This window comes from Roseburia sp. AM23-20, from assembly GCF_003470905.1.
In the GTDB taxonomy this organism is placed as follows: Bacteria; Bacillota; Clostridia; order Lachnospirales; family Lachnospiraceae; genus Roseburia; species Roseburia rectibacter.
In genome coordinates, this window is record NZ_QRHS01000012.1 from 57,672 (window position 1) to 115,342 (window position 57,671).

Genomic DNA, 57,671 nt, shown 5'->3' on the forward strand with positions numbered 1-57,671 from the left:
TGATCGGTCTGCTTGGACCAAGCGGCAGTGGAAAAACAACGATCCTTCGGATGCTTGCAGGGTTAGAACATGCAGATTCCGGGGAGATCATTATTGATGGAAAAGTCGTTAATGATGTGCTGGCGAGTGAACGGGGAATCGGATTTGTGTTTCAGAACTATGCATTGTTCCGTTATATGACCGTATATGATAATATAGCATTTGGACTGGATGTAAAAAAATGGAAAAAATCGGATATTAAGCGCCGTGTGGATGAACTTGTGGAACTGGTAGGCTTAAAAGGATTTGAAAAGCGCTATCCGAACCAGCTATCCGGCGGACAGAGACAGAGGGTTGCGTTTGCAAGAGCCTTAGCACCGAATCCGGAACTTCTTCTTTTAGATGAACCGTTTGCAGCCATTGATGCAAAAGTGCGTCAGGAGCTTAGAAGCTGGCTTCGGGAGATGATCACGAGAGTCGGTATTACCAGTATCTTTGTCACACATGATCAGGATGAAGCGATTGAGGTTGCCGATGAGATCATCATAACCAACCACGGACACATCGAGCAGGCGGGAACTCCGATTGAGATATACAGCCAGCCGAAGACGCCATTTGTCACAGAATTCATGGGTAGTCCGACAAGGATCAGCAACATCACGAGTTTTCATGGATATGAGCAACTGGGTGAAGGTTTTCATGCTGTGGTAAGACCGGAGCATGTGAGTGTCACAAAGGAAACAGAGCAGAGCCGTTTTTCTTCTTCTGTGGAGGAAGGTGTTGTGGAGCGTGTGATGTTCCGTGGCAGAGAGGTAGAACTTCATGTGAGGGTACATGATGTGCTGCTTGTGGCTAACCGGAGATTAGAGGAGACTCCGATCACGGAGGGCGAGCGTGTCAATGTATTTATCTATCAGGTGTTTGCGTTCTTAGCAGACGGGGCGGGAATGCAGAATGTACAGATTGTAGAAAATGCCAATATCGAAACAGAGAAGCTGTTCTATATTTAAGGAGTCAGGAGAATAGAGATTATATGAAAACAGAAATCATTACATCAGATGTGCTGATCATTGGGGGTGGAACCTCCGGTTGTTACGCGGCACTGACGATCGCAGAGCAAAGACCGGAACTTAACGTTGTGATCGCAGAAAAAGCCAATATTATAAGAAGCGGCTGTCTTGCAGCAGGAGTGAATGCGTTAAATGCATACATTACAGAAGGGAGAAAGCCACAGGATTATGTGGACTATGCTACAAAGGACGCCAATGGCATTGTAAGAAGTGATCTGCTGCTCTCCATGTCGCAGGGATTAAATCGTGTGACAGCAAGGTTAGAGGAATTAGGACTTGTTATTTTAAAAGATGAAAATGGAAAATATGTGACAAGAGGCAACCGGAATATCAAGATCAACGGCGAGAACATCAAACCGATCTTAGCGGAAACTGTGAAGGCACAGAAAAATGTGAAGGTCATCAATCACGTGAACATCACAGATTACATTACTGCGCAGGATCAGGTTACCGGGGCATACGGTTTTGATGTCAATGAGAAAAAGGCATATATTTTTTCGGCAAAAGCCATTCTCTGTGCGACCGGTGGTGCGGCAGGACTTTACCGTCCGAACAATCCGGGATTTTCGAGACATAAGATGTGGTATCCGCCGTTTAATACAGGAGCCGGATATGCGATGGGAATTTTAGCCGGAGCAGAGATGACGACCTTTGAGATGCGTTTTATAGCACTCCGCTGTAAAGATACGATCGCACCGACCGGAACGATCGCACAGGGAGTCGGGGCAAAACAGATCAACTCACTTGGGGATGTCTATGAAACAAAATACGGCATTACGACAGAGGAACGTGTCTACGGTACGGTTGCAGAGAATCAGGAAGGCAGAGGACCGTGTTACCTGCATACGGAAGGAATCAAAGATGAGCAGGGCAAAGATCTGTTAAAAGCATATTTAAATATGGCACCGAGCCAGACTTTAAAATGGATCGAGAGTGGAAAAGAGCCGAATGAGCAGGATGTCGAGATCGAGGGCACTGAGCCTTATATCGTGGGTGGCCATACCGCGAGCGGTTACTGGATCGACGATGCGAGAAGAACCACCTTGAAAGGACTTTATGCAGCCGGAGATGTTGCAGGAGGATGCCCGCAGAAATATGTGACAGGAGCGCTGGTGGAGGGCGAGATAGCGGCGGAAACGATCTTAAAGGATCTTGAACTCGCAGATGCAGATCTGCAGTCAGAGGAAGAATTAGAAAAGCTGGCAGAAAAAGCAGACCGGGAATATGAAGCCTATTTTGCGGAGAAAAAATCATTCTTCGGTACGGAGCAGGTCGAGGAGGCAATGCAGAAGGTTATGGATGCCTATGCAGGTGGAATCGGAACCAATTACCGCTACAATGAAAAACAGCTTAATATCGCAGAAGAAAAAATTGACCAGCTTTTAGCACTGACAAAAGATCTGACCGCAAAAGATACAGATGATCTGTTACATATTTACGAAGTAAAGGAACGTTTAGTCGTATGTAAAAGTGTGATCGCACACTTAAAGGCGAGAAAAGAGACACGCTGGCGCGGTTTCGGACAGAATATGGATCATCCGGGAACAAAAGAAGAATGGAACAGGAAGGCAGTTAATTCCGTTTATGAAAATGGAAAGATCAAAATTCTGCTCCGTGATCTGGCACAGACACCGGATTTTGGTCAGAAAGGAGGCACCCTGTGAGCATAGCGATCAATAAAAGTAAATGTGTAAAATGCAGACGCTGCATCGAAGTATGTCCGGGAAACCTGATCAAGGCAGATGAAAACGGCAAGGCATACATCAAAGAGCCAAGAGACTGCTGGGGCTGCACATCCTGCGTCAAAGAGTGCAGGGCAGAGGCAATCGATTTCTTTTTAGGAGCCGACATCGGCGGCAGAGGCAGTACCTTAACCACCAAAGAGGATGGAGACTACCGCCTCTGGACAGTCACTGCCCCCGACGGCAGTCAGACCATTATACAGATCAATAAAAAAGATGCCAATAAATATTAAAACACAGCAAAATAGAGGAGGATATTTTATGAGTGGATTATCACATTTGGACGAACTGGAGGCAGAGGCGATCTACATCATCCGTGAAGTAGCCGCTGAGTGCGAAAAGCCGGTAATGCTTTATTCCATTGGAAAGGACAGCTCCGTTATGCTGCACCTTGCCATGAAAGCATTTTATCCGGAGAAGCCGCCTTTCCCATTTTTACATATCGATACGACCTGGAAATTCCGTGAAATGATCGAGTTTCGTGACCGCATTGCAAAAGAGAACGGCATTGAAATGCTGGTTTATACCAATCAGGAAGGTGTGGATGCCGGTATCAACCCATTTGACCACGGTTCCGCTTACACGGATATCATGAAGACACAGGCGTTAAAACAGGCACTCAAAAAATATGAGTTTACGGCAGCATTTGGCGGTGGCCGTCGTGATGAGGAAAAATCCCGTGCGAAAGAGAGAATTTTCTCTTTTCGTAATGAGGCACAGGCGTGGGACCCGAAAAACCAGAGACCGGAGATGTGGAAACTTTACAATACCAAGATCAATAAAGGTGAGAGCATCCGTGTATTCCCGATCTCAAACTGGACAGAAAAGGATATCTGGCAGTACATCAAACGTGAGAACATCGAGATCGTGCCACTCTATTTTGCAAAAGAGCGTCCGGTCGTATACCGTGACGGCAATATTATCATGGTGGATGATGACCGCTTCAAATTCCGTGAAGGTGAGAAGCCGGAGATGAAAAAAGTCCGTTTCCGTACATTAGGATGTTATCCGTTAACCGGCGGCGTTGAGTCCGATGCGGAGACTTTGGATGAGATTATTGATGAGACACTTGCAGCCGTATCTTCAGAGCGTACCAGCCGTGTGATCGATAACGAAGCGGCAGGCAGCATGGAGCGTAGAAAAAGGGAGGGGTATTTCTAAATGAAAGGTTTACTTAAATTTATTACCTGCGGAAGTGTGGATGATGGAAAATCCACATTGATCGGACATATTTTATATGATGCAAAACTGCTGTATGCAGATCAGGAGAAAGCACTTGAATTAGACAGTAAAGTTGGAAGCAGAGAGGGCGCTATCGATTATTCCCTGCTGCTTGACGGTCTGATGGCAGAGCGCGAGCAGGGTATCACGATCGACGTCGCATACCGTTATTTTACAACAGAAAAAAGAAGTTTTATCGTTGCAGATACCCCTGGACATGAAGAGTATACCAGAAATATGGCAGTTGGAGCTTCCTTTGCAGACCTTGCCATCATTCTTCTCGATGCAACACAGGGCGTGCTTGTGCAGACAAGACGCCATGCAAGGATCTGTGCACTGATGGGAATCCGTTACTTTGTATTTGCGGTAAACAAGATGGATCTGATCGGTTACGACCAGGAAAAATTTAATGCGATCCAGGCAGAAATTTTGCAGCTTGCAGGTGAACTTGGATTAGAGAGCGTTAAGATCATTCCGGTATCCGCAACAGAGGGTGATAATGTCACAAAGAAATCCGATAATATCCCATGGTACACAGGAGAACCGATCTTAACCTATCTCGAAGAAGTTGATGTGACAGAAAAGTCAAAAGAGCAGGGATTTTATATGCCGGTACAGCGTGTGTGCCGTCCAAACCATACGTTCCGCGGTTTCCAGGGACAGATTGAGGCAGGCGAAGTGCGTGTGGGTGATACATTAACCGTATTACCGGGCAATGAGACAGCCAATGTAAAAAGTATTTTGGTAGCCGGAAAAGAGGCAGATACTGCACAGACCGGACAGCCGGTTACCATTCAGTTAGATAAAGAGATCGATGTATCAAGAGGATGTGTGCTGGAAAATGGCAGCGGCATTACGGCAGCACAGAAATTTACCACAACACTTTTGTGGATGGATGATAATAAGTTGTCAGCAGGTGGCGATTACTTTATCAAACTTGGAACGAAACTGATCACAGGTACCGTAACAGAGATCACATATAAGATCGATGTGAATACCGGAGAACATCATTCAACCGATACATTAGGAAAGAATGAGATCGCAGTCTGCAATATCGTGCTGGATGAAAAGATCCCGCTTGATGTATTTAAGAAACATAAGACTATGGGCGAACTGATCTTAATCGACCGTGTGACGAACATGACGTCTGCCTGCGGTGTTGTAGAGCAGTTTGTAAGCGGCAATGAGACAGATGAGCCGGTATTTGTTTATGGAGATTTAAAGGCACGGGGAGATATCTTTGAAGAGTTCTACTATAACATGGAGAAATCTTCCATTGCAAAACACAAACCGGAACAGAAAACATACACAGTAGGCGATGAGATCCCGACAAAGAGTGAAACTTATGAATATCCGGAGTATTTTGATATTCTGATATTAAGAGACCAGGTTGCAGTACAGGTGCGTGACAATAAGATCGAAGCGATCCTTCCATTAGGTGAATACCGTTACTCAGGTGTTCCGGTTGTAAATGGAAGAGGATTTGCAGTGAATGTAAAATCACAGAAAGACTTACAGACATTCTTAGATGGATATGGACAGGGAGAGGCAGATACAGAGTTCTGGAATCATTGGCTGACATTCGGAACTTACCGCAAAGTGATCTTCCATGAAAACTATTGGGAAATCTGATGCGCAATCGTTTGTGCAAAATTTTAGTACCAGTTCAAAAGCTGGTACTAAGGTACTGTTTATTTTGTATAGTTTGAGCCGTAAAAAAAGTTTAAGTTTGTGCACACTTATCCTGCCGCTCATGCTATTATAATTACTGTAAAAACCCCCCAATACATTATATATAGTTTTTGCTATACCCCATAGTAAAAATACCTTCTCCTAAAAAGATAGCTAGCCGATAGCTATCTTTTTTTATTTGCAAAAGTACAGTAGACATCGTAATAAATATGATCTTTTGCTATCATCTGTATATCGGATAAAATAATTGGCTAACAGAGGATAATGTGCTATAAAAATATTAGGTATGTGCTTGGATTTTTTCATTGCTAAAGTACCATTCTGTGTTATAATAAAATAGAATTTTCGTAAATTTTCGTAGATGAGGAGGAAAATTCTCTGATTATCGGAGAATTTATATTTTATGAATCAGGAAGAATCAGTTTATGAATTAAATCGTATACAAAGATATATTATGCAGATGCGTCCACTGTTGAAAAAGAATGCGCTATTTTCAGATGGAACGGCAGATTACAGACAGCCGGTGGAACCAAAAGCCGGTGAAGAAGTGACGATCCGGTTCCGTACAGCACGTGACAATGTCGATATCGTCTGGTTGTGCACGCAAGATAAAAAATATAAAATGAAAAAAACAGAGACCGAGGGAGCCTTTGACTATTATGAGGTAAAGATCACGCTTGGTGAGGAACCGTTTTACTATTATTTTAAGGTAGCAAGCGGTATGTTAAATGTGTATTATGACCGTTATGGCATCAGCAAGGAAAAACGTGACGAGTACCGTTTCTGTATCATTCCTGGATTTTCAACACCGGACTGGTCAAAAGGTGCTGTTATGTACCAGATCTTAGTTGACCGTTTTTATAATGGTGATACATCAAATGATGTGTTGACGGATGAGTATTATTATATCCGTTCTACCAGCAGAAAGATGGATAGCTGGGATCAGTGTCCGTCTGATTTTTCTGTCGCAGAGTTTTACGGTGGAGATCTCGAGGGAGTCAGACAAAAACTGGGTTATCTGCAGAATCTTGGCGTGGAAGTAATTTATTTTAACCCATTATTTGTGTCACCTTCCAATCACAAATATGATATTCAGGATTATGACTATATAGATCCTCATTACGGTAAAATCGTAGAGGATGGTGGAGAACTGTTAAAAGATGGCGTGAGTGATAACCGGAAAGCAACACGCTATATTAACCGTGTAACGAATAAGAAAAATCTTGAGGCGAGCAATGAATTTTTTGCAGAGCTGGTGAAAGAGATTCATGCGCGCGGCATGAAAGTTATCTTAGACGGTGTATTTAATCATTGTGGTTCTTTCAATAAGTGGCTTGACCGGGAGGAAATCTATCAGGTAAGCGGGGATTATGAGGATGGTGCGTTTATTTCAAAAGACAGTCCATATCGTAATTTCTTTGGCTTTCAGGATCAGTTTGCATGGCCTTATAATACGACTTACGAAGGCTGGTGGGGGCATGATACGCTGCCAAAACTCAACTATGAAGGTTCTGAAAAATTGTATGATGACATTATGCGTGTTGCAGCAAAATGGGTATCACCGCCATACAATGCAGATGGCTGGAGACTTGATGTTGCTGCAGATTTAGGACATTCCCCGGAAATGAACCATAAGTTCTGGAGAGATTTCCGTAAATCAGTAAAAACAGCAAATCCCAATGCAATTATTCTGGCAGAACATTACGGTGATCCAAAAGAATGGCTGCAGAAAGGTGACCAGTGGGATACCGTTATGAATTATGACGCGTTCATGGAGCCGCTGACATGGTTTTTAACCGGTATGGAAAAACACAGTGATGAATCAAAGCCACAGTTAAAGGGAAGTTTGAAAGATTTTGAGGGTTCCATGCGTCATTATATGGCAAGCTTCCAGACATCACAGCTTTTGTGTGCCATGAATGAGCTTTCGAATCATGATCATTCCAGATTTATGACAAGAACCAATGAAAAAGTGGGACGTGCAGCAGCACTTGGTACCGCAGCCGCTGAGGAAGGAATAAAGCCGGCAGTATTCCGTGAGGCGGTCGTTGTTCAGATGACATGGCCGGGAGCACCGACGATTTATTATGGAGACGAGGCGGGACTCTGCGGATTTACAGATCCGGATAACAGACGTACCTATCCATGGGGAAAAGAGGATGTCGTTCTGATCGATTTTCACCGTGATATCATCCATATCCACAAAGAAAACGAGGCACTCCGCACCGGCTCCCTCATGTTTTTAAATGGAACTTCCGCGAACGGAAATCATACAGGCAGTAATGCAGATGGTAATCTGCGAGCAGATGATAATCTGCTTTGTTACGCAAGATTTAACCGCAGTCAGCAGTTTGTTGTTCTGGTAAATAATAAAGAGGAAGAACGTGATGTAACGCTTGAGGTATGGCAGTGCGGTATACCGAAAAATGCGGTATTAGAGCGTGTGATCATTTCAAATGAGACAGGTTATTCCCTGATGCCGAAAAATTATGAAGTAGTGGATGGAGTGCTTAAAGTAAGCATGCAGAAATATTCTGCTGTTGTTCTGATGTATGACAGAACAAGAGACTAACTACAAAGAAGATAGAAAAGAATAGTGCATTATTTTTCGGGGAATTAGAAAAGACTGGAAAGGGACAACGGAAAGGAGTTACGTCGAATGATAGATATATATACAGAAAAAAGAGACTCAAAAGACTGGATACTTCAGAACGACTTGTATTTCAACTTAAATACAGGTAATGAAGAAATGTCACAGAATGAAGTTGATTTAATTCGACAGGTGGATGGGGCAAAACTGACTCCAGATAAGCACATAGAAACAAAATATGGCTTAGGTACGATCCGTAATCTGTCATCAGGCTGCAAGACATTACTCAATATTGTGAAGCATCCGGATAAAGTAGTAAATGCAGAGGAATGTGGTCCGAATGTACTTAAAATCATTTTTACAATGGACAATATAAAGATATACATGTCAAGACCAACCCTGTTTGACATACCAGATGATGTAAAAATCAGATTTAATGGTTCTGATATTGTTATTGGAGGAAGGGGTTATAATGCCTGGTGGAGTAAGGAGTATGAGAGGAGAGAGGCAGATGATTTATAAGAGTATTACATTTAAAGCAGATCCATTTTCATACGATTTAGAATTCGATGACAGAATAACGCTTGTTGGGGGCGATAGCGGTGTTGGTAAAACAGTACTTTATGAAATATTGGAAGATGTAAGACTTACGGATGAATACAGGGCTATCAAATTATTTAATTACAGGTCAGATAATTTTTCAGAATCAATAAAGCAATGCAGAGATAGCTTTATTGTGGTAGATAATGCGGATAATCTGATAAATGATGAAGTTAGAAAATTTATTAATTTTGAATTATCAAATCAATATATGCTTTTCCTACGGAATTGTGATGGACTGAATGTATCAGATCAGAGTTTCAAGGTTTTGAAGTTTGATAATAATAAGATAACACTGGAAGAGGAGTTGTGATATGAAGTATTTATGGACAGAAGATACCGGTGCAGGGCTTCATTTCTGGAAATTGGTTAATCAACTTTTCTTTGATGATGAATTTATAGTTGAAAGCAAGGGGAGCAATCAGGGATTGTTGGATGCAGTATTGGATTTAGATATTAAAGATGATGATAAATATTATATTGCATTTGATTATGTGGTTGATAATCAGGATATTCGGAATAAATATCGTGTGTTGAAATCAATAGAAAAAAGTTCAGAAGGAAAGATTATAATTCTGGATATGATTTGCTTTGAATACCTGATTCTTGCATTTGATAAACTTGTAGAGTGGACAGGCACTGGAAAGACAGATAAAATTAAAATTCGTGAAGAGGTTTTGAAAGCAGTTGAGAACCATAGAATCAATTTATTAAAGATTGATGACGAGAAGACATTGCAGTATATAGCTGGTTTTAACAGATATTCTACGGAGCGGGTGATGAAATCATTGGCAGGTGAATTTACGCAAAACGAGAAATGGTCTGTTAAGGGTTCTCTTATGGGTGAGTGTTGGTATAAGGATTGTTGTGTGTCGGAGCATTCGGATAGTCTTAGGTGTGGTAAGCCTGAGGTTGAGGATGGAAGTGGGAAGATGCGTATGCTGATACAGTCGGAGGAAATAAAGAAAATTTTATCAATTATTACGGAAATTCAAGGATAAAAAATGCTTGCATAAAAGAAGCCACTATGCTATAATCTTTTCTTGTCAGAGCGCATTTTGTGTATCTGGTGAATGGGCAGATTCCCGAGTGGCCAAAGGGGACAGACTGTAAATCTGCTGCAATTTGCTTCGGTGGTTCGAATCCACCTCTGCCCATTATGTATTGTCCGGTAGGATGACATTTTTAAGTAGCTCGTGAGTGAAAGTCTTCGAACATAGGCGGCAGTACATATGAAAAATGCCGGCGTGGCGGAACTGGCAGACGCGCAGGACTTAAAATCCTGTTGTAGAAATACAGTACCGGTTCGATTCCGGTCGCCGGCATTATAGAGAGAAGTAAGACATCGGTTTTAGAACCGGTGTTTTTTTAATTCATAGGAAATTACGTCCTATGAATCAAAAAGCCCTCCGGGCGGGATGGGCATCTTGCGGAGAAGAAGTTAGCTGTAAACAGCACCGATCGGGCATTTTAAAATTTTAGCGCAAATAGGGTGTTAACTATTGGTGGATTTGTGCTATAATGCAATTATTCAATTTATACTATAAGAAGGGAAAACCGTGTTCAGATTTGATACGGAAGAAAGGTACGATGAAACAGGAAAAAGTTACATTCATTCATTCCATTTCGGCAAAAATTACACTCCTTGCCGTTTTTATTGTTGTTGTATCATTGGTGGGAAGTATGATCAATGCCAGTTCAAAGTCGAGTGATGTTGTTGAGACAGTCAATGCGCATTACATCCTAAGTCTGGCAGAGATGGGAGCGCAGACGATTGGAAATATTCCGGCAGAGATAGCAACGGATGAACAGTTTTCTAGGGTTGTAAGTGATATCAGCATGAAAGGCGTAGACAGTGCATATGCTTATCTGGTGTCAGCGGATGGCACAATGCTTTATCATCCGACAGCAGACAAGATCGGAAAAACGGTTGAAAATCCCGTTATTAAAGGTGTGGTATCACAGCTTGCATCCGGAACCGTTCCGGAGGATGCTGTTGTTGAATATGATTTTAATGGTGCAATCAAGTATGCAGGGTATGCCCTGACACCGGATCACATGATCGTGGTCGTATCGGCTGATAAGAGTGATATTGTAGAGCCGGTCAATGAGATGATCCGTTCTATGTGTATCACAGCAGCGATAACGCTTGTTGTATGTGTGATCATTGGCTATGTGTTAAGCCGTTTTATCTGCGCACCGCTTGAAAGCCTGACAGAGATTATAAAGAATACTGCAAATCTGAATTTCAGTCACAATGCAAAAAGTGATGGTCTGTGCAAAAGAACAGACGAAACCGGTTTCATGGCGCGTGAACTTCGTATCATGAGAAAGAATCTGCGTGAAATGGTTGCAAATATTGATACGGCAAGCCAGCAGATCACCGGAAATGTAGATGGATTAAAACAGGTAACTGAGACCGTAGACCATATGTGTTCGGATAACTCAGCAACCAGCCAGCAGCTTGCAGCAGGCATGCAGGAGACAGCCGCAACTACTGTAAATATCAATGAGAATGTCGGTACCATGAAAGATGAAGCTGAGCGGCTTACAGAGATGGCAGAAAAAGGTGCAGATGTTTCCAATGAAGTTATGGACAGAGCAAAGAATCTGCGCAATAAAACAGTAACTGCGAGCTCCCGTACTATGGACATGTATACAAGTGTCAAAGAGAAATCCGAAAAGGCGATCGAGGGATCAAAGGCAGTTGAAAAGATCAATGAACTGACCAATACCATTATGGAGATCTCTTCGCAGACCGGACTTTTAGCTTTGAATGCAAGTATTGAGGCTGCAAGAGCCGGAGAGGCAGGACGTGGATTTGCAGTTGTTGCGACAGAGATCGGAAGCCTTGCAGACCAGACTTCAAAAGCAATCGCTGATATCGGTAATATTGTAAAAGCCGTCAATGAAGCAGTTGGCAATATGACAGAGTGTCTGGGTGAAACGACAGAATTTCTGGAAACGAATGTAATTGAAGATTATAAAGAGTTTGAAAAGGTTGGCGAACAGTATCAGGAAGATGCAGATGTATTCAAGTCTAACATGAATCAGGTAAAAGATTCCATGCTGCAGCTTTCAGATCTGATTGAGTCGATCGCACAGGCGTTAAGCGGCATCAATGATACTGTGGGCGAAGCCGCAGTCGGTGTATCCGATATTGCTGAAAAAACAAGCGGTATGGTTGAAAAAACAGGCGCTACACATGATATGGTATCTGAATGTTACTCCTGTGCAGATAATCTGCGTGAGATCGTTGGCAAGTTTGTATTAAAATAAAATCTATTGTCATGAATCATGGCCTGTCCTCATAAGATGTGGTAATCACAGATTATGAGGGCAGGCTTTTTTGATTCATAGGAGATTACGTCCTATGAATCAAAAAGCCCCTGGCAGAACCTTGATGTGAAAAGTATGCGGTAGGGAGGCTATGATGCAGGAAAAGTCAAATGAACAGCGAAAAGAGCAGAAACGGGGATATAACCTGTTGGATAAAGAAGAAGAAAAATCGATGCTGTCATGTTTTGTGGAACAGCTGAATGATCCGCTTATTTTTATTTTGTTTGCGGCGGCAGCAATATCTCTTCTGCTGCAGGAATTTGGGGACATGTGCATTATACTTGCAGTAGTGCTTTTAAATGCCATAGTCGGAGTGATCCAGGAGGGGAAGGCAAAGCGGGCATTAGAGGCATTGGAAAAAATGACAAGTCCGCATGCACTGCTCCATGATGAGGATGGAATCCATGAGATTCCGGCATCGGATCTGATACCGGGGGATATTGTCTGCCTTGAAGCAGGCAGACAGGTGCCGGCAGATATCAGGATCATATCGGCTGTCAATTTAAAGATCGAGGAGTCAGCGCTTACCGGCGAATCTGTTCCGGTTCCTAAAAATACGACGGATCAAAATGAGGCATATATGACCACTAATGTTACATATGGACGTGGAGAAGGAATCGTCACTGCGATAGGGATGGATACGAAGATAGGCGGTATCGCAAAATTGCTTTCCGGGACAAAAACGGAGCTGACGCCGTTACAGAAAAGGCTGGCGGATCTTGGAAAAATCCTTGGTACCGTTTCTGTCTTTTTGTGTATCCTGTTGTTTGTCATGGCAGTTTTGCAGAGGCGCAATGTTGCAGAAATGCTGATCACGGCAATATCATTAGCGGTTGCTGCAGTTCCGGAAGGTCTGCCGGCGATCGTTACGATGGTACTTGCACTTTCGGTATCACGTATGGTGAAGGTCAATACGATCGTAAAAAGACTGCCGAGTGTGGAGACATTAGGCTGTGTGAGCGTGGTATGCTCGGATAAGACGGGAACACTGACGCAGAACCGTATGACTGTGACAAGATGTTATACAGATGGAAAAATCTGCGAACCAAAGAATCTCAACCGCAGAAAAAACAGATATTTTCTGGAGGGATATACCCTTTGCAATGATGCGTCTGTCCGTGGGGAACGGATCGGAGATCCCACAGAACTTGCCCTGCTTGATATGGCGGAAAAATTTGATCTGCAGAGAGAGAGATTAGAAGAAAGTTTTCCGAGAATACAGGAAATCGCGTTTGATTCCGACCGGAAAATGATGACGACATTACACCGGGGAGAAAAAGAAAAAATTTCTTATACCAAAGGTTCCCCGGATGAAATATTAGAGCGTGCTGCATTCCTGATGAAAGATGGTGAGCGTGTGCCGATGACCCCGGAGAGACGAAAAGAAATCGATCAGGTGATCCGTACGTTTACGAAAGATGCACTCCGGGTACTGGCACTTGGGATGCGAAATCCGGCTGACGGTTTAAAGGAAAACGGGCTGACTTTTCTGGGAATTGTTGGAATGGCTGATCCCATACGTCCGGAGGCACAGGAGGCTGTAATGGAGTTTTACCGTGCAGGGGTAAAAACGATCATGATCACGGGGGATCGGATCGATACGGCATTTGCGATTGCAAAAGAACTGCACATTGCATCGGAAGAAAGTGAGTGCATTTCGGGAGAAACGTTAACGGATATGACAGATGAAATGCTTGCAGAAAAAATAAAAAAGGTGCGTGTGTTTGCCCATGTTTCGCCGGAGCATAAGGTGCGCATCGTGGCGGCATGTAAGAAAAACGGGGAGATCACTGCAATGACAGGAGATGGTGTCAATGATGCACCGTCATTGAAAGCAGCAGATGTCGGGATCGCTATGGGAAAGGCAGGAACGGATGTGGCGAAAAATGCAGCGGACATTGTGTTGACGGATGATAATTTTGCGACGATCGCAAAAGCCATTGCGCAGGGAAGATGTATTTATGAGAATATCCGGAAATCTGTGATATTTCTGTTGTCTTCTAATTTCGGGGAGATCATAACAATGCTTGCGGCTGTAGCCTGCGGATTTGCGGCACCGTTAAAATCAAGTCATATTCTATGGATCAATCTGATCACAGATTCGCTTCCGGCACTGGCGCTTGGTGTGGATGAGGAAGAAAATAAAAGTTACATGGACAGACCACCGCGCGGAAAGGATGAGAGTCTGTTTGCAGGGGGTGGGTTAAACTGTACCTGTTTTTATGGGGCATTGATCGCATTTATCAGTATGACAGCGTTTTTGCAGCTTCCGGTGGGAATCCTGCTTGGGGCGGGCAGCACGGTCACACCGGCAGCAATCAGGCTGCTTCTGGCAGATGCAGAGCTTTTAAGCCGCTGCCAGACCTATGCATTTACGGTACTTGGTATGTCTCAGCTCTTTCATGCGATCGGTATGCGTGATGTTGAAACATCGCTGTTTCAGATGAACCATCTGGAAAACAGGTTAATGATTGCTGCATTCGCAATCGGAACAGGACTGCAGCTTCTTGTGACGGAAGTTCCTTATTTTGTTAATCTGTTTGGAACCTGCAGATTAACACTGCTTGAATGGGTAAAACTGCTGGTACTTGCAGCCATGCCTTTACTCGGGCATGAACTGTTAGTATTGGGAGGCTGTCTGGGAGAAAAAAGAGATAAGAAAAATTTAAAGGGAAAAGATCAGCAGGCGGTATCGTCTGGTGGGCGGTGGAGCTAAAAAAAACATTCATTTTTTACGGGGGGTGTGGTATAATGAGGTGTCCGTAAGTTTTGGGCAGGTTTTTGCAGGAAAGGATATTGGAAATTATGGAAGAGAAAATGACAATGGAAATCACGAACGACAGACTTGAGGAGGCCATTAAGGAATATGCCGCAGACCGCACGAAAGAGAATCTTACCACAGTGCTGAATCTGCTTCGTCCGACAAAGCTGTTTGTGCCGGCAATGTTACAGGCACCGGATCGTCCGATTCCATGTTTTTTAAAGAATAGTAATGAAGAACAGTTTTTAGTAGTATATACGTCAAAAGCGCAGATTCCGGAGGAGCCAAAGAGCCAGGCGATGCTTAACATGCCATTCCCGGCATGCAATAATATCGTTGTAAAACCGGAATTAAAACTTGCCGGAATGGTGATCAATCCATTTTCTGACAACCTTGTGTTAAAGACAGAACTTGTACAGAAGTTACATGAAGTTGACGAGCAGGCGGCAAAACGTGCTGCACAGATGAAACAGGTGAAGATGACACCGGCACAGTTTCAGGTATTTGTAAAGCGTCAGGTTGAGTTTGCAGTACTGCCAAAGCGTCTGTTTACCGAAAAACAGGAGTTCATCAACAAGCTGTGTGATGAGAAAGAGGCTTTTGTCAATGAGATTTTTGCAGGCGTGTTCAAGGAGCCAAAGTTAAATCCATACACAGAGAACGATTACTCTGTAATGGCACTTGATATTGCAGAAGATCTGACATTGATCCGTGTAGATCTTCCGGAAAAAGGCTTAGTTCCGCCACTTTGCTACCGTATTTACCTGACGATCAATCCTAAGACCGGAAAAGCCGGCTATTATACGATCGAGATGTCAAAAGAAAAAGATGTCCGCATGTTAGGAGAGCTTTTAGAGGACGGAAAACATATAGATCACGGTGTGGCACCGGTAGAGGGTGCTGAACTTCAGAAGATCATGGATCTTGCCAGAGGTGAAGGCGCAGAGAGGACAAGCTAGATCTGGGATATGATGTCTCAGACAGGTAAATGAAAAAATGATATAACATGAAGGAAGGGGTTGTCTCACTAACTTTGTTAGTATGACAGTCCCTTCCTTTTATCTTTCGTTATGCTGGATGATATCGGCATATTGTCCGCGGGTGACTTTTAAGAGCGCATCCGGGTTTACCGTGATGGAGGTACCGATGCGTCCACCGCTGATATAAATCTTATCGAAGGAAGCAGCGCTTTCATGTACGACGGTTGGGAACTGCTTTTTCATGCCAAGAGGTGAGCAGCCGCCACGCACATAGCCGGTAAGCGGAGTCAGATCTTTTACGTGAAGCATTTCAAGTGATTTTTCACCGACACATTTTGCGGCAGCTTTCAGATCGACTTCCTCTGCGATCGGTACGACAAAAACATAATACTGCCTGTTCCCGCCGGCGGCGGCCTTGCCGGACATAACGAGCGTTTTAAACGACTGTTCTACCGGAGCACCGGTCTTTTCTGCGGTATGTAGACCGTCTATAAATTCATCACACTCATAATTGATAATTTCATAAGGTATTTTATTGCGGTCTAAAATGCGCATGGCATTTGTTTTTACTTCTTTTCCCATAGAGAAAACTCCTTTCATGAATGAACTGCGCTCATTGTAACACCACAGCAAAAAATAGACAACTGAAACAGAATGTATGTTTACGAAAAAATGAAAAAATGTTATTCTAATAAGGGAAATTAAGGCAATATATGAGGTGAATTAAAATGCGCCACATATAAGAACATGTGTGGCGGGAAATGAGGCAGAGTATGAAAGATTTTTTTAAGAGAGTAAAGGCGGATGCAATAATGTCAGCAGTTTTATGCATCGCATTGGGCGTGGTTCTGATCGTATGGCCAGGAGAGACGATCGATATCGTATGTAAAGTGCTTGCCGCAGGACTTATCATTCTTGGAGGGGTAGAACTGTTTTCCTATATTACCAATAGAAACGGTTATATGTTCACCGGAATCCTTGGGCTGATCGTGCTGATCATCGGTGTATGGATCTTCTTAAAACCGAGCAGTATCGTGAGCCTGGTACCGATCGTGATCGGTGTGATACTTGCTGTTCACGGTGTGCAGGATGTGAAAATGGCGTTAGAATCAAAGAATGGCGGATATGACAGATGGTGGATTATGCTGATCATTGCCATTATCAGTATTGCATTTGGCGTGCTCTGCATTGTCAATGCGTTTGGCATGGTCAAACTTGCCATGCAGTTTGTAGGAGCAGCCCTGATCTATGATGGAATCAGTGATCTGTGGGTTGTGACAAAGACGGTGCGGACGGTGAAAGATATGGAGCAGGAAGCGAAAGCAGTCGACGTAGATTATAAAGAAATCGATTAAGTGATTAAGCGGAAAGAAAGAGAAACAGATATAAAAAGTGTCCCTGAAAATCTGGATAAAAGATTTTCAGGGACACTTTTTTGGTTCGTGATAATAGAATATTTGAGCAAGCTGCATCTGATTGCCCAGACTGCGCTATACTGTAATTTTACCTTCATTGATAAGCCGGATAAATACGTCGACTAATTCCGGATCAAACTGTGTTCCACTGTTTTTTTTCAGTTCACTGACAGCATAGGAGACAGAGAGCGGATTTTTGTATGGACGTCTGGCAGTCATGGCATCAAAACAATCGGCGATGGTAAGTATTCTTGCCATATAAGGAATATCCTCACCGGCAAGACCACGCGGATATCCCGTGCCATCATACCGTTCGTGATGACCAAGTACTGCAGGAATTACATAATCCATATGTGGCAGATAACGGATCATTTTTGTGGAGTTTTCAACATGTGTCTTCATGATCTCATATTCTTCCGGTGTCAGTTCCGAGGTTTTCTGTAAAATACGTTCCGGAATACTGATTTTTCCGATGTCATGCAGCATACCGGCATCACGCACAAGTTCGATGTCATTTTCACTCATGCCAAGATCTCTGGCTAAGATCACAGCATATTTCGACACATTCATGGAATGGATAAATGTGTAGCTGTCCTTGGCATCGATCGCAGCGGTCAGTGCATAGATGGTAGGCGCAACACGTTCGTATGCAGTTCTTAAGTTCGAATCGGTGGAACGTGTCTCAAGACCGGCCCGGTAAACGGTAAGGTGACCTTTGCCCCCTAGTTTACCATAATAGATCGCCTGTTCTGCATTATGGAGCAGTGTTTTCGCATCTGGAGAAATAGATGGGAAAGTGGATATACCACAGGTAATGCTTGTGTCCCACACGGTATCGTTTTTGCTCCGCAGACTGATGATATTATGGATGATCTCATTAGCAAGTGCACCTGCACTGGTGGGATCATCCCCCTGTGTCAGTATCATAAAAACATCTGTACCATAACGGAATGCGAGGTCAGACGGGCTGATCTTTGAAAGGATTGCCTGTGCACAGAGCGTGATCAGATTATCTCCTTCCGTGGCACCGTAAAGCTCATTGTAGAGCTTGAAATCATCAATGTCGAGCAGGATCAGACCAATCGGGGTATCCGTCGAACAGGCATCTTTGATACATTCAAAGGCATGTTTTCTGTTATATAAGGAAGTAAGACTGTCTGTGATCGAAGCATGGTAAGCATTATAATACAGGTTGGCGTTGCGCAGAAGATACGCAGCATAGTAACAGATACGGTCGAGACAGACAAGTTCCTCTTCGGTGTAGATGCGGTCCGCATCGTCAGCAATATACAAAAGACCAATGACAGCCTGCTGATAACGGATCGCCTTGATTGCGTGAATATTTTGCTGTGCGAGCCAGCGGCTCTGCCGGGGAGTCAACAGAGGATTGTCCGTAAGAAAATCTGATCCTGTTACAAGAAAACCTTTTTGGTGCAGTATCTCTTCGAGAAATGCGTCAGAAGGAACGGAGTAATCTTTTTCAAAGAAAATATCTCCCCATCTGCGTACAGTGTAAAAGGAACGTCTGGTGTTTAAATTCTGTGTTAGTAAAAGTCCCTGGGGATTCAGCAGCAAAATGAGAGAATCTATCAGGATATTGTAAATTTCATCGGTATTTAAAGTGCGGATCGCAGACGACAGGAAATTTTCCAGAATCGTATCTTTGTGTTCTGACAACATATGGTAAGGAGCCTCCGGAAGTGATTTTTCTTGAGAATGTAGTAATATTATACTATAATGCTTTTGGTGTGACAATGGTGCTTTTGATATAGCCGGTGCAGAAAAGAGGAAAGAAAATGAGATGTGAAGAGTTTAAAATGGAACGCACGGGATTGTTAGAGGTCGGGGATGTTTTGCCGGTCACAGAGGGAAAACTGCCAAGTTCCTACTATTATACATTAGGAAAGGCATATGCGATGTCTGCAAATTATGCGGTAAGTGAACGGATCAGATCAAGAGAGGGAAAAGTTGTAGACGTAAAAGAAACCCCAAAAGGGTACTTTGTGACAGTTGAATTTGACGAATAAATGGTATAAAATATATGTATTGTAATTTGAAAGGATAAGTACATGCGCTATATACCGACAAGCAGGTTAAAGCCGGGAATGGCTCTTGGACAGGATATTTATGATGGAGCGGGAAGACTTCTTTTAGCGAAACATCTGCTCCTGACATCAGAATATATATCCAACCTGGAGTTCCTCGGATATCCTGGAATATACATAGATGATGAATTTACATGTGGCATAGAGATACAACAGGTGCTCACACCACAGGTGCGTTGTCAGGCATTAAAACTGATACATGAGCTGTTTGATTTTGATACGGATGACAGCGAATTGCCGGTCGATGAAGTGAAGCTGCGCATGACAGTGAAAAATGTTGTGGAAGATATCCTGAAAAATGGCGATGTAATGTTTAACATAATGGATATCCGCAATTATGATGAATATATTTATTACCATTCAGTGAATGTCGGTGTGCTCTCTATCATGGTTGGAGCGAGATACGGACTGGAACGAAACAAATTATATGATCTTGGAATTGCAGCAATACTGCATGATTTAGGAAAAAAGTTTTTACCTGAAGAAATCGCAAATGGAAAATGGCCGCTTACCGGGAAAGAGAGGGAAGCGTGGAAAAGTCATCCAAAACTTGGAGCAGAATATTTGAAAACATCCTATCATTTTCCTGCGATGGTTTATAGTGGGATACTGATGCATCATGAATGGTTTAATGGTGAAGGATATCCGCTGGAAAAAAGCGGAAGAGACATACCGTTATATGCGAGGATCATTAAAGTTACAGACAGCTATGATGCAATGATATCAAAGCGTCCCGGCAGGGAACAGCTTTCGCCGGCAGATGCGATTGAATATATGATGGCAATGGCGGGAGCGGAATTTGATCCGCAGTTAGTTAATATATTTTTACGCAGAATGGCGGTTTATCCGATTGGATGCGAAGTGGAGTTATCAAACGGACAGCGCGGCATTGTGGCAAAGAATTTTAGAGATTTTTCTCTCAGACCGCTGGTACAGATCGTGGAGACAGGCGAGATGCTCAATCTCCGTGATGATCCGGAAGGTCGCAGCGTTACCATAGGAAGAATGATTATGTAAAAATACTTTGAGGGAGATATGACTGGACAGGGAAAGAGCGCGATAGATACGCTTTTGGCAGAAAGTTTTAAAGAACTTGCATTAAAACAGCCGATCGAGAAGATTACGATCAAAGAGATTACAGATAAGGCAGGCGTGATACGGCCGACATTTTATAACCATTTTCAGGACAAATATGAACTTTTGGAGTGGATCATAGATACACAGCTGATCGCTCCGGCAGAACCTCTGATACAGAACGGTATGGTAAACGAGGCATTGATACTTTTATTTTCCAACATTGAAAAAGAAAAGGAGTTTTATCAGAAAGCGATCCACTTAGAGGGACAGAACTCGTTTGAGAGCATTGCACAGTCCTGTATCATGAAGGTGTTCCTGAGGGTGTTTGAACGTTCGGCAGCCACGAAGAAACCAAAGTATGTCTGGCTGACACCGGAACGTATTGCTGCGTATTATGCACAGTCCATGTGCTATATTGTCATGAACTGGATTCGGTCCGGGATGACGATCTCAGCGCGGGAGTTAGCAGAGATCTATGATTACATCATAAAGAGATCCATGGAAGATATTTTAGCGGAACTTTAATATGTGAATTAAATATACAATCGGAATCAAATGTTAACTTTGATATACATTTTGGGCAATTTGTATAATAAGATGCTACAGAAAAATTAGATTGAATCTTTTCAGATTCAGTCTTTTTTTTTACACTAAAGGAAATTGTGGCAGGGGGAATGTATGCCACAGGAAAATAAAAAGAAAGAAAAGAGTGAAAAAGATGATTAAGTTTGGAAAATGGGTAGTGAAATTCCGTATCCCGATTCTGATCCTGAGTTTTTTGCTGTTGATACCGACCGGGATCACTTACATGAATACGCGGATCAATTACGATATCCTCTCATATCTCCCGGGAGATATTGAGACGATGAAAGGACAGGATATCCTGTTAGACGAGTTTGGAACAGGTGCTTTTTCCGTGGCGGTCATAGATGGCATGCAGGAAAAAGAGATCACGCAGTTAGAGGATAAGTTAAAAGAGATCGACCATGTCAAAGATGTTTTATGGTATGGTGCACTTGCTGATATTTCCATCCCGATGGATATGCTGCCGGATGACCTGAGAGATTCCCTGCAGAATGCAGATACAGGCAGCCAGCTTATGATCATTACATTTGATACTTCCATGTCAGCAGATGAGACACTTGATGCCATCGAGGAGATACGGGGACTGACCAATGAACAGTGTCTTTTGAGCGGTATGTCCGCAGTCGTTACCGATATCAAAAAGATCTGTAACAGTGAGGTCATCATGTATGTTGTGATCGCAGCAGGATTATCCGCACTGGTGCTTGCACTTACGATGGACTCATTCCTTTTACCGTTTATCTTCCTTCTGAGTATCGGTATGGCAATCGTATATAACCTTGGAACGAACTTTATCGCAGGAGAGATTTCTTTCGTTACACAGGCACTTGCAGCAGTATTACAGCTTGCAGTTACAATGGACTATTCCATTTTCCTGTGGCACAGTTACTTAGAGAATCAGGAACGCTATCCGGATGACAGGAAACGTGCGATGTCCCATGCAATCTCACAGACGTTAACTTCTGTAGTCGGAAGTTCCATCACAACGATCGCCGGATTCCTTGCAATGTGTTTCATGACATTTACACTTGGTATGGATCTTGGTGTTGTTATGGCAAAAGGTGTTGTATTTGGTGTTATCGGATGTGTTACGATCCTTCCTGCAATGATCCTTGCAATGGATAAATGGATCGAAAAGACAAGACATAAAGCCTTCATACCGGATCTTGGACGTATCGGAGGATTTGTGACAAAACATTATTGGATTTTTATTATTTTATTCTTAGCGATCATCGGACCTGCTTTTTACGGACAGAATCACAATCAGGTATATTACGATCTGATGGGAACACTTCCGGATAACTTAGAGAGTGTAAAAGCAGGAAACGCACTGGAAAATGATTTTGATATGGGTGCGACACATGTGATCCTTGCAAGCAGCGATCTAAACTCCAAAGATGCAAGAAACCTGGAAAATGAGATCGGTGATGTGGACGGTGTAAAACTGGCATTAGGACTTGATTCCGTTATGGGACCTACCGTACCAAAGGATATGATCCCGGATGATATCAAAGAGATGCTTGACAATGGAAAATATCAGATGATCTATGTTATGTCTGAGTACAAGACAGGATCAGATGAGGTAAATGCACAGTGTGATGCGATCCGCGATATCATTAAAAAATATGATGACACCGCAATGTTAATTGGTGAAGCTCCATGTACGGAGGATCTGATCACGATTACAAATACAGACTTTAACACAGTAAATGCAGTTTCTATTATTTTAATCTTCATTATTATCGCATTCGTATTAAAGTCGATCTCATTACCGGTCATCCTTGTTATGGTAATCGAGTTTGCGATTTTCATCAACATGGGTATCCCGCATTATACCGGAACGGTTCTTCCGTTTATCGCTTCCATCGTAATCGGAACGATCCAGCTCGGTGCAACCGTTGACTATGCAATTCTTATGACAAACAAATATAAGAGAGCAAGAAACCACGGAGCAGAGAAACGTGATGCAGTAAAAACAGCGTTAGACAGTTCCTTACAGTCTGTCATCGTCAGTGCATTAAGTTTCTTCGCAGCAACATTTGGTGTAGGAATGTATTCCAGTATCGATATGATCAGTTCCTTATGTATGCTTCTTGCAAGAGGTGCATTGATCAGTTTGGTTGTCGTAGCATTTATCCTGCCGGCAATGTTTATGGTATTTGATAAATTAATCTGTGTAACAAGTGCAGGTTTCCGTTATAAAAAAGATTCGTCAGTTCAGTAAAATAGAGGAGGAAAAAAAGATGAAATTACCAGAATTAAAGAAAAGATTTACAAGAAAATATGTGATCCGTATTATTGCAGGTGTGTTAGTCGTTGGAATGGTCGGAACAGGAGTTTCCACGGCAAATGTATTTGCAGCAAAGACAGCACAGGAGAGTACTGAAAGTACAGAGAGCACCGAAAAAGACAGCGAAAAAGATGATTCTGATGCTGAGAGCAAATTAAAAGATGCATTAGATGACAGTATCAAATTCAGCGAGAAAGAGATTGGCAAAGAAGAAACGGTATATGTTCTTGCAGACAGCACCGGAAAAGAGCGCAAAGTGATCGTTTCCGATCATCTGATCAATGATGAAAATAAGGATACGATCGAGGATGCTTCTACCTTAAAAGATATCGAAAATGTAAAAGGTGATGAGACATTCAAACAGGATGGCAGCAAACTGACCTGGCAGGCAGACGGCAACGATATTTATTATCAGGGAACCTCCACAAAAGAGACACCGGTATCCCAGACAATTACCTATTCTTTGGATGGTAAGGAAGTAAAGCCGGAAGAACTTGCAGGAAAATCAGGAAAAGTGACGATCCGTTTTGACTATACCAACAATGAGACAGTAAAGACAAAGATCGCAGGAAAAGAGGAAGAAATCTACGTTCCGTTTGCAGCGGTCAGCGGAATGGTATTAGATGACAGCTTTTCCAATGTAAAAGTTACCAATGGTAAAGTAATCTCCGATGGCAAAAATAATATTGTAGTCGGATATGCACTTCCGGGATTAAAAGAGAGCTTAGATGTGGATGATTCTGATTTTGACGGAGATGTATCGATCCCGGATTACGTGGAAGTAACTGCAGATGTGGAGAATTTCTCATTAAGCACCACAATGACAGTTGTGATGAATGCAACAAACTTTATCAGCAAAGACGGAGATGCAGATCTTTCTGAAGTTGATGATATGTTAGATACTTTAACAGATGCAACAGATCAGTTAAAAGATGGTTCCGGTGAGCTCGCAGACGGTGTAGATACTTTAAAATCCAAGATGGGTGAGTTTAAAGACGGTGTCGGAACATTAAAGAACGGTATCAAAGATTATACGGATGGAGCTTCTACTTTATCCACAGGAATCGGAACATTAAAGAGTGGTGTGGATACCTTAGCAGGAAGTGTACCAACACTGATCAGTGGTGTGGGAACCTTAAAAGATGGTTCAGCAAGTGCAGCAAAAGGAGCATCTTCCTTAAAAGACGGAGCAGGAACCTTAAAGAAAGGTGCCAAGGATGTATCTACCGGAGCCAATACATTGTCCAAAGGTGCAAGTGATCTTTCCACCGGAGCCAATACACTTTCCACCGGAGTGAAGGATCTTTCTACCGGAGCAGATACGTTATCCACTGGAGCTTCTGATTTGTCTACTGGAGCAGACACTTTAGCTGCCGGAGCTTCCAGTCTGAATACAGGTGTCCAGACACTTGCGAAAGGAGTAAAAGATTTAAATACTGCTGTCAACGGCGGTGAAACAACGCTTGCAGGCGGAGCATCTGCAGTCAGTGCAGGTGTGGATACATTAGTTGGAAAATTGGGAGATATGGCAGCAACTTTACAGACTAAAAAAGATCAGATCAATGCCAATTTACAGGCAAATGGTACATCCATTGAAAATGCACAGGCTACGATCGAATCATTAAAGAGCGCACAGTCAAATCTGATGAACGGAATTTCCAAGTACGATGCAGATCCTACAACTGCAACAGCAATTTTTACGCAGGTGGGGCAGGCACTTGGCGGTGTTTCAATCAACAGTGTAAATGATGCAATGACTGTAGCGGTAAGCCTGTCAGACAAGATCGCAGCAATCGGTCAGGCTCAGGGAGCTGTTTCAGCTATCGATGAAGCAGCCAGTCAGATTTCTGATCCGACAACACAGGCACAGCTTACAGCACTTCAGGCTGGTGCGAAACAGGTGGCAGATGGAGCAGCGCAGGCATCCGGTGCAATCAGTACTATGGCTGGAAAAATGGATGATCTGACTAGTGGTTCTGGTCAGGTGGCACAGGGAGCAAGTGATCTTGCAACAGGAGCAGGAACCTTAAAGAAAGGAGCAAGTGATCTTGCAACAGGAGCAACCAAGTTAAAGAAGGGTGCCGGAGACCTTGCAACAGGAGCAGGAACCTTAAAGAAAGGAGCAGGTGATCTTGCAACAGGAGCAGGTCAGGTGGCAGATGGAGCAACGACTCTGCACAAAGGAGCGTCTGATCTGTCTGACGGTTTAAATACTTTAGACGGTGGTATCGGACAGTTAAAAGAGAAAGCCGGATCCCTTTCTACCGGAGCTGACCAGTTAAAGAGCGGTACAGACCAGCTTGCAATCGGAGCATCCACACTTGTTTCAAATAACCAGAAGTTAAACGATGGTGCAGGTACTTTAAGTGATGGTACCGATGCGATCATTGATGGTGTTGGAGAACTTTCTGACGGAGCGCATCAGCTTGCAGACGGAATCACGGAATTCAGCGAGGATGGAATCGATGAGATCATCAATTCCTACAATGGCGATATCGAGCCGCTTGTTGACCGTATCCAGGCTGTATTAGATGCCGGTGCTGATTACCAGACTTATACTGACATTGCAGATGGCGTGAACGGAAGTGTTAAATTTATTATCAAAACGGATGCGGTAAAAGCAGAAGACTAAAGAACCGCTTTTAGGAGGAGTAAGATGAATGCGTTGGAGAATCTGCTGATCATAGCAGGCATATCGTTAGATATATTCGCAGCCATGGAGTGTCAGGGATCACTGATAGCAAAGATAGATAAAAAACAGCTTGGCAAATTGTGTATACTGATTGCTGCATGGCAGATGACAGCACTGTTCGTCGGAAGTTATCTGTCAGGAATTTTGTATCGCAATACTATAACGCACAATGAAAAAGTGACTGGATTTGTCATTGCAGCAGCCATCTTTTTCTGCCTGGGAGTGCGGCTGGTTGCAAAAGCCATAAAAAACGAGCGGATCATAGAGCACTGTGAGCAGAAACTCGGCTGGAAACATCTGCTTGCAATTGCAGCAGTTACCAGTAGTTATACCCTGCTGACGGGTATAGCATTTGGTTTCCTTGGAACAAATCTTCTTGTGATGCTTCTGATGGTTGCCGGACTTACCATTGCGGTTGTCGTGGCTGGTATCTATACCGGATATCATCTTGGATTTGAGCATAAGACAAAAGCATATATTGCAGGAGCGATACTTCTGTGGATCGCGGGAATAGACGTTATCGTAAAACATATTTTGCGGTAGGATAAATCCGGTTTTCGGCTGCCAGAAAAATCTGGCGGCTGGGAACCGGATTTTTTTCGTACGTTGCAACAAGTTTTTTTCTCCGTTATAATGGTAATGTTGGAGGCAGAACAGATGAAAATTTTACTTACGGCGATTAACGCCAAATACATACATTCCAATCTTGCTGTGTATAATCTGCGTGCATATGCCGCACATTATGCGAAAGGCATGACGGCTTCAGACACGGTGGAGATCGGAGAATACACGATCAATAACCAGATGGAAGATATCTTAGAGGGAATTTATAAGGCAAAACCGGATGTTTTAATGTTTTCCTGCTATATCTGGAATATTGCTTATGTGGAGGAACTGGCAGAGGAATTTCACAAGCTGCGTCCGGAAGTGCCGATCTGGGTGGGAGGTCCTGAGGTATCCTACGAGACGGAGAGCTTTTTAAGATGCCATCCGCAGATTACCGGTGTGATGATCGGGGAAGGGGAAAAGACTTTCTGTGAACTGGCAGAGTATTATGCCGGAGAAAGCCGGAGAGACAAAGAAACGGAAGAAAAGCAGAGAATACAGGAAACACAGAGGACAGGAGAGAGTAAATGCACAAAGGAAAGATCGAAACTCGGAGAAATCACAGGGATCGCATACCAAAACGGGGATGAGATCATCTTTACCGCACCGAGGGAAATGCTTGATTTAAGCGATATTCCATTTTGTTATGATGAAGCAGGCGATTTTAAAAACCGTATCATTTATTATGAATCAAGCCGCGGATGTCCGTTTTCCTGCAGTTACTGCCTTTCCTCCGTGGAAAAGCAGCTTCGTTTCCGCAACACGGAACTTGTGAAGAAGGAACTGCAGTTTTTTATTGACCGGGAAGTCCCACAGGTAAAATTTGTGGACAGGACATTCAACTGCAATCATGCGCATGCGATGGAGATCTGGTCTTACATCAAAGAACATGATAATGGGATCACCAACTTCCATTTTGAAATTTCGGCAGATCTGTTAAAGGAGGAAGAACTTGCCCTGATCGGTACCATGCGGCCGGGACTGATCCAGTTAGAGATCGGTGTGCAGTCGACAAATGGGGCAACGATCAAAGAAATCCACCGTACCATGCAGCTTGAACGGTTAAAGGAAGTTGTGAGAGAGGTTCAGAAACATGAGAACATCCATGAACATTTAGATCTGATCGCAGGACTTCCATTTGAAGATTATGATACATTTGCAAAATCTTTTGACGAGATTTATGAACTTCGTCCGAACCAGCTGCAGCTTGGCTTCTTAAAGGTGTTAAAGGGCTCCTATATGTATGAGCATGCGAAAGAATATGAGATCACATACCACAGCAGACCGCCTTATGAGGTGCTTAAAACAAAATGGCTGCCTTATGATGATGTATTAAAGATACGCCAGGTGGAAGAAATGCTTGAAGTGTATTATAACAGCGGGCAGTTTGAAGTTACGATGAAAGTACTCGGAGTTCTGTTTAAAAGTGCTTTTTTCCTGTTTCAGGATCTTGGGAAATTTTATGAGAAAAAAGGCTACTTTGGCATGAGCCATGCGAGAATCCGGCGTTCGGAAATTTTGCTTGAGTTCGTGGAAGAAACATTTTCTGCTGACACGGAGAAGGAAAATCTACAGGAAGTGCAAAATCTTTGTGAGATTTCTGATATTATAAAAGAAAGCCTGATCTTTGATCTGTATTACCGGGAAAACTGCAAGAGCAGACCGGCATGGGCAAAAGATTTAAGCACATGGAAACAGGTGACGCGGATATACTGTAAAAATGGAAAGCAGTCCCATGTGGAGTGTTTTTCCTACCGGTTTCCGGATAAAGGAGAGCGTGTATTAAAAGAATTGCCAGAGCGTGCAGAAAAGCCATTATATGCACTGTTTGATTATACAGACAGGGATCCTTTAGATCATCAGGCAAAGGTAACATGGATCATGGAGGACGAAAATGCAGGATTATGTAGTAATTGATCTTGAAATGACAGGTCTGAATGTAAAGACCGATCATATTTTAGAAGTGGGGGCAGTCAAAGTCAGAAACCATCATGCCGTCGATCAGTTTGGTGCAATTTTACGTCAGAATATAAAGATACCGGAAAAAGTAACCGAACTTACCGGAATTACGGAGACGATGGTGCAGGAAGGTGCAGAAAAAGAAGATGCCATGAAGCAGTTTTTTGAATTTATCGGAGATGATATCATCGTTGGGCAGAATGTGATTTTTGACTACAGTTTTTTAAAGCAGTGGGCGGTCAACCACAATATGCCGTTAGAGCGGAATGCGGTCGATACTTTAAAACTTGCACGGAAATTTTTGCCCAGAGAACAGAAAAAAGATCTGGAAAGTCTGTGTGCATATTTTGGGGTAAAAAGAGAAAATGCACATCGTGCATTTCATGACGCTTACGAAACGTGGCAGGTTTATGAGGCACTCAGGGAACGGTATGAGGAAGAACATGCCGAAGATTTTTTGCCGAAACCGCTTCTTTATAAGGTAAAAAAGCAGACACCGGCAACGGCACGGCAGATGAAATATTTAAGGGAATATGCAGCACATTATCAGATAAAACTGCCGGATGATCTTGCAGAGATGACAAGAAGTGAAGCATCAAGACTTACAGATCAGCTTATTGCCAGACATGGAAAGCTGCAGAGGAAAAAATCAGATTTTAACGGATGATTCCTCTGGGAGCATTGCAGTCAGTTTTTCTACGATCGAACGTTTCATCAGGGAGTCAAGCTGTTCTGCAGATGAAAGGAGTTTACGGATCTGTTCCGTATCACCGGAAGACTGGTAGATCTCAGCTAAAAGCAGATAGTTCTGGCTTAAATCAGAACCAATGCTGATGCCGTATTCTAAAATTGTGCGGGCTTCATTCGTATGACCGAGTTCTATAAGCTGCCCTGCATAGGCAGTGAGAGTCTGGCACAGTGTGGTAAAATTCTGCTCGTAGTCAGTCAGGGCAGGGAGACTGGCAGTCCCATAGGCGATCTTTAGATCGGTATTGGTCTGCGTGCCCAGATTGACGATCTTTTGTCCGGAAAGAGCCTGCAGAGTTTTTTCATATTTTTTTAATAAATCATTTTCGTACATACCTATTGGAAATTTATCAAAAGGTATGGTAATATAGGGAAGTCCGCTTAAATCCTTTAAACGGGTGTTGTTTGCAATGGATTCTTTTTTCCAGAAACGGTCGGTGGCGCTCTCCTGAGAGCGGATGGAACGTTTGCGGAAAAATGTGAGCAGGCAGATAACTGCAATAAATAAACCTAAAAGTGGCATGTTAAATCCTTTCCGTGCCGTGTTTTTGAAATGGAGGTACATCGATATGTATGATTTCAGTAAAAAGAAAAATAAAAAAGTACTTGCAGCAGTTGTGATCATTCTGGTAGGAACAATGTTACTTACTACTGTACTTGCGGCACTGTTGTAATAAATCTGTTCATGTAAAATATACTAAAAACAGGGCAAACAGTCAAATATATTCGTGGTAATGCATCTTGAAAAAGAGGGCAGTTGTGATAAAATGAACAACAAAGATTCAGTAAAAGCAATAGTTTCAGAGGGAAAAGATGAAAAAAACAGGTAAGATATTAACAGCTCTGGGGTTAGCCATGGCATTTGGCTTCGTTATGAATCCGACGCAGGCAAAAGCGGAAGATACAGACCGTATCGCAGAGGGAGTTTATATTGGCAATATTGATGTTGGCGGCATGACAGAGCAGGAAGCTCTGAGTGCAGTGACTGATTATGTAAATAATGCAGGGGAAGCAGTATTTACACTGACTGCGGGAGAGCGCAGCACACAGGTGAAAGCATCGGATCTTGCACTTGAGTTTACCGATATGAACGTTGTTTCAGAGGCGATGGATGTCGGAAAGAGCGGTAATCTGATCAAAAGATATAAGGATAAAAAAGACCTTGAAAATGGCAATGTTGTCATTGATATGGTGTTGAACGTAGATCATGATACGGTTTCTGAGTTACTTGACGAGAAAGCGGATGAGCTTGATCAGAAAGCAGTAGACAACGGACTGGTACGTGAGAACGGTACGTTTAAGATCATTAAAGGATCACAGGGTGTTGAGGTCAATGTGGAAAAGTCGATCGCTGCGATTGAAAATTATGTCAGTGACGGCTGGGACGGACAGGGTGGAAGTATTGAACTGACAGCGGAGATCGTGGAACCTAAGGGAAGTGAAGAAGAGCTTTCTAAGGTAAAAGACCTGCTTGGTGGATTCAATACGAATTACAGTTCTTCCACTCAGAACCGCTGTGATAATATTGCAACAGCAGCTGATAAGATCAACGGAACTGTTCTGTATCCGGGAGAAGAGTTTTCTGTATACGAGACAATCGGACCGTTAGATGCAGCAAATGGTTATGAATTAGCAGGAGCCTATGAGAACGGACAGACGGTGCAGTCATATGGCGGTGGTGTCTGCCAGGTTTCAACGACTTTATATAATGCAGTTATATTAGCGGAGCTTGAAGTTACGGAGCGTTCAAACCATTCTATGATCGTTACCTATGTAAAGCCATCTATGGATGCTGCGATCGCAGGTGATTATAAGGATTTAAAATTCGTAAATAATCAGGATGTACCGATCTATATTGAAGGATATACTTCCGGGAAAAATGTTTATTTCAATATTTACGGGGAAGAGACAAGACCTGCAAACCGCAAGGTAACATATGAGAGTGAAGTTGTGTCGGAGCAGGATCCGGGTACACAGTTTGTGGCAACCGGAGATCCGGTAGGAACGATGAGTGTATCACAGGGAAAACATGTCGGATATGTGGCACAGCTTTGGAAAGTTGTTACGGTAGACGGTGTGGAAGAAAGCCGCGAAGTATTTAATAAGAGTACTTACAAAGCATCACCGAAGATCGTCAATGTTGGAACCGCGTCAGAAGATCCGAATGCATCAGCGACGATCGGCGCTGCATTAGCGACCGGTGACGAGGGGACTATCTATGCCGCAGTGGCTCAGTTTACGGCAGCGGCATCGACTACACAGGAACAGCCGGCTGAAAACCAGTCTGCAGAGGAGCAGGCAATCGTCGGAGACGGACAGGTGGATGTCAGCGGAGATAACGGCGGAAATGGTCAGTAATTTATTATAAGAAACAAAAAGAGGCTGCCTCGTAAGAGACAGCCTATAACTATAAACAGGAATGGAGTTTGCGATGAAGATTGGAAAAGTACCGGAGAATGTGCTCAAACGCTCCGTATTTAAACAGATACATACCAAAAGACCGGAGGTTGTCTTAGGCGCCGGTGTGGGAGAGGACTGCGCGGCGGTCAAGCTGGCAGAGGATGAGACACTTGTGATGTCAACAGATCCGATCACAGGAACGGCACAGGATATCGGTACGCTTGCGATCCAGATCACAGCAAATGATCTTGCCAGTGCGGGAGCAGAGCCTGTCGGTGTGCTGCTTACGGTCTTACTTCCGCCAGAGGTTGAGGAACCGGAGTTAAGAGAGATGATGCAGCAGGTAGAGGCAGCATGTGCGAAAGCAGGTGTGCAGGTCATGGGCGGTCATACGGAGATCACTGCAGTTGTAAATCAGCCGGTCATTTCCGTATGTGGTGTTGGAAAAGTAAAAGACGGATGTGTGATCTCTACCGGCGGGGCAAAACCGGGAATGGATATCCTTGTGACAAAATGGATCGGGATCGAGGGAACATCCATCATTGCAAAGGAAAAAGAAAAAGAACTGTTAACGAGATTTTCTGCACCATTTGTTGAAAATGCAAAAAAACTGGATGTATATTTATCCGTACTTTCAGAGGCTGCAGTCGCCGTTCGGTCTGGCGTTAGTGCTATGCATGACGTCACAGAGGGCGGTATCTTTGGTGCACTCTGGGAAATGGCAGAAGCATCTGGCGTCGGACTTGAAATCGATTTAAAAAAGATTCCCGTTCGTCAGGAAACAATCGAGATCTGTGAATTTTTCGGAATCAACCCATATGAACTGATCTCAAGCGGTTCTATGCTGATGGCAGCAGCCGATGGCAATCTGCTGGTAAATGAACTGAAAAAAGCAGGAATACCGGCAACAATTATCGGAAAAGCAACAGCCGGAAATGACAGAGTTTTATTAAATGAGGATGAGAGACGGTTTTTAGAACCGCCTAAGACGGACGAATTATATAAGGTAGTATCATAACAATAGATTGTGCATTTAGCGGGAAAATCTATTGTCAGAAATTAAGATAGTGCTCAAAAGAGTACAAATTATGGAGGATATCATGCGCGAAAAGATTTTAACGTTTATAGAGAAGAACAGCAGAATAGATTTAAAGGAACTGGCAATTATTTTAGGCGTGGATGAGGCTGCCGTGGTAAATGAGCTTCAAAAGATGGAAGAAGAGCATATCATCTGCGGATATCATACCCTGATCGACTGGGATAAGGCAGGCATTGAAAAGGTAACTGCCTTAATCGAAGTGCGTGTCACACCACAGCGTGGAATGGGATTTGACAAGGTGGCAGAGCGTATCTACAACTATCCGGAAGTAAATTCTGTTTATCTGATCTCAGGCGGTTTTGATTTTATGGTAACGATCGAGGGAAAAACACTGCGTGAGGTTTCACAGTTTGTCTCCGATAAACTTTCACCGCTTGACTCTGTTTTAAGCACAAAGACGAACTTTATTCTGAAAAAATATAAAGACCACGGAACCGTTATGGCAGAACCGGCAAAAGATGAAAGGATAGAGATGTAATATGAGAGATCCGTTAAATAAAACAATCACAACGATTCAGCCGTCCGGGATCCGTAAGTTTTTTGATGTAGTGCATGAGATGAAGGACGCTATCTCCCTTGGTGTCGGTGAACCGGATTTTGATACGCCGTGGCATATCCGCGACGAGGGTATCTATTCCCTGGAAAAAGGAAAAACACATTATACCTCAAATGCAGGTTTAAAAGATTTAAAGATTGAAATCGACCGCTATTTAAACAGACATTACGGAGTGTCTTATGACGTGGATCATGAGATCATGGTTACGATCGGGGGCAGTGAGGCGATCGATGCGGCTATGCGTGCCATGTTAGATCCGGGAGATGAGGTTTTGATCCCACAGCCAAGCTATGTATCTTATGTGCCTTGTGCCATTTTAGCAGGTGCAGTGCCGGTCATCATTGAGTTAAAGGCAGAAAATGAGTTCCGTCTGACACCGGAGGAATTAGAGGCTGCGATCACGCCGAAGACAAAACTTTTAGTGCTTCCGTTCCCAAACAATCCGACCGGTGCGGTCATGGAAAGATCCGATCTTGAGAAAATTGCGGAAGTGATCAAAAAACACGATATTTTTGTGCTGAGTGATGAGATATATTCCGAGCTTACTTATCTTGAAAAACATGTAACGATCGCATCTTTACCTGGCATGTGGGAGCGGACGATCGTGATCAATGGATTTTCAAAATCACATGCCATGACAGGCTGGCGTCTCGGATATGCATGCGGACCGCGTGTGATCATCGGGCAGATGTTAAAGATCCATCAGTTTGCGATCATGTGTGCACCGTCTACGAGCCAGTATGCAGGTGTTGAGGCTCTCAAAAACGGAGATGAAGATGTGGCACAGATGAGAGAGGAGTATAATGGCAGACGCCGTTATCTGCTTCATCGTTTTAAAGAAATGGGACTTTCCTGTTTCGAGCCATTTGGTGCATTTTATGTATTTCCATGCATCAGTGAGTTTGGCATGACATCCGAGCAGTTTGCAACAAAGCTTTTAAATACAGAGAAGCTTGCAGTCGTTCCTGGAACTGCATTTGGTGACTGCGGAGAGGGATATATCCGCATTTCCTATGCATATTCACTGGAGAATCTGAAAGAGGCAATGAATCGCATGGAAGCATTTATTCAGGGACTGAGAAAACAGAGTGAAAAATAGGCTGCTATTCACATTGTTGTCTGTTTCTACGCAGAAATAAGGAGTATTATGGCAAAGTTAAATATTGTATTATACGAGCCGGAGATTCCGGCAAATACAGGAAATATCGGAAGAACCTGTGTTGCAACAGGGACAAGACTCCATCTGATCGAGCCGCTGGGATTCCATCTTGACGAAAAGTCAATAAAACGTGCCGGAATGGATTACTGGAGTGAACTTGATGTGACGACTTACGTGAACTGGGATGATTTCTGTGAGAAAAATCCGGGTGCAAAGATTTATATGGCAACAACCAAAGGACGTCATGTTTACACAGAGGTTTCTTACGAACCGGACTGCTATATTATGTTTGGAAAAGAGAGCGCAGGGATTCCGGAGGAGATTTTAAAAGCAAATCCGGATACCTGTGTGCGGATTCCGATGATCGGGGAGACACGTTCACTGAACCTGTCAAATTCCGTTGCGATCGTGCTCTATGAGGCACTCAGACAGAATCAGTTTGACCATATGAAGCTGCAGGGCGAACTGCACAGACTGCGCTGGGACGACTGATACGGGAAGGATAAAAACAGATGGGAATTATTAAGGCAAAACAGCTTGTGCATGAGTATATCAGACGTGATGAAGAGGGAAATGTAGAGTCGATCCAGACTGCCTTAGATCACGTGGATCTGGATGTGAAGCAGGGAGATTTTATTGCGATTTTAGGGCATAACGGTTCCGGTAAATCTACGCTTGCGAAGCATATCAATGCACTGTTAGCCCCGTCCGAGGGAAGTCTCTTTGTGGACGGCATGGATGTTTCAAAAGAAGAAAATGTCATTCCGGTGCGAAAAACCGCCGGAATGGTTTTCCAGAATCCTGACAACCAGATCATTGCGAGCGTAGTAGAGGAGGATGTCGGATTCGGACCGGAAAATATCGGTGTGCCGACAGATGAGATCTGGCAGCGTGTGGAGGAGAGCCTAAAGGCGGTCGGCATGTTAAAATACCGCCATCATTCACCGAATAAGCTCTCCGGTGGACAGAAACAGCGTGTTGCGATCGCAGGCGTTGTTGCGATGGAGCCAAAATGTATCGTGTTAGATGAGCCGACGGCGATGCTTGATCCGAACGGAAGAGCAGATGTCATCCGTACTGCACATGAACTTAATGAGAAAAAGGGTGTCACGATCATTCTGATCACACATTATATGGAAGAGGTAGTCGGTGCTGATAAGGTGATCGTAATGGATAAGGGAAAAGTTGTCATGCAGGGAACTCCGCGTGAGATTTTTTCACAGGTCGGAAAACTCAAAGAATACAGGCTTGATGTACCGCAGGTTACGATCCTTGCGGACTTGCTCAGACAGTCTGGACTCGATATTCCGCTTGGCGTGCTGACGAGGGAAGAACTGGTCGGACATATCCTTAGGATTGCACAGATTGACTAAGAAATGAGGATGAACATGTCAATTATTTTAGATAAAGTGAATTATGTATACAGCGAGGGAACTGCGTACCAGATTCAGGCGTTAAAGGATGTGAATTTAACGATCGAGGATGGACAGTTTATCGGTGTGATCGGGCATACCGGTTCCGGTAAATCAACTCTGATCCAGCATCTGAACGGACTGATGAAAGCCACATCCGGAACGATATATTTTCATGGTCAGGATATTTATGAGGATGATTTTGATCTGCGTGAGCTAAGAAACCGTGTTGGTCTGGTATTCCAGTATCCGGAGCACCAGTTGTTTGAGACAACCATTTTTGATGATGTGTGTTTTGGACCGAAAAATCAGGGATTATCAAAAGAAGAGGCAGGACTTAGGGCATTTGAGGCTCTGCGAAGTGTCGGACTGCCGGAAGAACTGTATTACCAGTCTCCGTTTGATCTTTCCGGTGGACAGAAACGTCGTGTTGCGATCGCGGGCGTGCTTGCGATGAAGCCGGAAGTACTGATCCTAGATGAGCCGACAGCAGGACTTGATCCGGCAGGACGTGATGAAATTTTAGATCTTGTGGAGCGGATGCACAGGGAGCGGGGCATTACGGTTATTCTGGTATCACACAGCATGGAGGATGTCGCAAAATATGTGGAGCGGATTATCGTAATGAATCATGGAAGCGTGATGTTTGATGGCGCGCCGAAAGAAGTGTTCCGCCATTATAAGGAGCTTGAATCAGTTGGTCTTGCGGCACCGCAGGTGACTTACCTGATGCATGAACTGAAGGAAAAAGGTCTGAATGTTGATACAGATGCCACGACAGTAGCAGAGGCGAGAGCGTGTCTGCTTGAGGCGCTGACCGGGATTGATTCCGGAAAAACAGACTTTCATATGTAACGGTTCGGAGGAAGAAGATGTTAAGAGATATTACACTGGGCCAGTATTATCCGGCGGATTCCGTCATTCATAAACTGGACCCGCGCGTAAAACTGTTTGCTACATTTATTTATATTATTTCATTGTTTTGTTTTAAAGGGATTGCGGCATTACTTGTTGCGACTGTATTTTTGGTCTTCTGCATTAAGTCATCGAAGGTTCCGTTTAAGTTTATGGTAAAGGGGTTAAAGGCAATCGTGGTTCTGATGCTGATCACGGCGGCTTTTAATCTTTTCCTGACACCGGGTACACCGATCGTGAGTTTCTGGATCTTTAAGATCACAGCAGAAGGTGCGCAGAATGCGATTCTGATGGCGATCCGGCTGACTTACCTGATTCTTGGTACTTCGATCATGACACTTACAACAACGCCAAACCAGCTTACGGATGGTCTGGAAAAATCATTGATGCCTTTGACAAAAATCGGTGTTCCGGTACATGCGATCGCAATGATGATGTCGATCGCACTTCGTTTTATTCCAATCCTCATCGAGGAGACGGACAAGATCATGAAAGCACAGATGGCAAGAGGTGCTGATTTTGAGAGCGGCAATCTGCTACAGAGAGTGAAAAATATGATTCCTCTTTTAGTACCGTTGTTTGTTTCTGCGTTCCGCCGCGCCGATGACCTTGCGATGGCGATGGAGGCACGCTGCTATAATGGCGGTGAGGGCAGAACCAAGATGAAACCGCTGCGTTATGCGGGTGTGGATCATAAGGCATATGTGCTTGTGATCGGATATTTTGTGGTTATTCTGTTGTGCAGATTCTTTTTACCGTTTCCGCAGTAAATTTTGTTGCATGAAGCTGCAAAATATAAGCAGCTTTGTGCCACAGAAACAAATAGATAGTTATGGAAGCAGACACGGCAGGCTGCTTAGAAATGGGGACAGGATCAGTATGCGTATAAAAATGGTTGTGGCGTATGACGGCACAAATTACAAAGGATGGCAGGTGCAGCCGAACGGTATCACGATAGAGGAAGTGTTAAATAAAAATCTCTCGAAACTTTTGGGGGAAGAGATCGTGGTGAGCGGTGCAAGCCGGACGGATTCCGGGGTACACTCACTTGGAAATATTGCGGTGTTTGATACGAACACGAGGATGCCGGCAGATAAGATTGCATTTGCCCTGAATCAGAGACTGCCGGAGGATATTGTGGTGCAGGGATCATGTGAAGTGGAGGATGGCTGGCATCCACGTTATCAGAACAGCAGAAAGACTTACGAATACCGCATCTTAAACAGGACATTCCGTATGCCTACAAGACGGCTGGATACTTATTTTTATCATTATCCGCTGGATGTGGAAAAAATGAAAAAGGCGGCATCTTATCTGGTGGGCGAGCATGATTTTAAGAGTTTCTGTGCGATCGGTGCACAGGTAAAAACGACGGTGCGTACCATTTATGCCTGTGATGTGGAAAAAGATGGGGATATCATTACGATCCGTGTGACTGGGAATGGTTTCCTTTATAATATGGTACGGATCATTGCAGGGACGTTAGTGCAGGTTGGCGGTGGCGCGGTTGCACCGGATGAAGTGGGAGAGATCCTTGCAAAAAAAGACCGCAGTGCGGCAGGACCTACGGCACCGGCACATGGACTTACGATGATGGGGATCGAGTTTGAGTAAGCAGGATAACGGAATATTTTAAAATACGGCTGAAGTCAGTCAGCTTAGAGAAGGTTCACCTAATTCTTCTAAGAGGGCATTGGCATCGATCACGGACAGCTTTTTTTCTATGGCAAAAATGAGGATAGAGTCACGTTTGCTTTTAGAATAGAGCTGTCCGTTTTTTGTGAGCGTGAGAGCACGCTGCGTTTCCAAAAGATCGAGCTTTAGCGCAAGGCAGAGAGAAATAACCTTATCACGGGAGGGACTTCGTCTGCCGTCTAAGATCTGATAGCCGTAATTGCGCTGTATCTGGGCTGCGGCGATCAGATTTGCAGCGGTTATATTGTGGGCTATCATCTGTTCGTTCAGATATTCCGGAAAAGTCGAGACGGCTGCCATTTCCGGAAGTGTATCGGTATATTGTTTTAATTCAGCCGTATTTTTGGTGGAAGTGAGAAGTTTCATTAATTCGTCTGTCGTTTGTTGTTTCATAAGGTCTCCTTGAATTGTTGTCCAAAAAATAATAAAATACATTTATATGATTATACAGATGTCATCAGGCAAAAAGAGTAAGGTTGTTTTACTGTCCGACATCTATCATAGCGTGTTATACAGATGAATGCAAGAAACTGGTGGAAAGTCATATGCTGCTTGAGGAAGAATACCGTCTGTCGGAATATGTGGATCTTGGCAGGCTGAATGAGAATGAAAAAGTACATATCGTAAGGAATAAAGTAAATGGTGTCATTGGTGTAAGAAAGTATGTTGCACCGGATTTGAAGGAGATTTATCTTTTTTTAAAGAAAAATCCGAATCCATATATACCGGAAATTTATGAATGTATACAGACAGAGACGAATCTGATCGTGATCGAGGAATATTTAAGTGGAAAAAATCTGGAAGAAATGCTGCGGGAAAAATTTTTTTCGGAGAGGGAAGCAGCAGAGGTCATAATCTGTCTGTGCAGGGCACTTCATCCTTTACATAATGCGAAAATGCCGGTCATATGCAGAGATCTGAAAGCAGAGAATGTGATCATCACCAATGAGGGAAAAGTAAAGCTGATTGATTTTGATATTGCAAGGATTTACCAGCCGGGCAAGTCAAAAGATACCGTTATGATGGGAACGGAAGGCTATGCAGCACCGGAGCAGTTCGGATTCGGGCAGACAGATGCGAGAACTGATATTTATGCGATGGGTGTACTGCTTAATTATATGCTCATGCGTTGTTTTCCTCTGGAAAGGATAACGGAGGGGCGTTTAAAACCGGTGGTATTAAAATGCATCAATTTAAATCCAAAAGACAGGTATCAGAATGTGGGTGAACTTGAAACTGCTGTAAGCGGTGCAGTGAGTGCGTCTTACAATATGGAAAATGTGAGTATTCATAAGCCGCCTTTTTATAAAATACCCGGTTTTCGATCTGGAAAACTGTGGAAAATGATCGTTTCTGTTTTGGGGTATGCATTTGTTACATATTTCTTCTGGTCGTTAGAATTGAGTGGCAGTAAGGGGCAGCCGCTCGCGGCTAAAGAGCTTACACTGGAACGTTTTGTACTCTGGCTGTCACAGATCGTATTTATATTTTTTGTCTGCGACTATATGGGGATACGGAGAAATATACCGGTTGTAAACAGCAAAAAACGGATCATAAGACTGATCGGTTATGTGGCTGCGGAATTTATTTTTATTTTTGCGGCAGCTGTGATATGTGTAACCTTAGAAGCGATATTATTTTAAAGGAACAGAGAAAATGTATGCACAGAGCATACCAAAAACGAAATAAATATGGTTAAGATGAGAGAAGCATAAGACAGAAGCTGTTTTACGCTTCTTTCTTTTTATCCTGTTGAGACAGATATTCCTTTAATATCATATTGATGTATTGGGAAAAAGAACGGTCATCCTGTTCTGCGAGGAGTTTTAACTGTTCGATAACATCTGAATCAAGTGTAATGCTTACTTTATTTTTTAATGGTTTCATAGATAACCTCATTTCTTCTTTTATATTTTATATATACGATAAATGGTTGACATATACCACTAAGTAGGATAAAGTAGCATAAAGTAGGATAATATAAAGCACAGGAGGAAAATCATGCACAGCTTGCTGGGCATTGCTCCATGCAAGAGGCACATGCTATGGAAGCTATAAAGCTGCTTGTATAGCAGACATTTTGCTCCGCAAAACATAGGAGGAAAATCCTCTGCTCCTGCAAAGGCAGTCGCATTTTGCTCCGCAAAACATAGGAGGAAAATCCTCTCCTCACCAAAGGGTTCGGATTTTGCTTCGCAAAACATAGGAGGATTTGAAATGGAAAAGGGAACAAAGGTATGTAAGTATTGCAAGACGGAGATACCAAAAGACGCGAAGGTATGCCCAAACTGCAGAAAGAAACAGGGTGGCATCGGTAAATGGATCGTGATCGCTGTGATCGTGGTTGCACTTATTGCAGCAATTTCGGGTGGTGGAGAGGATAAACCGAAAAAAGTGGAGAATGATCCGGTGCAGAATACTACGGATAATAAGACGGATACAGAAAAAAATATGACAGAAGATACATCTGCCGGACAGGAGAATAGCGAGAAAGATATATTTGGCATTGGCGAAACCGCGGAAATGAATGATGTACAGGTTACAATGGTCAACTATACGCAGAATAGTGGATCAGAGTATAATAAACCATCGGATGGAAATGAGTTTGTTCTGGTAGAGTTTGAGATTGCCAATAATTCTGATTCTGAAATAAATATAAGCAGTATGGCAAGTTTTGAAGCGTATGCGGATGATTACGCATTAAACTATTCACTGAACGCTCTTTTGGAGAAAAACGATGCAAATCAATTAGATGGAACCATTGCAGCAGGGAAAAAAATGAATGGTGTAATAGGATATGAGGTTCCGGCAGACTGGAAAACAATAGAAATTCATTTTAAGGATAATGTCTGGAGCAGTAATAAATTTAAGTTTGAAATCACAAAATAGGCAGGAAAAAGTTTGCAGTAAGGCAAAAAAAACTTGACACACAAGGCGTCGTGTACTATACTATTTAAGTCTGTGATAGTGAAGTAATGTCAATCCAAAGCCCCGGAGCGACATTTAAGCTATAAACAATTTATTGAATACCAAGCGGTGTGTCCTGGACATTCACATTGCAGCGGTGTTCCGTAACATTATTTCTAGGAGGAAGATCAATGAAAACTTTTATGGCTAGCCCAGCTACCATTGATAGAAAATGGTATGTAGTTGACGCTGAAGGTATGACATTAGGACGTTTAGCATCTGAAGTTGCTAAAGTATTAAGAGGAAAGAATAAAGCAATCTTTACACCGCACATCGACACAGGTGATTATGTAATCGTTGTTAACGCTGAGAAGATTAAAGTAACTGGTAAGAAATTAGACCAGAAAATCTACTACAATCACTCTGATTATGTAGGTGGTATGAAAGAAACTACCTTAAAAGAAATGTTAGCAAAACATCCGGAAAGAGTTATTGAGCACGCAGTAAAAGGCATGCTTCCAAAAGGACCTTTAGGAAGAGAGATGTATACAAAATTATTCGTATACGTTGGACCGGATCACAAGCATGCAGCTCAGAAACCTGAAGCTTTAACATTTTAATTAGGAGGGAAAAACAGTGGCTAATACAAAGTATTACGGAACAGGAAGAAGAAAATCATCTGTTGCCAGAGTATATTTAGTACCAGGTACAGGTAAAGTTACCATCAATAAAAGAGATATGGATGAGTATTTCGGGTTAGAGACATTAAAGGTTGTTGTTCGTCAGCCTTTAACAGCTACCGAGACAGCTGATAAATTCGACGTTTTAGTAAACGTTCGTGGTGGTGGATACACAGGACAGGCAGGAGCTATCCGTCATGGTATCGCTCGTGCGTTATTAAATGTAGACGCTGACTACAGACCAGTATTAAAGAAAGCAGGATTCTTAACACGTGATCCTCGTATGAAAGAGCGTAAGAAATACGGTCTCAAAGCAGCTCGTCGCGCTCCGCAGTTCTCAAAGAGATAATTCAAGAACAAAAATCAGTCCCACAGATTCAAGGTATTCCTTGGATTTGTGGGATTTTTCTTTTTGTCCGTTTTTATGAATTTTTGTCTGTTAGTAACAAGTTAGAAACAAATTAGTAACACTGAATCAGGTGTCTTGTGCAAGACTTTTGTTGTCTTGTGCAAGACATTTTCTGATTTCCAGTTTTGTCTTGCAATGAACTGTTCTTCCATCCTTGAAGATGACATCATATCCATCATGTGTGTTGCCTTTGATTGTCAGAATCTTTTTCCTGGACTTTTCTGCAAGCTGCATATTATCATCATTGATTGGATTCTTGTGCGTCCCACAAAGTTTTGATTTCCTTCTTGCTGAATGGTTTTCTGTCAAATGAATTTGGGTTTCCTGGCTTGCTAATGTCCACATATTTGACTATACAGGAACAAGTGCAAGATGCGGATATTGTGTTAACCGCTTCGCAAATTGCATACAGGGAATTGGAAAGGAGACAGACTAAGGAACTTGATGAAAAGCGGTCAGAACTTCAATCGGTAAAACAAGAGCTGGAAAGCATGACAGATAAAGCAAATAAAGCAGTAGAATTGCTTGATACGATCAATGCTTTTGTATCATCATTCAGATTATTTGCACCGATAATAGAAGAATATGCCAATCAGGTTGAATCGGATAAGACGATTGAAGCAGGTAATTCATTTAGAGGAATACTTAGTGAATTAGGCAAACTGCTGGAGAATTTCAAGGAGCTGATAAAAGAAGGAATCTGCTGGTTTCAAAGGCTTATGAGGTGGAAAACTTCTAAGGGTGAAGTGGCTCCGGTATTCATAGAGAAAAGCAATGGATATTCATAATCGGTGTATGGATATATGAATGTGGAGACTAGGGAATATTACAGCAAAGAGACAATTCAGTGGGAAATTAAGGCTGGTAACCGGACAGGGACAGTAGAGCAGATGGATGCTAATGTTGTGGCTATGGCTAGGGATTTGCAGAAAATATTGAGGATTGGAACGGAGCAGAAGAGGTTGTGGGAGGCGTATGATGGGGAGATAAAATTTATGATAGAACTTGTGTTCGACTTATGACGGTGATATAATATAAAAGAGTCAAACACAAGTTCCGTTGCTATTATTCAATATATCGAATATAATATAAAAAGTTAAGTTAAGAGGTATATAGGATAGCAATTTAGGCAATGAAAAATGTACATTTAGCAAAGAATAATACAAATATTGTGTTTTGAAAATAGAATAGATGTAGTATTTACATTTGATGGTAATTGGACAATATCAGATAATAAGAAATATAAAAAGGAGATATGAAATGTTTGAAAAACTTATAAATCAAATAAAAGAACTTTCTACAATAGATTTCAAGGAAGCAACTGAGAAAATAAGAAAATATATTGATGAAATATCAGAGGAAGATTTCAAAGAAATCGTAAAGCAGATAGGTACTATTCCTGAAAATATTGAACATGATTCTACAGAAGAAAAATTATATTCAAAGGCTTCGGATATAGTTTTAGCAAGATGTTTTAGATTGTTAGGGTTGGCATCGAGGGCTTTGGATGAAAGAGCAGATAGTGCTGATATATTGGCAGAAAGTATTTCGGGATATAAATATAGCTTAGTTGCTGATGCAAAATGTTTTAGATTGAGTAGAACAGCAAAGAATCAGAAAGATTTTAAAGTGAGTAACTTGAGTGATTGGCGTGGTTCTGAGAATGAATATGCTGTTTTAGTAGCACCATATTTTCAATACCCACAATCTACTAGTCAAATATATTCAAAAGCTCTCGAAAATAATGTATGTTTGTTGTCTTGGGAACATATATCTATTTTACTTGAAAAAAATGTAAAAGAGACAGAATCATTATCTTTGGAATCATTATGGAATGCCTCCCAAATGATAGCAAGAGATAAATCATTAAGTTTTGCTAATGCTAAATGTTGTTTTTTACCTAAAATGGATGTTTATGTTGCAAAGAAAATAGGTTTGCCAGAAGTGCAATATAGAAGTATGTTAAATGATTATAAAAGATTAATTACATATAGGGGGAAAACAGAAATATCATATTGGAATGGTTGCATAGAGGAAATAAAGAAATTTACCAAAGAAAAAGCAATAGAAGAATTAATTAAAGCAAAGAAATTACAGGAAAAAATAAATGCTATTTCACAGTATATAGATAAATTGAACAGGTAGGTGAATATTGATGGGCAGAGTTGAATTGGGAGATTCAATACAATTAATAAAGAGTGTGGATACAGAATCTGTGCATTTGATATTGTCTGATATTCCATATGGAATTAATTACGATAAATGGGATGTTTTACATAATAATACAAATAGTGCACTGTTAGGGAAAAGCCCAGCTCAAGAAAAAAGTGGGACAATTTTTAAAACTAGAGGCAAACCATTAAATGGATGGGCTCAATCAGATAAGAATATTCCGATTGAATATTATCAATGGTGCTCATCATGGGCGGAAGATTGGTTGAGAGTATTGAAACCAGGTGCAAGTTGCTTCATATTTGCAGGACGGAGAATGGCTCATAGATGTATTTGCGCAATGGAAGATGCAGGTTTTATTTTTAAAGATATGATTGCGTGGGAGAAAGACTCGGCGGCATACAGAGCACAGAGAATTAGTTGTGTTTTTGATAGAAGAAATGATGAACAGAATAGTTTGGCATGGGAAGGGTGGAAAATAGGAAATCTTCGTCCATTATTCGAACCAATACTGTGGTTCATGAAGCCCTATCCGCAGGGAACTACTTTGACAGATAACATAACTAAATATGAAGTTGGCGCATTTAATGAAAATAAGTTAAAAGAATTAACTACTCTGAATGAAGGTATTGAAGTATGCTCTAATATCTTAAAAGTAAAAACTCAAAAAACTGATAGAGGATTACATCCGACACAAAAAGCAGTGGAATTAATGGAAATACTTATTTCATTAGTTACTAAAGAAGGACAGACAGTGTTAGATCCGTTTTGCGGATGTGGTACAACATTAGTCGCAGCAAAAAGATTAAAAAGGGAGTATATCGGTTTTGAGATAAATGAGGAATATTACAACAATATCTTATTAAGGATGGATGATAATGAATAAAATACAGGTTGGTTTTTCCACACCATTAAATGATGGAGATACAGAAAATACTACTTTAGGATGCAGGTATACAAATCCTGATATTTGCTGAAGTAATGGTATAGTTGGAATATGTGCTTTTGAATCTGAAGATGGTATATGTAAAAAACATTGCGTGCATGGAGAAGAAAGTATAATCAATTAGCTAACGATGAGAAGAGAACAGAATTGTAATATAATAAAATTATTTTTGTGGCAAAAGGGATGAAAAAATGCAATTATCTGATTTTATACGAAAATTCCGTAATCACCCATTGTTATTTGTAGGTACAGGAATGAGTCTAAGATATTTGGGAAATTCATATTCTTGGGACGATTTGCTGAAAAAAATTTGCTTTGAATTAAAAGGTAATAATGAATATTATCATATGTATTTGATGAATGTATTCATAAGAAAAGCGGACTCAATGAAAGACCTAAATACTATAATAGAATAAAGAGGGGATTTAAGTATTTTGATAGTATGTTGATTTGTGTATATCCTAATTATATTAGTGGATGTTTTCATAGGAGAAAAGCATTGTTAGAATATTTAATTGGTCAGAAATATGTAGATTTGTTGTTTGAGCAACTTGATTAGATATAAATATTAAGTGGTAAATAATTGAGAGCGATTGTGTATATTGGATGAATAGTTCTTGGAATCTGTGGGCAGTGTTACGCATACAACAGATATGTAGCTCTACCATAAAGTCACACTCGATTTTTACCCCATTTTATGGCATAATATGTCGAAAAAGATTAAGAAATTCTTGATTTTATGCCAAAAATATTGTTTTTTGCGATAGAGATATTATAATAAATATGCAATCTGACACAGAATACAAAAGAAGGGGAGAAATACAGGATGACAAGTACACAATATATAAGAGCAAACCAGAAAGTATACAATGTCGTGATGGCGCAGCTGATCGTAATGACATTTTTATCAGTAGCGGCATGTCTGACTGGATTTAAGATTACAGTGGCGATTCAGGCAGTGGCAACAGTTGTGGGGATCATAGTTGTGAATACTTATGCGAAGAAGTTCTGGGATGTAAAAAGAGGCGGAGAGATTCTGCTTGGAACAGCAACAGCAGTCTATTTTATTTTCCTTGTATTTAATCATACAAATTTCGTATATGCGTATGCGATGCCGCTTCTGGCAGCAAGTACCATTTATTTAAATGTACGGTTTTTATATATAGGAGGAACGATCGCAGTTGTTGGAAATGTGATCCATATTATTGCACAGATTATCCGTGGAACCGCAGATTCGAGTGAACTTATTTTTGGAATGATCGTGCTTGGCATATTGATCTATGCAGTGCGTGAGACATCGCTTCTTCTTACAAAATTTAATGAAGAGAATCTGGAGGTGCAGGCTGCAGCATCCGAAAAGATGCTGGTTACAGCGGAAAATCTGGTGAAACATTTTGATTCTGCGAAAGAAAAATTAGAGACATTAGAGGAAGTGATCAATAATAACAATGAATCTATTTCCAATATTGCCCAGAGCACGGGAAGTACTGCGGAGGCAATCCAGCAGCAGGCATTGATGTGTGAGGAAATCCATAAGAATACGGACAGTGCAGAAAAAGAAACCGAAGCGATGATTGATAAGGCAAATCATACGATGGAGAATGTGGCAGAGGGTGCGAGACTGGTAACAGGATTAAAAAATCAGGCTGACAATGTGGAGCAGGCAAGTAATCAGGCGGCAGAGTCCACCAAACAGGTCAGCAGCCGTGTGGAGGAAGTAAAAGGAATTGTTGCGACTATTTTAAGTATCTCCAGCCAGACTAATCTTCTTGCATTGAATGCTTCTATTGAGGCAGCAAGAGCAGGTGAGGCAGGAAAAGGGTTTGCAGTCGTTGCGGAAGAAATCCGTCAGTTATCGGAGCAGACGAAAGATGCAACGAACCGGATTACGGATATTATTCAGGACCTGAATGAAGATGCACAGCATGCGATGGATAGTATGGAACATTCTGCGGATTCAATCCGTGAACAGAACGAACTGATTGAGACAACAAAGAATAAATTTGAGACCATCAATGACGAAATGCAGTCACTGGCAAGTGCAATCGGAGAGATCGAGGGAAGTATGCAGTCCATTTTAAACAGTACAGACACAATTTCCCAGAGTATATCGAATCTCTCTGCAACTGGTGAAGAAATAGCTGCTTCTTCCACAGAAGGACTTCAGACAGCAGAGCATGCGGTAGAGGCAATGAAACAGACCAAAGAGATTATTGACGCTACTTATCTGCTGGCGCGGGATTTAGAGACTTATGCAGAATAGATCAGACAGAAAATAACAGTGGGAGGCTGAAAAGTCAGATAGAAATAAGTTACTGTGTGAACAATAACAAAAATGCAGGGATCAGGAATAGAATGAATATTGCATATTGTGAAGATGAAAAGATCCAGTTAGAATATGTGGAACAACTGATCAAAAAGTGGGCAGACGAAGGGAACGGCACGGTTAGATATTTTGGCTATGGCAGTGCAAAGGAGCTGTTATTTGAGCATCCGGACAGCTTTCCTTTCGATCTGCTCTTTTTGGATATTGATATGGACGGCATGGATGGCATGGCGCTTGCGAAGGAGATACGGAAAAAAGATAAAAAACTTCCCATCGTTTTTTTGACGAACCGCAGTGAGTATGTGTTTGAAGGGTATGAGGTTGGTGCATTGCGCTATCTTTTAAAACCGGTGGAGGAGACAAAGCTGTTTTCTCTGCTGGAGGAGATTTCTTATGCGCTTGGCAAAGAAAGACGCTATCTGATCGAAAACGTGGATGGGGAGACTGTAAAAATTCCGGTCGATACCATTTACAGTGTGGAAGCAAAGGGACATTATATCTGTGTGCATACAAGTGCCAGAGATTATGAGTACAAAAAGAATTTTTCTGAGATTGCGGAGAAACTGACAAACAGTCAGTTGGGGCAGGAAAAAGAATTTATCAGTACGCACCGGAGTTTTCTGGTCAGCCTTGCGGCAGTGGAGCGTGTGCTGCGCACGGAGTGCATTCTTTCGGATGGCAGCAGTGTGCCGGTGAGCCGCAATGCTTATAAGAGTGTGAATGAGGCGTTTATCCGCTATTATATGAAAAGTATCCACTCGCATGAAAATTAGATTTTTGGAATGAGGAAAAATGAGAATACCACTGATCACGAAATATCTGGAAGAAAAGAATATGGAGTATCAGAACGCACTGCTTGAGAAACAGGTGCAGGAAGTACAGAATATATATCTTACCATGCGCGGCTGGCGTCATGATTACCATAATCATCTGCAGGCAATGAAAGCGTATGTGAAGATGGAACAATATGACAGATTAGAGGAATATTTAGGTCTGTTAGAGCAGGACCTGGATCATGTCAATCAGTTGATCGAGACGGGAAATGTCAATCTGGATGCCATTTTAAATTCCAAAATATCCCTGGCACAGAAAAATGGAATTGATATTGATTATCAGGCAAAATGTCCGGAAATACTAGCCGTCAGTGATATCGACCTGTGTGCCCTGATCGGGAATCTGCTTGATAATGCAGTGGAGTCCTGTGAAAAACTGACCACAGAAAGACCGTTTATAAGACTTTATATCGGAGTACTTAAAAAACAGCTATATATTTCGGTGTCAAATGCAACAAATGAGACAGTGCGGAAAATGGATTCCGAGTATATCAGCAAAAAGCGGGGAAATCACGGGCATGGACTAAAGAGGATCAATCTTGTGGTTGAAAAATATGGCGGCTATATTAACCGGCAGAATGAGCCGGGAGTGTTTGTGACGGAGATCATGCTGCCATTGTAAAAGTTTCTGAAAAAAATTGGAAGAAAATGTGTTTGAATATGGACGATACCGTTGGTGCACGGAAGATAACCTTCCGTGCACTTTTTGTGTTAAAGTGAAAAATAATGATAGAGTGTAAACAAAGAAGTAACATAACGTACAGATGTACCAAAATCACGAAAGTATCAGGGAAAACAGTGGAGATAGATCATTATGAAACTCATCCAGAACGCAGAGTTGCCTCTCACGACATCCACAACCTGAATCAGAGTTTCAAAATGATCGAGCCACCACCACCCCAAACGAGAGGAGCCACAACATCATGAACCAACCGAAAAAATACACCGCCTTAGCAAGCCAGCATTACATCCTCAGCGAACTATGGCACTACAACAGGTCCACTATCTTTTTTGCCCTTGCAGAGATCATTGCTGAGATTGGCAAAGGCTTTGGCACAATTTTGATTCCATCCATGATCGTAGCATTCTTAGAGCAGTACACAAAAGGTATGATCACCGCAGCAGCTCTGCCCACAGCAATGGCAAAACTTGTGACATTTTTTGTCGGATACAGTATCTGGTGTATGATCACCGGATATCTGAAGCGGAGAAATCAGTTCCAGTACGTTAAATTCCGCTGCGGCAGAATGACCGAACGCTGCTATCAGAAATTTATGTCACTTGATTATGTACAGTGTGAGGATGAAAAAGTCCAGCAGCTTTTAAAGAAAGCAGGAGAGGCAGTCAGCGGAAATTATAGAGGTGTCGAGGGCGTCTTGCATTGTGATGTCGAGCTCTTAAAGGAAGCCGGTGCATTGATCCTGTATGCATCCTTAATCTCCGGCGTGTCGGCATGGCTGGTTGTGCTTTTAGTCACAATTTCACTGATCCAGATCTTAAGTTATAAACTGGCAAATAATTATGAATTAAAGCACCGTGATACAAAGGCAGAACTTACGGTAACACAGGATTATATCGACCGTCAGGCATATACCGTGGAAAACGGAAAAGATGTAAGGCTTTACCAGATGAAAGAATGGCTGAGTGGTCATTACCGGGCTGCAAACAAGAAATACCAGACATTGCTTGCAAAAGAAAAAGCCTGTTATTTTGCGGATGATCTGTTTGGACTGCTGCTGCAGCTTGGCAGGGATGTGATCTGTTACGGTTATCTGATCGGGCAGCTGATGCAGGGAATGTCCGTGGCACGTTTTGTGCTTTATATCGGAATTGTCAGTGGATTTTCCACTTATTTTTCGGAACTGACCATGAAGATCAGCCAGATATCAGCCTGTTTAAAACCGGTTGGACAGATGCAGGAATTTACAGAGCTGGAGAATATATATCACCATGGTGAGGGAGTCCGGTTAGAGGATGAGCTGGCGGCAGTAGAGGTTGAATTTTCACATGTCAGTTTTTCTTATCCGGGAACTGATCATAAGATATTAGATGATGTGAGTTTTCATATGAAAAAAGGCGGAAAGATGGCATTGGTCGGCATTAACGGTGCCGGAAAATCAACGATCGTCAAACTGTTATGTGGTTTTTATATGCCGGATGAGGGACATATCTATATCAACGGAACAGATCTTGCCACAATGGATCTTGACGCATGGTACCGGTCGCTTGCTGCAGTTTTTCAGGATGCATTTATCTATTCTTTTTCCATTGCGGACAACGTTTCATGCAGTATGGGAGCGGACTATGATGAGGAAAAATGCAGGGAGGCATTAAAGGATGCCGGATTGTGGGAGAAGATTCAGAAACTGCCGCAGAAAGAGGAAACATTTATCGGAAAAGAGGTAAGTGAAGATGGAATCCATCTTTCCGGCGGGGAGACACAGAAGCTGATGCTTGCGCGTGCACTCTACAAAGGATGTGCACTTTTACTACTGGATGAGCCGACCGCAGCGTTGGACGCGATCGCAGAAAATGAGATGTATGAAAAATACAATGAAATGCTGATGGGAAAAACGGCGCTTTTTATTTCCCACCGTCTGGCGTCGACGCGGTTCTGTGACCATATCCTGTTTCTGGAAAACGGAAAGATCACGGAGGAAGGAACCCATGAGGAACTGATGAACAAGGGTGGCGGGTACGCCGAAATGTTCCTGGTGCAGAGCAAATATTACAAAGAGGAAGGGGCACAGTCACATGAAGAAGATATGGCATGAATTTACAAGTTTTATAAAGATGATCAGTAAAGGAAAAAAAGATGTGGCTGTTGTCATGGCGGCAGCCGGATTTATGAAAGCGTCCGTTCCGTTTCTGGTATTTTATTTTTCGGCACAGATTTTAAACCATGCGATTGAAGGAGATTATGAGGCATGTGTGAAAAGTGTGGCGGTACTTTTACTGTCACAGTTTGTATGTGAGCTGGTGAACCGGTTCTGCCAGAAACGGATAGAAGTACTCGGAGAAAGCTGCCAGCAGATCGTAAGGCAGCAGATGGCAGACAAAGCATTTGAACTGCAGTATGAAAAATTTGAAAAACAGGAGACGATAGATTCTTTAAGGCGTGCAAAACTTACGGCAGGGGGAAGTGGGGATATTAAAGATCAGATAGACACCTGTTATCAGATCTTTGTACAGTTTTTTTCCATGTGTTATTCGGTCGTATTTTTCCTGCTGCTGATACTGAAAATCGATGGCGGACAGAAAAAACATTTTTTGTTTCCTATGGATCAACGCTGCTTTTGATTGTCTTATATGCAGTTATCGCAGCATGTAATCTGTATCTTGGAAAACTGCTTACTGCAAAACAGTATGAATTTATACATGCAAATGACCATAATAACGCATTAGGCAGTTATTTAGGCGTAATCATGACAGATGAAAAAAACAGCAAAGATATCAGACTTTATGGTCTGTCAGGACTTTTTCTGGGAAAATACCGGCAGAAGATGGAAGGATTTAACATTTATTTACAGATGGGAAAATTAAATGGGAAATTCATAGGTTCGATCGAAGGTATCAATCAGTTCGCAGCAGGAGTCGCCTATCTGCTGGTAGGCATGAAAGCATTAAACGGAATGATCGATATCGGAAATGTTATTTTATATGCGGGTGTCATTTCACAGACCGTTAACTGTATCACGGAATTTGGGTCACAGGTCATTTCTTTTCAATTTTCAGCGGAATATTTAAGTGTTTTTGATGAATTTATACAAAGTCCGGCAATGGATTACGATGGTACACTGCCGATCGAAAAGCGGGATGACGGACAATATGAATTTGAATTTCATGATGTAAGTTTTGCTTACCCGGACTGTGGGACACAGGTGCTAAGCCATGTCAGCTTAAAATTTAACATTGGTGAGAAAATGGCACTGGTCGGAAAAAACGGTGCCGGGAAAACGACGTTAGTCAAACTGCTCTGCCGCCTTTATGAGCCGACGGAGGGCACGATCACCTTAAACGGCATTGATATCTGGAAATACAATTATGCGGAATACACAAGGGCATTTTCGGTTGTCTTTCAGGATTTTGCGATGTTTTCCCTGCCGGTCGGCGAAAATATCGCTGCAAGCAGCAAGGTGGATGAAGAGAGAGCATGGGAAGTGTTAGATCAGGTCGAACTCTCCGGACGTGTGAGAGCAATGAAAGACGGTTTAAAGACGCAGCTTTACAATAACAATGGTGCAGGAGTCGATATTTCCGGCGGTGAAGCACAGCGGCTTGCCATTGCACGTGCACTTTATAAAGACGCGCCGTTTGTGATCTTAGATGAGCCGACTGCCGCTTTAGATCCGATCGCTGAGGCACAGATTTATGAGAATTTTAATGAGATGGTAAAAAATAAGACTGCTATTTATATTTCCCATCGCATGAGCAGCTGTAAATTCTGTGACCGGATCGTTGTGTTAGATGCCGGAGGTATCGCTGAGATTGGAACGCATGATACACTTTTGGCAGGAAATGGAATCTACGCAGAGCTTTACCGGACGCAGGCGCAGTATTACGCTTAAAAAATCTTAATATTTGCTTAAAATCTTAAGATTTCCATGCACGCTGATGTTCCAAGTGAAAAGTGGTTCTAACCCGCATAAATACTGGGATTTAGATATCGTTAATGACGGTTTTTAGAACGTAAAGAAATGTGAAAAACAGGTTCAATTAGTAACAAATTAGTAACACTACTATTTGTTAAAAGGCACCTTTATTTTTTCAATTTCTTTACGCAGATCGTCAACAGTCCGGTGTCCGTAAATGCCATTGGTAATATCTGCTCCAAATGAATGTCCAAGCATTCGTTTACGATCGTTTTCATTTACTTTATATTTTTCACACAATACGGAAAAGGTGTGGCGGCAATCATGAGGGGTGTGCTTTTCTCCGGTTGGTGCAGTGGATATACCAAGGGATTCTAATTTTTCATACATTTGTTTTCTAAACATAGGTGTTGTGCAGCCAAGCATATTTTTTTGTGGGCGGTGAGTAACCATATCATAGATTTGCGAATAAATCGGAACGTCACGATCTTTACCATATCTTGTTTTGATCCCTCCGTGAAAATACTTTTCTTCCAGATTTACATCCAATTTCACAATTTCTGTAATTCGAAAACCGGAGTAGCACATGATCAGGATCATTTCTACAATGGGATTCGTCTTATTATTCCAAAGAATCTGCAGCTCATCATGAGTAAATGGCACTCCGTGCTCGTCATCGTCTGATATAGGGATAAAAAGAGATGCAGAGTAATCTTTACCCACTATGTCATATTTAATTGCGTATGCGTACATCTGATGCATCAGAGACACTATCAATTCCTGCGAGGAATGTTTCAGTGTACAATCATTAAGAATGTCCTGCATATCTTTATATCTGATCTGACCGAATTGCATATTATGAAGAGTGGAAGAGTTCCTAAACGCTGCCTGTGATGAGTACATGGAGGCAGTTTTCTTTCCTTCCTTTAGCTGATTTCGGTATTTCTCTTTATAAAATCCTTCATAGACTTCTTTAAATGTCGGTGTACGATCAATATAAATGCCGGTCTGAATCTTGATTTTACCCTCGTTTTCCAGTTTCCGTGCCGCCAATATCTCATATCCCTCATCCCATGTCTCAACGTAGGCGAGTGCCTGAGGTGTGACAGGTCCGGTTGCTGTGTACTGCGTGACTGGGGGATAGACTCCGTAAGGTTTATAGCGTCCTTTGCCGAGATATTTGATTGATCCAAAGCCATTTGGGAGTTTGGGGTGTTTCTTTCTTCGTGCCATAGTATCATTCCTTTCTATTTTTGGGTATAAAAATAACAGCCAGCAGAGAACGGGTGTTCCGCTTGCGTTTGGCTGCTCCGAAAGGTATAATATGCTTTGTGTAAGATATTGCTTTCCGGAGCAATGTGTTTGCCGCTCTGGTGTTGGTAGCACTGGGGCGGTTTTTATTTATCAAAATTCATATGGCACAAAATAGTTATTCAATCACGTTATAATATGAGTAGTTATTATAACGGAGGTGTGCCAATGATAAATAAACAGTATAATCCGATTAACTGGTCTGACTACGATCCACATAATGAAACATGTATGGATATAAATGATTCTTATTTTACAGCTGAATTGCCGGAGGATGAACGGCAATTATGTATTTTCTAATTACTCATAGAACAATTTACGTATAGTTTGTAACTATCTGGTATAATAGTGTTGTTGTTTACATCTTTTGGAAAGTAAAATTTTAATTCATCAGATGTGCCAATAAATTTTGTATCGGCATAATTAGCATTGTATCCAATAGGAGTATTATTTTTATAAAAAACTATTGCAACGTAAGTAAACTCTGAATGTGGATTTGATTCATTTTTTGCAGTTGTAAGTATATAAGAAGAATATTCTTTTGAAGTCGTGCTTATTGCATTTGCATTTCCAAAACGAAAAGGTTTTGAAACCTTAAAGTCAATTACATAATTTTCGGTTGGCGGTCCAGATAAAAAGAGGGCGCATTCACTGCCATTTTCAAAACGATAATTATGTGTATCCGAATCATCAGAAGAAATACCTATTAATTCGTTAGAAGAATTATAAAAGGAGCACTTGGTTTCTAAACAAATAGGACTATGATAGTTATTTTTTACAATAATAAGAACACCAGATTGGTCATGGTTATTTATGATATAACTATTATATGATAATAGTGATTCTGCGTATTCATAATCCATAAGCACGTCAACAATGCAAGTATCTGTATAATTACCACAAGTGGCAGTTATTTTAACAGTTCCTGGCTTGATTCCATGAACAAGACCAGAACTCGATACGGTTGCAATTGAGTTGTCTGAGCTTTTCCAAGAAATGGTTTTGTTAGTTGCATTTGACGGTGAAATAGTATAATCGATTGAGCTGTAGTCATTCTCTACGACGGAAAGGCAACTATCGATTTTAAATGTGGAAATTGGGACGGTTGAGGCAGAAACGATAACACTACAGGTATACTTTTTCTTATTTATCTTGGCAGTTATTATGCATTTCCCAGCTTTTTTCCCTTTGACAAGTCCTTTTGAATTGACAGTTGCGATGTTTTTATTACTACTTGACCATGTGATTTTTTGCTTAGTACCTTTAAGCTTTAATGTATATGAGCTTCCAACTTTTATTTTAATGGATTTTTTGTTGATAGTTGGTGTTTCTACTGATAGTTTGCATTTTAATGTATTTTTACCCACTTTGGCAGTAATATTACAAACACCTTTTGATTTAGCAACGATTTTACCTTTTGAATTGACATTTGCTACTTTTTTGTTGGAACTAGACCACTTTACTTTGGTTTTGGTTCCAGATACTTTTAATGTTAATGTTTGCCCTTTTATAAGTGTTGCTGTTTTCTTATTTAGTTTTGGTTTGGTTGCGGCTTCAACACTGATGATATCATCGCTAAAAGGCAAGATGCTAGGTACAGAAAATACAAGTAAGAATACAACTAATAATGAGAAACAAATTTTTTTGAAATTTTTCATCACTTAACTCCCTTTCTTATAATCGATTTATATTAATTCCATAACTCCAATATTAGGCTGGAAAAATACAACGTAATTGTCAACCTGTGTGCATACACCGTATTTATTTGTGTAGTATGTTAGGCTGTCATTTAAAAACTCTTCGGTAACTCCAAGATATTCTGCCGTTTCAAATAGGTTTTGACAGTTGTGTAAATATGCATCAATGATACCACGCAAACCGACTTGGTTGTTGTATGCCCAGATTCTACCGCGTAATTCCTGCTTGCGATTCTCAGCACTGGACTGGTCAATGATTTCACCGACAGCAGTGTAGTGATGTCCAAGCTCTTCGGCAAGGACACATGCTTTTTCGGTAGAATTTTTAAGATTTTTACTCAATGCGATCGTATTATTACAATACAGACCGCTGATCCGATCGCTTTTAAAAGAATGATTATCTATAATTTCTATACCATCCTTGCAGGCTTCGTCTTGCAATTCTTCATATGTATTCAATTAAAACACCTCCCGCTCCAGTATATTCTTATAGGTGTCCTGAAATCTGGACAACTACTTTCTTTTGGTTTTTACAAATTCAGCAAATGCTTTTATTTCGTCAAGTTCTTCCTCAGTATACTCGTCACCGTCGAAGTGGGCGGCAATGGTTAATGGTTCTTCATCTGGTTCATCCCAACCCATAAGTTCTCGGGGAGATACTTTTAATGCTTTTGCAAATTCTCGTATTTTTGACTCTGCGAGGTCGACCTCTCCTTTTTCGATTTTGGCAATGGATGATCTGTCTTTATATCCAGTTAATTCTGCCAATGTATCTTGAGACATTTTTAATTCAGTCCTTTTTGATTTTATGTTTTTATATAGCGGTAACATAAGCAGAACTCCTTTCATTAATTAATTTGTATTATCATAATACCACTTTGTGTAAAATAATTCAACAAAATTATTAAAAAGTGTTGACATAAATTCACATCAATGATATAGTGAATTTAGTTCACGGAAAGGAGGCGATAAAGAAGTGGCGAATGTAGAACTGCTCAAAGAGAAAATAAGTAATTCTGGAATGACAGTTACAGCAATAGCTGATAAATCAGGTATATTGCGTGAAACTCTCTATAACAGAATGAAAAGTGGTAATTTTTATGCATCTGAAA

56 protein-coding genes and 2 tRNA genes (2 of these 58 cut by a window edge) are annotated in these 57,671 nt (G+C 41.9%); 48 read left to right on the top strand and 10 right to left on the bottom strand.

Features of this window, described 5'->3' with window-relative positions:
• From DW650_RS10635 to DW650_RS10700, 14 genes are all read left to right on the top strand, one after another.
• Window positions 1-989, top strand: the 3' portion of a protein-coding gene (locus DW650_RS10635) for a sulfate/molybdate ABC transporter ATP-binding protein (protein ID WP_243102931.1). It extends 100 nt beyond the left edge of the window; only the last 989 of its 1,089 coding nucleotides appear in the window; its start codon lies beyond the left edge, outside the window; the stop codon is at window positions 987-989.
• 23 nt (window positions 990-1,012) lie between these two features.
• A complete protein-coding gene (locus tag DW650_RS10640) occupies window positions 1,013-2,713 on the top strand; it encodes an adenylyl-sulfate reductase subunit alpha (RefSeq protein ID WP_118209885.1) in 1,701 nt (566 codons plus the stop codon).
• Window positions 2,710-3,024: a 4Fe-4S dicluster domain-containing protein gene (locus DW650_RS10645; RefSeq protein WP_117919968.1), complete on the top strand. Its 315-nt coding sequence runs from the start codon at window positions 2,710-2,712 to the stop codon at window positions 3,022-3,024. Before DW650_RS10640 ends, DW650_RS10645 begins: the two co-directional genes overlap by 4 nt.
• A gap of 28 nt (window positions 3,025-3,052) precedes the next feature.
• On the top strand, window positions 3,053-3,952 hold the full coding sequence (gene cysD, locus DW650_RS10650; RefSeq protein WP_006856328.1) for a sulfate adenylyltransferase subunit CysD: 900 nt from the start codon (window positions 3,053-3,055) through the stop codon (window positions 3,950-3,952).
• Window positions 3,953-5,644, top strand: a complete 1,692-nt coding sequence (locus DW650_RS10655) for a sulfate adenylyltransferase subunit 1 (protein ID WP_118209886.1) — start codon at window positions 3,953-3,955, stop codon at window positions 5,642-5,644.
• 463 nt (window positions 5,645-6,107) lie between these two features.
• Window positions 6,108-8,276 (top strand): glycoside hydrolase family 13 protein, encoded by a 2,169-nt coding sequence (locus DW650_RS10660; protein ID WP_118209887.1) that lies wholly within the window; start codon window positions 6,108-6,110, stop codon window positions 8,274-8,276.
• Window positions 8,277-8,363: 87 nt separating this feature from the next.
• On the top strand, window positions 8,364-8,816 hold the full coding sequence (locus tag DW650_RS10665) for a DUF4869 domain-containing protein (RefSeq protein WP_117919976.1): 453 nt from the start codon (window positions 8,364-8,366) through the stop codon (window positions 8,814-8,816).
• Entirely contained in the window at window positions 8,806-9,207 is a 402-nt protein-coding gene (locus tag DW650_RS10670; RefSeq protein WP_117919978.1) for an ATPase, read from the top strand. Before DW650_RS10665 ends, DW650_RS10670 begins: the two co-directional genes overlap by 11 nt.
• Before the next feature lies 1 nt (window position 9,208).
• Window positions 9,209-9,895 (top strand): hypothetical protein, encoded by a 687-nt coding sequence (locus DW650_RS10675; RefSeq protein ID WP_118209888.1) that lies wholly within the window; start codon window positions 9,209-9,211, stop codon window positions 9,893-9,895.
• A 74-nt stretch (window positions 9,896-9,969) separates the two neighbouring features.
• A tRNA-Tyr gene (locus DW650_RS10680) sits at window positions 9,970-10,051 on the top strand.
• A gap of 84 nt (window positions 10,052-10,135) precedes the next feature.
• Window positions 10,136-10,219 (top strand) — tRNA-Leu (locus tag DW650_RS10685).
• Window positions 10,220-10,484: 265 nt separating this feature from the next.
• A complete protein-coding gene (locus tag DW650_RS10690; protein ID WP_118209889.1) occupies window positions 10,485-12,173 on the top strand; it encodes a methyl-accepting chemotaxis protein in 1,689 nt (562 codons plus the stop codon).
• 154 nt (window positions 12,174-12,327) lie between these two features.
• The gene (locus DW650_RS10695) at window positions 12,328-14,949 is read left to right on the top strand and encodes a cation-translocating P-type ATPase (RefSeq protein ID WP_243102932.1); all 2,622 of its coding nucleotides are present in this window, start codon (window positions 12,328-12,330) and stop codon (window positions 14,947-14,949) included.
• Between the two features lie 89 nt (window positions 14,950-15,038).
• Window positions 15,039-15,953, top strand: a complete 915-nt coding sequence (locus DW650_RS10700; RefSeq protein ID WP_118209911.1) for an SseB family protein — start codon at window positions 15,039-15,041, stop codon at window positions 15,951-15,953.
• A gap of 99 nt (window positions 15,954-16,052) precedes the next feature.
• Here the strand turns inward: DW650_RS10700 and ybaK are convergent, their stop codons facing one another.
• Window positions 16,053-16,556 (bottom strand): Cys-tRNA(Pro) deacylase, encoded by a 504-nt coding sequence (gene ybaK / locus DW650_RS10705; RefSeq protein ID WP_118209891.1) that lies wholly within the window; start codon window positions 16,554-16,556, stop codon window positions 16,053-16,055.
• Window positions 16,557-16,747: 191 nt separating this feature from the next.
• Here ybaK and DW650_RS10710 point away from each other — a divergent pair, with 191 nt between their 5' ends.
• Window positions 16,748-17,329 (top strand): HdeD family acid-resistance protein, encoded by a 582-nt coding sequence (locus DW650_RS10710; protein WP_117919988.1) that lies wholly within the window; start codon window positions 16,748-16,750, stop codon window positions 17,327-17,329.
• 135 nt (window positions 17,330-17,464) lie between these two features.
• Here the strand turns inward: DW650_RS10710 and DW650_RS10715 are convergent, their stop codons facing one another.
• The gene (locus DW650_RS10715) at window positions 17,465-19,066 is read right to left on the bottom strand and encodes a bifunctional diguanylate cyclase/phosphohydrolase (protein WP_117920114.1); all 1,602 of its coding nucleotides are present in this window, start codon (window positions 19,064-19,066) and stop codon (window positions 17,465-17,467) included.
• Window positions 19,067-19,185: 119 nt separating this feature from the next.
• On the opposite strand from DW650_RS10715, the gene DW650_RS10720 reads away from it, so the two are divergent.
• The 8 genes from DW650_RS10720 (at window position 19,186) to DW650_RS10755 (ending at window position 29,370) form a co-directional block, all read left to right on the top strand.
• Entirely contained in the window at window positions 19,186-19,416 is a 231-nt protein-coding gene (locus tag DW650_RS10720) for a hypothetical protein (protein WP_117919990.1), read from the top strand.
• A gap of 42 nt (window positions 19,417-19,458) precedes the next feature.
• Entirely contained in the window at window positions 19,459-20,511 is a 1,053-nt protein-coding gene (locus tag DW650_RS10725; RefSeq protein WP_117919992.1) for an HD-GYP domain-containing protein, read from the top strand.
• Window positions 20,512-20,529: 18 nt separating this feature from the next.
• Window positions 20,530-21,096 carry a TetR/AcrR family transcriptional regulator C-terminal domain-containing protein gene (locus DW650_RS10730; RefSeq protein WP_117919994.1) on the top strand — a complete coding sequence of 189 codons (567 nt, stop codon included), beginning with the start codon at window positions 20,530-20,532 and terminating at the stop codon, window positions 21,094-21,096.
• Window positions 21,097-21,289: 193 nt separating this feature from the next.
• Window positions 21,290-23,380 carry an efflux RND transporter permease subunit gene (locus DW650_RS10735; RefSeq protein WP_117920116.1) on the top strand — a complete coding sequence of 697 codons (2,091 nt, stop codon included), beginning with the start codon at window positions 21,290-21,292 and terminating at the stop codon, window positions 23,378-23,380.
• A gap of 19 nt (window positions 23,381-23,399) precedes the next feature.
• Complete coding sequence (locus DW650_RS10740; RefSeq protein WP_118209892.1) at window positions 23,400-26,078, top strand: hypothetical protein; 2,679 nt, start codon at window positions 23,400-23,402, stop codon at window positions 26,076-26,078.
• A 24-nt stretch (window positions 26,079-26,102) separates the two neighbouring features.
• Entirely contained in the window at window positions 26,103-26,681 is a 579-nt protein-coding gene (locus DW650_RS10745; protein WP_117919998.1) for a manganese efflux pump MntP, read from the top strand.
• 114 nt (window positions 26,682-26,795) lie between these two features.
• The gene (locus DW650_RS10750; RefSeq protein WP_199654258.1) at window positions 26,796-28,661 is read left to right on the top strand and encodes a B12-binding domain-containing radical SAM protein; all 1,866 of its coding nucleotides are present in this window, start codon (window positions 26,796-26,798) and stop codon (window positions 28,659-28,661) included.
• Window positions 28,639-29,370, top strand: coding sequence for a 3'-5' exonuclease (locus tag DW650_RS10755; protein ID WP_117920002.1), 732 nt, complete (start codon window positions 28,639-28,641; stop codon window positions 29,368-29,370). The genes DW650_RS10750 and DW650_RS10755 overlap by 23 nt, the downstream gene beginning before the upstream one ends.
• On the opposite strand, the gene DW650_RS10760 is transcribed toward DW650_RS10755, so the two are convergent.
• Window positions 29,353-29,973 carry a hypothetical protein gene (locus DW650_RS10760; protein WP_118209893.1) on the bottom strand — a complete coding sequence of 207 codons (621 nt, stop codon included), beginning with the start codon at window positions 29,971-29,973 and terminating at the stop codon, window positions 29,353-29,355. The genes DW650_RS10755 and DW650_RS10760 overlap by 18 nt on opposite strands.
• Before the next feature lie 290 nt (window positions 29,974-30,263).
• Here DW650_RS10760 and DW650_RS10765 point away from each other — a divergent pair, with 290 nt between their 5' ends.
• The 9 genes from DW650_RS10765 (at window position 30,264) to truA (ending at window position 38,605) form a co-directional block, all read left to right on the top strand.
• The gene (locus DW650_RS10765; protein WP_118209894.1) at window positions 30,264-31,808 is read left to right on the top strand and encodes a VanW family protein; all 1,545 of its coding nucleotides are present in this window, start codon (window positions 30,264-30,266) and stop codon (window positions 31,806-31,808) included.
• 73 nt (window positions 31,809-31,881) lie between these two features.
• Window positions 31,882-32,868 (top strand): AIR synthase family protein, encoded by a 987-nt coding sequence (locus DW650_RS10770; RefSeq protein ID WP_186899344.1) that lies wholly within the window; start codon window positions 31,882-31,884, stop codon window positions 32,866-32,868.
• A gap of 82 nt (window positions 32,869-32,950) precedes the next feature.
• A complete protein-coding gene (locus DW650_RS10775; RefSeq protein ID WP_117920010.1) occupies window positions 32,951-33,427 on the top strand; it encodes an Lrp/AsnC family transcriptional regulator in 477 nt (158 codons plus the stop codon).
• Between the two features lies 1 nt (window position 33,428).
• The gene (locus DW650_RS10780; RefSeq protein ID WP_117920012.1) at window positions 33,429-34,604 is read left to right on the top strand and encodes a pyridoxal phosphate-dependent aminotransferase; all 1,176 of its coding nucleotides are present in this window, start codon (window positions 33,429-33,431) and stop codon (window positions 34,602-34,604) included.
• Window positions 34,605-34,652: 48 nt separating this feature from the next.
• Window positions 34,653-35,156 carry a tRNA (cytidine(34)-2'-O)-methyltransferase gene (locus tag DW650_RS10785; RefSeq protein WP_015522173.1) on the top strand — a complete coding sequence of 168 codons (504 nt, stop codon included), beginning with the start codon at window positions 34,653-34,655 and terminating at the stop codon, window positions 35,154-35,156.
• Between the two features lie 20 nt (window positions 35,157-35,176).
• A complete protein-coding gene (locus DW650_RS10790) occupies window positions 35,177-36,037 on the top strand; it encodes an energy-coupling factor transporter ATPase (protein WP_117920014.1) in 861 nt (286 codons plus the stop codon).
• A gap of 15 nt (window positions 36,038-36,052) precedes the next feature.
• The gene (locus DW650_RS10795; protein WP_186899346.1) at window positions 36,053-36,931 is read left to right on the top strand and encodes an energy-coupling factor transporter ATPase; all 879 of its coding nucleotides are present in this window, start codon (window positions 36,053-36,055) and stop codon (window positions 36,929-36,931) included.
• 17 nt (window positions 36,932-36,948) lie between these two features.
• The gene (locus DW650_RS10800) at window positions 36,949-37,761 is read left to right on the top strand and encodes an energy-coupling factor transporter transmembrane component T family protein (protein WP_117920018.1); all 813 of its coding nucleotides are present in this window, start codon (window positions 36,949-36,951) and stop codon (window positions 37,759-37,761) included.
• A 109-nt stretch (window positions 37,762-37,870) separates the two neighbouring features.
• Window positions 37,871-38,605 (top strand): tRNA pseudouridine(38-40) synthase TruA, encoded by a 735-nt coding sequence (truA, locus tag DW650_RS10805; RefSeq protein WP_118209912.1) that lies wholly within the window; start codon window positions 37,871-37,873, stop codon window positions 38,603-38,605.
• A gap of 39 nt (window positions 38,606-38,644) precedes the next feature.
• On the opposite strand, the gene DW650_RS10810 is transcribed toward truA, so the two are convergent.
• Window positions 38,645-39,079: an XRE family transcriptional regulator gene (locus DW650_RS10810; RefSeq protein ID WP_118209896.1), complete on the bottom strand. Its 435-nt coding sequence runs from the start codon at window positions 39,077-39,079 to the stop codon at window positions 38,645-38,647.
• A gap of 152 nt (window positions 39,080-39,231) precedes the next feature.
• Here DW650_RS10810 and DW650_RS10815 point away from each other — a divergent pair, with 152 nt between their 5' ends.
• Entirely contained in the window at window positions 39,232-40,329 is a 1,098-nt protein-coding gene (locus tag DW650_RS10815) for a serine/threonine-protein kinase (protein ID WP_243102933.1), read from the top strand.
• Window positions 40,330-40,414: 85 nt separating this feature from the next.
• Here the strand turns inward: DW650_RS10815 and DW650_RS10820 are convergent, their stop codons facing one another.
• The gene (locus DW650_RS10820) at window positions 40,415-40,585 is read right to left on the bottom strand and encodes a ribbon-helix-helix domain-containing protein (RefSeq protein WP_117920022.1); all 171 of its coding nucleotides are present in this window, start codon (window positions 40,583-40,585) and stop codon (window positions 40,415-40,417) included.
• 318 nt (window positions 40,586-40,903) lie between these two features.
• Here DW650_RS10820 and DW650_RS10825 point away from each other — a divergent pair, with 318 nt between their 5' ends.
• From DW650_RS10825 to rpsI, 3 genes are all read left to right on the top strand, one after another.
• Window positions 40,904-41,575, top strand: a complete 672-nt coding sequence (locus DW650_RS10825; RefSeq protein ID WP_118209897.1) for a DUF4352 domain-containing protein — start codon at window positions 40,904-40,906, stop codon at window positions 41,573-41,575.
• A gap of 209 nt (window positions 41,576-41,784) precedes the next feature.
• Window positions 41,785-42,213 carry a 50S ribosomal protein L13 gene (rplM, locus tag DW650_RS10830; RefSeq protein WP_117920026.1) on the top strand — a complete coding sequence of 143 codons (429 nt, stop codon included), beginning with the start codon at window positions 41,785-41,787 and terminating at the stop codon, window positions 42,211-42,213.
• Between the two features lie 16 nt (window positions 42,214-42,229).
• Entirely contained in the window at window positions 42,230-42,622 is a 393-nt protein-coding gene (gene rpsI, locus DW650_RS10835) for a 30S ribosomal protein S9 (protein ID WP_117920028.1), read from the top strand.
• A 126-nt stretch (window positions 42,623-42,748) separates the two neighbouring features.
• Here the strand turns inward: rpsI and DW650_RS10840 are convergent, their stop codons facing one another.
• The gene (locus DW650_RS10840; RefSeq protein ID WP_118209898.1) at window positions 42,749-42,991 is read right to left on the bottom strand and encodes a hypothetical protein; all 243 of its coding nucleotides are present in this window, start codon (window positions 42,989-42,991) and stop codon (window positions 42,749-42,751) included.
• Window positions 42,992-43,047: 56 nt separating this feature from the next.
• On the opposite strand from DW650_RS10840, the gene DW650_RS20055 reads away from it, so the two are divergent.
• From DW650_RS20055 to DW650_RS10890, 10 genes are all read left to right on the top strand, one after another.
• Window positions 43,048-43,470: a hypothetical protein gene (locus DW650_RS20055; protein ID WP_243102934.1), complete on the top strand. Its 423-nt coding sequence runs from the start codon at window positions 43,048-43,050 to the stop codon at window positions 43,468-43,470.
• 21 nt (window positions 43,471-43,491) lie between these two features.
• Window positions 43,492-43,704, top strand: coding sequence for a hypothetical protein (locus DW650_RS20060; protein WP_243006761.1), 213 nt, complete (start codon window positions 43,492-43,494; stop codon window positions 43,702-43,704).
• Between the two features lie 238 nt (window positions 43,705-43,942).
• Window positions 43,943-44,827, top strand: coding sequence for a HindIII family type II restriction endonuclease (locus tag DW650_RS10850; RefSeq protein ID WP_118209899.1), 885 nt, complete (start codon window positions 43,943-43,945; stop codon window positions 44,825-44,827).
• Between the two features lie 10 nt (window positions 44,828-44,837).
• Window positions 44,838-45,740 carry a DNA-methyltransferase gene (locus DW650_RS10855; protein WP_117920034.1) on the top strand — a complete coding sequence of 301 codons (903 nt, stop codon included), beginning with the start codon at window positions 44,838-44,840 and terminating at the stop codon, window positions 45,738-45,740.
• An 886-nt stretch (window positions 45,741-46,626) separates the two neighbouring features.
• The gene (locus DW650_RS10870; RefSeq protein WP_118209900.1) at window positions 46,627-48,063 is read left to right on the top strand and encodes a methyl-accepting chemotaxis protein; all 1,437 of its coding nucleotides are present in this window, start codon (window positions 46,627-46,629) and stop codon (window positions 48,061-48,063) included.
• Between the two features lie 92 nt (window positions 48,064-48,155).
• Window positions 48,156-48,899: a LytR/AlgR family response regulator transcription factor gene (locus DW650_RS10875; protein WP_118209901.1), complete on the top strand. Its 744-nt coding sequence runs from the start codon at window positions 48,156-48,158 to the stop codon at window positions 48,897-48,899.
• Window positions 48,900-48,918: 19 nt separating this feature from the next.
• Window positions 48,919-49,581 carry a sensor histidine kinase gene (locus DW650_RS10880; protein WP_118209902.1) on the top strand — a complete coding sequence of 221 codons (663 nt, stop codon included), beginning with the start codon at window positions 48,919-48,921 and terminating at the stop codon, window positions 49,579-49,581.
• A gap of 301 nt (window positions 49,582-49,882) precedes the next feature.
• Window positions 49,883-51,733, top strand: a complete 1,851-nt coding sequence (locus DW650_RS10885) for an ABC transporter ATP-binding protein (protein WP_118209903.1) — start codon at window positions 49,883-49,885, stop codon at window positions 51,731-51,733.
• Complete coding sequence (locus tag DW650_RS20065; protein WP_243102935.1) at window positions 51,714-52,259, top strand: hypothetical protein; 546 nt, start codon at window positions 51,714-51,716, stop codon at window positions 52,257-52,259. The genes DW650_RS10885 and DW650_RS20065 overlap by 20 nt, the downstream gene beginning before the upstream one ends.
• Entirely contained in the window at window positions 52,256-53,527 is a 1,272-nt protein-coding gene (locus DW650_RS10890) for an ABC transporter ATP-binding protein (protein WP_243102936.1), read from the top strand. Before DW650_RS20065 ends, DW650_RS10890 begins: the two co-directional genes overlap by 4 nt.
• 171 nt (window positions 53,528-53,698) lie before the next feature.
• Here DW650_RS10890 and DW650_RS10895 read toward each other — a convergent pair whose 3' ends face one another.
• Window positions 53,699-54,784 carry a tyrosine-type recombinase/integrase gene (locus tag DW650_RS10895; RefSeq protein WP_118209904.1) on the bottom strand — a complete coding sequence of 362 codons (1,086 nt, stop codon included), beginning with the start codon at window positions 54,782-54,784 and terminating at the stop codon, window positions 53,699-53,701.
• Between the two features lie 246 nt (window positions 54,785-55,030).
• Between DW650_RS10895 and DW650_RS20315 the strand changes: the two genes are divergently transcribed.
• On the top strand, window positions 55,031-55,162 hold the full coding sequence (locus DW650_RS20315) for a hypothetical protein (protein ID WP_279216687.1): 132 nt from the start codon (window positions 55,031-55,033) through the stop codon (window positions 55,160-55,162).
• On the opposite strand, the gene DW650_RS10900 is transcribed toward DW650_RS20315, so the two are convergent.
• From DW650_RS10900 to DW650_RS20070, 3 genes are read right to left on the bottom strand one after another with little or no spacing between them, the layout of a single operon-like run.
• Window positions 55,159-56,520 (bottom strand): Ig-like domain-containing protein, encoded by a 1,362-nt coding sequence (locus DW650_RS10900; protein WP_118209905.1) that lies wholly within the window; start codon window positions 56,518-56,520, stop codon window positions 55,159-55,161. The genes DW650_RS20315 and DW650_RS10900 overlap by 4 nt on opposite strands.
• 27 nt (window positions 56,521-56,547) lie before the next feature.
• Window positions 56,548-57,018 carry an ImmA/IrrE family metallo-endopeptidase gene (locus DW650_RS10905; RefSeq protein WP_118209906.1) on the bottom strand — a complete coding sequence of 157 codons (471 nt, stop codon included), beginning with the start codon at window positions 57,016-57,018 and terminating at the stop codon, window positions 56,548-56,550.
• 54 nt (window positions 57,019-57,072) lie between these two features.
• A complete protein-coding gene (locus DW650_RS20070) occupies window positions 57,073-57,390 on the bottom strand; it encodes a helix-turn-helix domain-containing protein (protein WP_243094107.1) in 318 nt (105 codons plus the stop codon).
• Between the two features lie 145 nt (window positions 57,391-57,535).
• On the opposite strand from DW650_RS20070, the gene DW650_RS10915 reads away from it, so the two are divergent.
• Window positions 57,536-57,671 carry the 5' portion of an XRE family transcriptional regulator gene (locus DW650_RS10915; protein ID WP_182437004.1) on the top strand. Its footprint extends 65 nt past the window's final position, so 136 of the gene's 201 nt are visible here — the first part of the coding sequence; it begins with the start codon at window positions 57,536-57,538; its stop codon lies beyond the right edge, outside the window.

Bases quoted from the DNA above. Each gene is read 5' to 3' on its own strand.
- DW650_RS10755 (WP_117920002.1), top strand. From the start codon at position 28,639: ATGCAGGATTATGTAGTAATTGATCTTGAAATGACAGGTCTGAATGTA.
- DW650_RS10820 (WP_117920022.1), bottom strand. From the start codon at position 40,585: ATGAGGTTATCTATGAAACCATTAAAAAATAAAGTAAGCATTACACTT.
- DW650_RS10670 (WP_117919978.1), top strand. From the start codon at position 8,806: ATGATTTATAAGAGTATTACATTTAAAGCAGATCCATTTTCATACGAT.
- DW650_RS10665 (WP_117919976.1), top strand. From the start codon at position 8,364: ATGATAGATATATATACAGAAAAAAGAGACTCAAAAGACTGGATACTT.
- DW650_RS10900 (WP_118209905.1), bottom strand. From the start codon at position 56,520: ATGAAAAATTTCAAAAAAATTTGTTTCTCATTATTAGTTGTATTCTTA.
- DW650_RS10870 (WP_118209900.1), top strand. From the start codon at position 46,627: ATGACAAGTACACAATATATAAGAGCAAACCAGAAAGTATACAATGTC.
- DW650_RS10785 (WP_015522173.1), top strand. From the start codon at position 34,653: ATGGCAAAGTTAAATATTGTATTATACGAGCCGGAGATTCCGGCAAAT.
- DW650_RS10740 (WP_118209892.1), top strand. From the start codon at position 23,400: ATGAAATTACCAGAATTAAAGAAAAGATTTACAAGAAAATATGTGATC.
- DW650_RS20065 (WP_243102935.1), top strand. From the start codon at position 51,714: ATGAAGAAGATATGGCATGAATTTACAAGTTTTATAAAGATGATCAGT.
- DW650_RS10725 (WP_117919992.1), top strand. From the start codon at position 19,459: ATGCGCTATATACCGACAAGCAGGTTAAAGCCGGGAATGGCTCTTGGA.
- DW650_RS10810 (WP_118209896.1), bottom strand. From the start codon at position 39,079: ATGAAACAACAAACGACAGACGAATTAATGAAACTTCTCACTTCCACC.
- DW650_RS10745 (WP_117919998.1), top strand. From the start codon at position 26,103: ATGAATGCGTTGGAGAATCTGCTGATCATAGCAGGCATATCGTTAGAT.
- DW650_RS10825 (WP_118209897.1), top strand. From the start codon at position 40,904: ATGGAAAAGGGAACAAAGGTATGTAAGTATTGCAAGACGGAGATACCA.
- DW650_RS10790 (WP_117920014.1), top strand. From the start codon at position 35,177: ATGGGAATTATTAAGGCAAAACAGCTTGTGCATGAGTATATCAGACGT.
- DW650_RS10735 (WP_117920116.1), top strand. From the start codon at position 21,290: ATGATTAAGTTTGGAAAATGGGTAGTGAAATTCCGTATCCCGATTCTG.
- DW650_RS10795 (WP_186899346.1), top strand. From the start codon at position 36,053: ATGTCAATTATTTTAGATAAAGTGAATTATGTATACAGCGAGGGAACT.
- DW650_RS10730 (WP_117919994.1), top strand. From the start codon at position 20,530: ATGACTGGACAGGGAAAGAGCGCGATAGATACGCTTTTGGCAGAAAGT.
- ybaK (WP_118209891.1), bottom strand. From the start codon at position 16,556: ATGGGAAAAGAAGTAAAAACAAATGCCATGCGCATTTTAGACCGCAAT.
- DW650_RS10850 (WP_118209899.1), top strand. From the start codon at position 43,943: ATGTTTGAAAAACTTATAAATCAAATAAAAGAACTTTCTACAATAGAT.
- DW650_RS10655 (WP_118209886.1), top strand. From the start codon at position 3,953: ATGAAAGGTTTACTTAAATTTATTACCTGCGGAAGTGTGGATGATGGA.
- DW650_RS10780 (WP_117920012.1), top strand. From the start codon at position 33,429: ATGAGAGATCCGTTAAATAAAACAATCACAACGATTCAGCCGTCCGGG.
- truA (WP_118209912.1), top strand. From the start codon at position 37,871: ATGCGTATAAAAATGGTTGTGGCGTATGACGGCACAAATTACAAAGGA.
- DW650_RS20315 (WP_279216687.1), top strand. From the start codon at position 55,031: ATGATAAATAAACAGTATAATCCGATTAACTGGTCTGACTACGATCCA.
- DW650_RS10775 (WP_117920010.1), top strand. From the start codon at position 32,951: ATGCGCGAAAAGATTTTAACGTTTATAGAGAAGAACAGCAGAATAGAT.
- DW650_RS10750 (WP_199654258.1), top strand. From the start codon at position 26,796: ATGAAAATTTTACTTACGGCGATTAACGCCAAATACATACATTCCAAT.
- DW650_RS10855 (WP_117920034.1), top strand. From the start codon at position 44,838: ATGGGCAGAGTTGAATTGGGAGATTCAATACAATTAATAAAGAGTGTG.
- DW650_RS10675 (WP_118209888.1), top strand. From the start codon at position 9,209: ATGAAGTATTTATGGACAGAAGATACCGGTGCAGGGCTTCATTTCTGG.
- DW650_RS10895 (WP_118209904.1), bottom strand. From the start codon at position 54,784: ATGGCACGAAGAAAGAAACACCCCAAACTCCCAAATGGCTTTGGATCA.
- DW650_RS20070 (WP_243094107.1), bottom strand. From the start codon at position 57,390: ATGTTACCGCTATATAAAAACATAAAATCAAAAAGGACTGAATTAAAA.
- DW650_RS10660 (WP_118209887.1), top strand. From the start codon at position 6,108: ATGAATCAGGAAGAATCAGTTTATGAATTAAATCGTATACAAAGATAT.
- DW650_RS10695 (WP_243102932.1), top strand. From the start codon at position 12,328: ATGCAGGAAAAGTCAAATGAACAGCGAAAAGAGCAGAAACGGGGATAT.
- DW650_RS10885 (WP_118209903.1), top strand. From the start codon at position 49,883: ATGAACCAACCGAAAAAATACACCGCCTTAGCAAGCCAGCATTACATC.
- DW650_RS10700 (WP_118209911.1), top strand. From the start codon at position 15,039: ATGGAAGAGAAAATGACAATGGAAATCACGAACGACAGACTTGAGGAG.
- DW650_RS10760 (WP_118209893.1), bottom strand. From the start codon at position 29,973: ATGCCACTTTTAGGTTTATTTATTGCAGTTATCTGCCTGCTCACATTT.
- DW650_RS10765 (WP_118209894.1), top strand. From the start codon at position 30,264: ATGAAAAAAACAGGTAAGATATTAACAGCTCTGGGGTTAGCCATGGCA.
- DW650_RS10690 (WP_118209889.1), top strand. From the start codon at position 10,485: ATGAAACAGGAAAAAGTTACATTCATTCATTCCATTTCGGCAAAAATT.
- DW650_RS10815 (WP_243102933.1), top strand. From the start codon at position 39,232: ATGCTGCTTGAGGAAGAATACCGTCTGTCGGAATATGTGGATCTTGGC.
- DW650_RS10800 (WP_117920018.1), top strand. From the start codon at position 36,949: ATGTTAAGAGATATTACACTGGGCCAGTATTATCCGGCGGATTCCGTC.
- DW650_RS10640 (WP_118209885.1), top strand. From the start codon at position 1,013: ATGAAAACAGAAATCATTACATCAGATGTGCTGATCATTGGGGGTGGA.
- rplM (WP_117920026.1), top strand. From the start codon at position 41,785: ATGAAAACTTTTATGGCTAGCCCAGCTACCATTGATAGAAAATGGTAT.
- DW650_RS10880 (WP_118209902.1), top strand. From the start codon at position 48,919: ATGAGAATACCACTGATCACGAAATATCTGGAAGAAAAGAATATGGAG.
- DW650_RS10875 (WP_118209901.1), top strand. From the start codon at position 48,156: ATGAATATTGCATATTGTGAAGATGAAAAGATCCAGTTAGAATATGTG.
- DW650_RS10770 (WP_186899344.1), top strand. From the start codon at position 31,882: ATGAAGATTGGAAAAGTACCGGAGAATGTGCTCAAACGCTCCGTATTT.
- cysD (WP_006856328.1), top strand. From the start codon at position 3,053: ATGAGTGGATTATCACATTTGGACGAACTGGAGGCAGAGGCGATCTAC.
- DW650_RS10710 (WP_117919988.1), top strand. From the start codon at position 16,748: ATGAAAGATTTTTTTAAGAGAGTAAAGGCGGATGCAATAATGTCAGCA.
- DW650_RS10720 (WP_117919990.1), top strand. From the start codon at position 19,186: ATGAGATGTGAAGAGTTTAAAATGGAACGCACGGGATTGTTAGAGGTC.